We start from the raw sequence: 42,216 nt of genomic DNA, 5'->3' as shown, positions 1-42,216 counted from the left end.
AAGAGCAAAGCGTCCACGCCAGGGATGGCGTGGCCGATCCGCATGGATGCGGGAATCCTTTGCGATCGGGCATAGTGGGCCTTTCGGCGGCTCCCAACTCACAGCCACCAGCAACCAGCCTCCAGCCTCCAGCCCTAAGCTCCCTGCTCCCTCCCCATCACACAAAAAAAAACGGCAGGCCGGGTTTCCCCTGACCTGCCGTTTCTGCAACGAACCTCAGCTCACGCCAGACAAATTACTCTTCGTCTTCAGCCGCGTCGTCTTCGTCTTCTGCATCCGCTTCCGGCGCAATCTCTTCATCGTCGTTCTCTGCTTCCGGCGCGATATCTTCCTCGCCTTCCGCCACGCTACCGTCGATTGAATCCAGCTCTTCTTCTTCAACCGGCTCGGCAACACGCTGCAGACCTACGACGTTCTCATCCTCTGCGGTACGAATCAGAATCACACCCTGGGTATTACGACCCACGACGCTGACTTCTGAAACGCGGGTACGCACCAGCGTACCGGCATCGGTGATCATCATAATCTGATCGCCATCAACGACCTGAACGGCGCCAATCACCGGACCATTACGTTCGGTCACTTTGATTGAAATAACACCCTGAGTCGCACGCGACTTGGTCGGGTATTCGCTGTTGGCCGTACGCTTGCCGTAACCATTCTGCGTCACGGTCATAATTGCACCCTCTTCACGCGGCACAATCAATGACACAACGCGATCGCCTTCAGCCAGTCTGATGCCGCGTACGCCAGAGGCGGTACGACCCATCGCACGGACTGCGGTTTCTGCAAAGCGCACCACTTTACCGGCCGCTGAGAACAGCATCGCTTCATCGTTACCGTTGGTCAGCGCCACACCGATCAGCTCATCGTCGTCACGCAGATTCACGGCAATAATGCCCGCGCTGCGTGGACGGCTGAACTCTTTCAGTGCGGTCTTCTTCACGGTACCGAGCGCGGTCGCCATAAAGATATTAAAGCCTTCGGTATACTCACGTACCGGCAGAATCGCCGTAATACGCTCGTTGGCTTCCAGCGGCAGCAGGTTGACGATTGGACGTCCACGTGCGCCACGGCTTGCTTCCGGCAGCTGGTAAACCTTCATCCAGTAGAGACGACCACGGCTGGAGAAGCAAAGAATCGTGTCATGCGTATTGGCGACCAGCAGACGATCAATGAAGTCCTCTTCTTTGATACGTGCGGCTGACTTGCCCTTACCACCACGACGCTGCGCTTCATAGTCGGTCAGCGGCTGATACTTCACATAGCCCTGATGCGACAATGTCACCACAACATCTTCCTGATTGATCAGGTCTTCGATATTAATGTCAGCCGTGTTGGCGGTAATCTCTGTGCGACGCTCATCACCGAACTGATCACGCATCAGCTCCAGCTCTTCGCGGATCACTTCCATCAGACGGTCCGCGTTCGACAGAATGCGCAGCAACTCAGCGATCTGCTCCAGCAGCGCTTTATACTCATCCAGCAGCTTCTCGTGCTCAAGGCCGGTCAGTTTCTGCAGACGCAGATCCAGAATCGCCTGAGCCTGCTGCTCGGTCAGATAGTATTGACCATCACGGATGCCGTATTGTGGATCCAGCCACTCCGGACGCGCGGCGTCATCACCGGCACGTTCCAGCATCGCTGACACGTTACCGAGATCCCACGCCTGCGCAATCAGACCCGCTTTCGCTTCTGCCGGGTTTGGTGCACGACGAATCAGCTCGATGATCGGATCGATATTCGCCAGCGCAATCGCCAGACCTTCCAGGATATGCGCACGATCGCGCGCCTTACGCAGTTCAAAGATAGTACGACGCGTCACAACTTCACGACGATGGCGAACAAAGGCGTCCAGAATCTCCTTCAGCGCCATGATCTTCGGCTGACCCTGATGCAGGGCGACCATGTTGATACCAAACGAGGTCTGCAACTGGGTCAGTGAATAGAGATTATTCAGCACGACTTCGCCGACCGCATCGCGCTTGATCTCAATCACGATACGCATGCCGTCTTTATCAGACTCATCGCGCAGTGCGCTGATGCCTTCGACACGCTTCTCTTTCACCAGCTCCGCAATCTTCTCAATCAGGCGTGCCTTGTTAACCTGATACGGCAGCTCATGAATGATGATGGTCTCGCGGCCCGTTTTAGCATCAGCTTCCACTTCGCCACGCGCACGAATATAAATTTTACCGCGTCCGGTGCGGTACGCTTCTTCGATGCCACGGCGACCATTGATAATAGCGGCGGTCGGGAAATCAGGCCCCGGAATGTGCTCCATCAGCTCTTCAATGCTGATGTCTTCATTTTCAATGTAAGCCAGGCAGCCGTTAATCACTTCACGCAGGTTATGCGGCGGAATGTTGGTTGCCATACCCACGGCGATACCGGAAGAGCCGTTCACCAGCAGGTTAGGAATTTTGGTCGGCAGAACTTCAGGGATCTGCTCAGTGCCGTCGTAGTTCGGTACGAAATCGACGGTATCTTTTTCCAGGTCAGCTAACAGGTCGTGGGCGATCTTCGACATGCGAATTTCGGTATAACGCATCGCCGCGGCGGAGTCGCCGTCGATGGAACCGAAGTTGCCTTGTCCGTCCACCAGCATGTAACGCAGGGAGAAAGGCTGGGCCATACGTACAATGGTGTCGTAAACGGCGGAATCACCATGCGGGTGATATTTACCGATAACGTCACCGACGACGCGGGCAGATTTTTTATAGGGTTTGTTCCAGTCGTTACCCAGTACACTCATCGCAAAAAGTACGCGACGATGAACCGGCTTCAGGCCATCACGCACATCGGGTAAAGCTCGGCCAACGATGACCGACATGGCGTAACCGAGGTAAGAATTTTTTAATTCTTCTTCGATATTGACCGGTGTAATTTCTCTCGCAAGGTCGCTCATGGAGCCGCTATCCCTCTACTTAATCCCGGATTTTAAAGGTGCGAAAGTATATCACACTGCAATGCTCTGGTGAACGCTAACCACCGATTTCACCCGCTTTTCCTTGCGCCTGAAAGGTGTGCCATCTGCGGTTAAGCGTTTATACTGTGGGCACATTTTGTCAGGAGTTACGATTCAATGAATGCACAACCGCAGAATCATCAGCAGAACGTCGATGCGCAGGAAATTGCCAAGTTTGAGGCCGTTGCCTCGCGCTGGTGGGATCTGGAGGGTGAATTTAAACCGTTGCACCGCATTAACCCGCTGCGCCTGGGCTATATCGCGCAGCACAGCAACGGCTTGTTCGGTAAAACCGTGCTCGACGTCGGATGCGGCGGCGGCATCTTAGCCGAAAGCATGGCGCGTGAAGGTGCCGTGGTCACGGGCCTGGACATGGGCGCGGAACCGCTGGCCGTGGCGCGCCTGCATGCTCTGGAGAGCGGAGTGACGCTGGACTACGTGCAGCAGACCGTCGAAGAGCATGCGGAGCAGCACGCCGGAAAATATGATGTGGTGACCTGCATGGAGATGCTGGAGCACGTGCCGGATCCGCGCTCAGTGGTTCACGCCTGTGCGAAGCTGGTCAAACCCGGCGGCGAAGTCTTCTTCTCTACGCTGAACCGCAATCCAAAAGCCTGGCTGCTGGCGATATTTGGTGCGGAATATGTGTTGCGCATGCTGCCGCGCGGCACTCACGACGTGAAGAAATTTATCCGTCCTTCCGAACTGCTGGGCTGGGTCGATGAAACGGCCCTGCGTGAACGCCACATCATTGGCCTGCATTACAACCCGGTGACTAACCGATTCAAACTGGCTCCCGGCACTGACGTGAATTATATGGTGCACACCCACCGCGCCGTCTGAGTGACCCGCCCGCCTGAATCAGGGCGGGCATCTCCTCTTCTGCGCCCGTTCTCCCTGTGCCGGTCACAGCACTCACCGCGCCAGAGGCATTCTGATGTCTGCCAATAGGTTACATCAGCCCGGTTCCATCCTCTTCAGCGTTACCGCATCCGATTCTCTGCTGACCAGCAACCCGCTAGCGGCTTTTAGCCATTTTTCATCCCTTTTCCTGCTGAATCCTGAGGATTGAATAAGAAACACGCGCCCGATCATAATAAGAAAAAAAAGTGTGATCTGGTTGACATGATGCCAGGCCTTACAAGGCGTGGGCTAAGAAATTTCGCAAGAATTACAACCCCTCCAGCCATCATTTTTTGCTCTTGTTAAGCGGCCGTAAAATACTAAAATATGCCCCCATGTAGTTATGGCTTTTCCCATCACCCCCTAGATGTAGTGTTTATCCACACATTATTCACAATGAATAGGCTGTGTATAAACCGGGATTTCTTTTAATTTTTGGATACTCACGCAAAGGTAAAAACGCGACATGAACCAGAGTCTGCTCGTTACTAAACGCGATGGCCGCCAGGAGCGCATTGATCTCGACAAAATTCACCGTGTGCTGGACTGGGCAGCTGAAGGGCTGAACAACGTCTCAGTTTCACAGGTTGAGCTGCGCTCTCACATTCAGTTCTATGATGGCATCAGAACCTCTGACATTCATGAGACCATCATCAAGGCCGCAGCAGACCTCATCTCCCGCGATGCCCCTGACTATCAGTACCTGGCTGCCCGCCTGGCGATCTTCCACCTGCGCAAAAAAGCGTATGGTCAGTTTGAGCCGCCAAAGCTCTATGACCAGGTCGTTAAGATGGTCGACATGGGCAAATATGATCGGCACCTGCTGGAAGATTACAGCCAGGAAGAGTTTGCGCAGATGGACGAGTTCCTCGACCACTGGCGTGACATGAACTTCTCCTATGCCGCTGTGAAGCAGCTGGAAGGCAAATATCTGGTGCAGAACCGCGTTTCGGGTGAAATCTACGAAAGCGCGCAGTTCCTCTACATTCTGGTCGCCGCCTGCCTCTTCTCCGGCTACCCGCGCGACACGCGTATGGATTACATCAAGCGTTTCTATGATGCGATCTCGACGTTTAAAATTTCCCTGCCGACGCCAATCATGTCTGGTGTACGCACCCCGACGCGCCAGTTCAGCTCCTGTGTACTGATCGAGTGCGGCGACAGCCTGGACTCCATCAACGCCACCTCCAGCGCAATTGTGAAATATGTCTCTCAGCGTGCCGGCATCGGTATCAACGCCGGTCGTATCCGTGCGCTGGGCAGCCCGATTCGCGGCGGTGAAGCGTTCCATACCGGCTGTATCCCGTTCTACAAGCATTTCCAGACCGCGGTGAAGTCCTGTTCTCAGGGCGGCGTTCGTGGCGGCGCAGCCACGCTGTTCTACCCGATGTGGCATCTGGAAATCGAAAGCCTGCTGGTGCTGAAGAACAACCGTGGTGTTGAAGGCAACCGCGTGCGTCACATGGACTATGGTGTACAGCTCAACAAGCTGATGTATCAGCGCCTGCTGAAAGGCGAAGATATCACCCTGTTCAGCCCGTCTGACGTGCCTGGCCTGTATGACGCATTCTTCGCCAATCAGGATGAGTTTGAGCGCCTCTATACCAAATATGAGCAGGATCAGAGCATCCGCAAGCAGTGGGTTAAAGCGGTCGATCTCTTCTCACTGATGATGCAGGAACGCGCCTCTACCGGCCGTATCTACATTCAGAACGTCGATCACTGCAACACCCACAGCCCGTTTGACCCGAGCATCGCGCCGGTTCGCCAGTCTAACCTCTGCCTGGAAATCGCCCTGCCGACGAAACCGCTGGAAGATGTTAACGACGAAAACGGTGAGATTGCCCTGTGTACGCTCTCTGCGTTCAACCTCGGCGCCATCGAAAGCCTCGACGATCTGGAAGAGCTGGCTACCCTGGCAGTACGCGCGCTTGATGCGCTGCTCGACTATCAGGACTACCCGATCCCGGCTGCCCAGCGTGGCGCGATGGGTCGTCGTACTCTGGGTATCGGCGTCATCAACTACGCCTACTATCTGGCGAAGCATGGTGTGCGCTACTCCGATGGCAGCGCCAATGGCCTGACGCACAAAACCTTTGAAGCGATTCAGTATTACCTGCTGAAAGCCTCAAATGAGCTGGCGAAAGAGCAAGGTGCCTGCCCGTGGTTCAATGAAACCACCTATGCGCAGGGCATTCTGCCTATCGACACCTACAAGAAAGATCTGGACGCGATCAGCAACGAACCGCTGCATCTCGACTGGGAAAGCCTGCGTGAAGAGATTAAAACGCACGGCCTGCGCAACTCGACCCTGTCTGCGCTGATGCCGTCTGAAACCTCGTCGCAGATCTCCAATGCCACCAACGGTATTGAGCCTCCGCGCGGTCACATCAGCATCAAAGCGTCGAAAGATGGCATCCTGCGTCAGGTCGTACCGGAGTATGAGCGTCTGAAAGATCAGTACGAACTGCTGTGGGAAATGCCGAACAACGATGGCTACCTGCAACTGGTGGGTCTGATGCAGAAATTCATCGACCAGGCGATTTCGTCCAACACCAACTACGATCCGTCGCGCTTCACCAACGGTAAAGTGCCGATGAAACAGCTGCTGAAAGATCTGCTGACGGCGTATAAGTTCGGCGTGAAAACGCTCTACTATCAAAACACCCGTGACGGTGCTGAAGATGCGCAGGATGACCTGGCACCTTCTATCCAGGATGATGGCTGCGAGAGCGGCGCCTGTAAGATCTAATGGTCAGGCGGGAGAATCTCCCGCCTCATTCATTTCACGAGGCCTGGCTTCGTCTACTTTTGGACAACTTTTATGGCTTACTCCACTTTCTCACAGAACAAAAATGATCAGCTGAAAGAGCCGATGTTTTTCGGTCAGTCCGTAAACGTGGCGCGCTTCGACCAGCAAAAATATGACATCTTTGAAAAGCTGATCGAAAAGCAGCTCTCCTTCTTCTGGCGTCCGGAAGAGGTCGACGTTTCACGCGATCGCATCGATTACCAGGCGCTGCCGGATCATGAAAAACATATCTTTATCAGCAACCTGAAGTATCAGACGCTGCTGGATTCGATTCAGGGCCGCAGCCCGAACGTCGCGCTGCTGCCGCTGATCTCGATTCCTGAACTGGAAACCTGGATTGAAACCTGGGCGTTCTCAGAGACGATTCACTCCCGTTCTTACACCCACATCATCCGTAACATTGTTAACGATCCGGCGGTAGTTTTTGACGATATCGTTACCAATGAGCAGATTCTGGCGCGTGCTCAGGATATCTCACGCTATTACGACGATCTGATTGAGATGACCAACTACTGGCATCAGCTGGGTGAAGGCACGCATCAGGTCAACGGCAAACCGGTTGTCGTCAGCCTGCGCGCCCTGAAGAAGCAGCTCTATATCTGCCTGATGAGCGTCAATGCGCTCGAAGCGATCCGTTTCTATGTCAGCTTCGCCTGTTCCTTCGCGTTCGCTGAGCGTGAGCTGATGGAAGGCAATGCCAAAATCATCAAGCTGATTGCCCGCGATGAAGCGCTGCACCTGACCGGCACCCAGCACATGCTGAACCTGCTGCGCAGCGGTGAAGACGATCCGGAGATGAAAGAGATTGCGGCAGAGTGCCGTGAAGAGTGCTTCGAGCTGTTTAAGAAAGCAGCACTGCAGGAGAAAGAGTGGGCAGAATATCTGTTCAGCGGCGGCTCAATGATCGGCCTGAACAAAGATATTCTCTGCCAGTACATTGAGTACATCACCAATATCCGTATGCAGGCTGTTGGCCTTGATTTGCCGTTCCAGACGCGCTCAAACCCAATCCCATGGATTAACTCCTGGCTGGTCTCTGACAACGTTCAGGTTGCGCCGCAGGAAGTGGAAGTGAGCTCCTATCTGGTGGGTCAGATCGATTCTGAAGTAGGCGCTAACGACTTCGACGACTTCCAGCTTTAATTATGAGCCGCGACGTTGTTATTCTGCGCAGTTCCGGCACCCGGCTGGAATGCACAGACGAGCATACCAATCTGCTGACGCTGCTGGAAGCCAACAATCTCTGCGTGGAGTTTCAGTGCCGCGAAGGTTATTGCGGCTCCTGCCGGATGCGGCTGCTGAAAGGCGAAGTGCATTACCCACAGCGGCCGCTGGCCTTTGTGCAGCAGGATGAGATCCTGCCCTGCTGCTGCAAAGCCAAAGGCGAGATTGAGCTGGAGTTATAACTGAGGTGGCGTTTGTCAGATTGCTGCTCAAGTTAAATACGGGTAAACCTGACAGCAATTGATCAGCCAGAAGCGCAGGGAACACGGTCAGAATAGGAAAGCGTCCCGCCGCCCGGATAAAAACGCCGGGAGCGTTTTTGAACAACGCAAAGCGTTGGCCCGGCTACGGGCGCACCTCAGGGATGAGGTGCGTAATCGCGCGGGCCGAGCAGTCAGGGATGACGCTTTTGCGTCTTTCCGATCTGACCGTGTTCCCTTCGCAGGCTCGATCTAAAAGCCACCAAGGCTAAGTTGGTCAGCATTCTGAAACGAAACGGGCGCCTCAGGCGCCCGTTTTATTTTCACTGATATTACTGTCTGACAGTTTCGACCACATCAATCCAGCCGTAACCGGTGCTCACTTCGCTGCCGTGTAACCAGCGGCGCAGCATGTTCATCGCCATCATTGCCACCACCTTCTGCCGCGTCTCCAGATTATGGCGACCGGTACTGAACTTCACGCGCTGACCAAAGCTGCCATCCGGTGTATGCAGCGCCACCGAAACCTCCTCCTGCTCCAGGCTGCCAACAGAGAGCGCCAGCGCGGCCTGCTGCTGTGCAGCAAGTTCGCGGGTGCGGATCACCTGCTGCTCCAGCGTCTCCTGCCGGGGTGGAAAGATGTCAGCGCCACGCAGCGGCACGCTGGCGCCAGCCAACTGCCAGTAGAGCAGTCCGGCGGTGTATTGCTCACTGATTGCCAGCTGCTCACCGCGCTGCTCCAGCTCACGTGCCAGCAGCGCCGGTAAGCCTTCGGTGCCTTCGAAAATGGTGCACTCCGCCAGTTGCAGGCGCACCTGCTGCCACACCTGCTCCATCGCTACCCGCTGACTGGCCGGGCCGGTGAGCTTGATCTCAATGATCGGCATGGACGAGCGATATCCCATGACCACGCCTTCCGGCAGCGCCAGCGGCTCCAGTTCGGCGGCAATATCGCTTTCACCGCGACCAAAGGTGGTCAGCCGCAGACAAATCGGTGGCTCGGGCGGCGAAAATTTCGCTTTCAGACGGGGGATGATCTGCTGCTCCACCATCAATTTAAATTCAGACGGCACACCAGGCGTGAAGAACATCCAGCAGCGATTGAGTTGCAGGGCAAAGCCACAGGCGGTACCGACCGGATTATCAATCAGTTCCGCATTGGCCGGGATTTCCGCCTGCTTGCGATTGCTGGCCGCCATCACGCGTCCCCGGCTGGCGAACCAGGCTTCCATCTGTTCCAGCCACTCCTGCTGCACCTCAAGCTCAACGCCACAGGCTCTGGCGACTGCCAGCGCACTGAGATCGTCACTGGTCGGCCCCAGACCGCCATTCACAATCAGCACATCTGCCTCATGGCTGCGCGCCTGTAGCGTGGCGATTAGCGATTCGAGTGAATCTCCTACCGTGGTACGGCTGGTCATAGGCAACCCTTGCTGGAACAACATATCCGCCAGCCAGGCTGCGTTGGTATCGACGATTTGGCCATGCAGCACCTCATCCCCGGTCGACAGCATCTCTACTCTAATCACGTTGAGTTCTCCTTTTCACGTTTGCTTTACTGTACGAACTCCTCCCGCCAGACACAATCGGCATCACCAGGGATTGTGACCATTGCGTCTCAGGCACGTTGCGCATAAAGATAGCGAGGGTGAAGCAGGATCAAGGGTGGTGAAGGTGTTCAGAGAGTTAAAAACCAATAAAAACGGCGGGATTGCCCCGCCGCTTTTTTACTACTGTTGTCTGCTACAACTGAGTCAGCGAATCGCGATTAACGACGCGCCAGCAGCAGACCAAGTACCAGACCGGCTGTTGCACCGATACCGACACCCTGCCACGGTTTTTCGTGCACGTAGTCGTCTGCACGGTAAGCCGCTTGTTTAGCGCGATAGTAGTAGCTATCGGACGCCTGGCTGACACGGGATTTCACATCGTTCAGCGCCTGTTCGGCTTTGCTTTTAAGCTCAATGTACTTCTGATCGGCCGGATCGCCTGATGCCTTAAGGACTTCTTCCAGCGTTTCAGTCAGTAACGCAATATCGTCATCGAGGCCCGTTTCGAATTGATTTGTCTGATTTACCATCGTTTCCTCCGTGTGAATTGCAAAGCAGTTCATTAACTATAGTCATAATCTGGCGCTCTGCTGATTTCCTGCTCCAGGAATCACCTGATTTTTCATCTGTTAATCTTGCTCAGTGCAGGCTGTGCGCCGTTTCGCTACGCAAAGAAGTGTAAGACGCAGCGGCAACCGCGGAATTTCGCTTCGCTTCTTTGATTAATCTGATAAATTTTGTCGTGACTGAATTTTCCAGTAACCCTACTGTCGTACCCCTCTGTTGCCTGTGATTATCGGGCCATGAAAGTGCATTTTGCACGACAGTCACGACACCCTCGAACAGCTAAGGAATAATCTCTGGCATGAATCGAAGAATGTTTATGAAAGCGTCAATGGCCTTCTCCGCCGTCAGCGGCATGACCGGCCTGTCAACGCTGTTTGCGCAATCCGCATGGGCAGAAGATGGCATTGCTGACGGAACCGCCGTACGCTTCGATTTCGACGTATTGAAGAAAAACGCGGCTGCGCTGGCGAAAAAACCCTGGGGCGGAGCACCGGGCGCGCTGCCGGAGACACTGGCCACACTGACCCCGCAGGCGTACAACGAAATTCAGTATGACGCCAACCACTCACTCTGGAACAACCTGCCCGACCGTCAACTGGACGTTCAGTTCTTCCATGTCGGTATGGGCTTCAAGCGGCGCATCCGCATGTTCTCTGTCGACGGCGAGAGTCGCGAAGCGCGCGAAATTCACTTCCGTCCCGAATTGTTCAACTACAACGACGCCAAAGTTGATACGAAGCAGCTGGAGGGCAAAACTGACCTCGGCTTCGCCGGTTTCCGCGCCTTTAAAAAACCGGAACTGGCCCGTCGCGACATCGTCTCCTTCCTTGGCGCAAGCTACTTCCGTGCCGTTGACGATACTTTCCAGTACGGCCTCTCGGCGCGTGGCGTAGCGATCAACACCTTCAGCAATGGCCAGGAGGAGTTTCCCGATTTCACCGCCTTCTGGTTTGAAACGCCAAAAGCGGAAGATACCACCTTTACCTGCTACGCCCTGCTGGATGGTGCCAGCGTCACCGGTGCTTATAAATTCATCATCCATTGCGAAGAGAAACGCGTGGTGATGGAGGTGGAAAACCACCTGTTTGCCCGTAAAGAGATCCGTCAGATTGGCATCTCGCCAATGACCAGTATGTTCAGCTGCGGCACCAACGAACGCCGCATGTGTAACACTTACCATCCGCAGATCCATGACTCCGATCGCCTGGCGATGTGGACCGGTAAAGGCGAATGGATTGCCCGCCCGCTGAATAATCCTCAGCGTCTGCAGTTCAACGCCTATGAAGATGAGAATCCGCGTGGGTTTGGCCTGCTGCAGCTTAATCACGACTTCAAAGATTATCAGGATGTGATTGGCTGGTATGACAAACGTCCCAGCCTGTGGGTTGAGCCGGTCGGTAAGTGGGGCAAAGGCGCGATTAACCTGATGGAGATCCCGACCACGGGTGAAACGCTGGATAATGTGGTCTGCTTCTGGCAACCGGCTGAGCCGGTCAAAGCGGGCAGCGAGCTGAACTTCTCCTACAAGCTTTACTGGAGTGGTCTGCCGCCGGTGCGTAGCGGTCTGGCGCGCGTGGATGCAACCCGTACCGGTATCGGTGGTTTCCCGGAAGGCTGGGCGCCTGGCGAACACTTCCCGGAAACCTGGTGCCGCCGCTTCGCCATTGATTTTATTGGTGGCGATCTGCAGGCTGCTGCGCCGAAAGGTATTGAGCCGGTGATTACCGTTTCATCCGGCAGCGTGAAGCAGGTTGAGATTCTGTATGTCGATCCGCTTAAGGGCTATCGCATCCTGTTTGACTGGTATCCGAACAGCGATTCCACCGAGCCGGTAGAGATGCGTCTGTTCCTGCGCAGCAAAGATGAGACGCTGAGTGAAACCTGGCTCTATCAATATTTCCCGCCTGCGCCGGATCAGCGTAAATATGTCGATGACCGCCAGATGACGGTGGGTTGATGTAAAAAAGGCGAGGCTCAGGCCTCGCCTTTTTTATGGCGCGTTCTTCAGCATATCGACGTGAGGGATCCCATCTTCCAGGTAGTTCTCCCCCACCGCGACAAAGCCATGCTGCCCATAGAAACTTTCCAGATGCGCCTGCGCGGAGAGAAACAGATCGCGGCCCGGCCAGTGCTGCTGACAACTGTTGATTGCCTGCTCCATCAGACGATTCCCCAGCCGCGCACCACGAACCCGATCTGAAACAATCACCCGTCCGATTTTCACCGGGCTGGTCTCATCCTCCGGGGAGAGCAGTCGCGCATAGGCCACCAGCTGGTCATCCGCCATTCCCAGCAGATGCCGGTTTTCCGCCTGCAAATCTTTGCCATCCACATCAAGGTAAGCGCACTGCTGTTCCACCACAAACACGGCACTGCGCAACGCCAGCAGTGCATAGAGCTGTGAGGGGGTCAATTCGCTATGGTGTTTATCCTGCCAGTTAATGTCCATGGTCTCTCCTTTAAACCACACACTCTACATCAGCGCGGTGTCGCCAGCACCTGCTGGTGACACTATCTTACAGGCAAAAAAAATCAGGCCCGGAGGCCTGATTCGTCAGTCGCAGCAACGCGCTTACATCAGCGGCTGAGCCATCTGCACCAGTCTGATCAGCGGCTGCGGGTAAACCCCTAACAGCAGCACCAGAATGGCAGAAATCAGTACTACCACACCACCGGCCGTAAATGCCCAGTTAGCCGGGGTATCACGGGTATGCAGTTCTGGCGGGCTGAGGTAGAGACTCACCGTCACGCGCAGATAGTAGTAGAGGCCAATCGCACTACCCGCGACTACAGCACCGGTCAGCCACCACAGGTGCGCACTGACGCCTGAAGCGATAACGTAGAATTTACCGATAAAGCCCAGCGTCATCGGGATACCCGCCAGTGACAGCATCATCACCGTCATCACCGCTGACAGGATAGGACGATGCCAGAACAGACCGCGATAGGAGTAGAGCGAGTCAGCATCCGGGCCACGATATGGGCTGGACATCAGACTCACCACACCAAACGCGCCCAGGCTGCTGAACAGATAACCGGCCAGGTAAACGCCCGACGTTTCCAGCGACAGCTGATTATCTTTCACCGCAATCAGTGCCACCAGCAGATAACCGAGGTGGGCGATAGAGGAATAACCCAGCAGACGCTTGATGTTGCTCTGCGAAATCGCCATCAGGTTACCGAACAGAATCGACACGAAGGCGATCATGGCCAGCACTGTGCGCACCGCTTCGCTGTCGGTCACCGGCGCATACATAAACAGACGCATGATGACACCGAAGATAGCAATCTTGCTGGCGGTGGCCAGGAAGGTTGAAACCGGCGCAGGCGCACCCTGATAAACATCGGGGGTCCAGAGGTGGAACGGAACCAGTGAGAGCTTAAAGCCCAGACCGATAATCATCATACCCAGACCCACCAGCAGCAACGGCTCGTGGATCATGCTGTCAGTCAGGCTCTGGCCCAGCGCCACAAAGCTCAGGTTACCGGAGTCGGCGTAGATCAGCGCAATACCAAACAGCAGGAACGACGAGGCCGCCGCCGAAAGAATGGTGTACTTCAGTGCGGCTTCCAGTGAACGTTTCTGGCGGAAGGCGTAGCCAATCAGACCAAACAGCGGCAGCGACAGCAGTTCAATACCGATGAACAGCGAGGCCAGATGATTAGCACTGGCCAGCACGATGCCACCGAGTGCCGCAATCAGCACCAGCAGGTAGAACTCATCTTTGTTGTCCGGGAAGCCTGCCAGCCATGGATAGGCAAAGGTACAGGTCGCCAGACTCGCCAGCATGACCAGCGCGGTATAGAACATCGAATAGCCATCGACGCGCAGCAGCGGCGTGACATCCATCGCCCCGACCTGACCGACAAAGTACAGCGAGAGCAGCGCCAGGTTCAGGCCAACTACCGTTAGCGTGGCGTTAACGAAGTGGTTGCGTCGCCAGGCAATGGACAGCATCACAACCACCACCGTCAATCCGACGATTAACAGCGGTAGCAACGCAATCAATTGGTGAGGAGTTATTGTCATGGCGAATTACGGCCTTGTAGTTGAAATTGAAGCGGTAAACCACTGCTGAATATTGCTCATGGCAGCGTGCGAAGTATCCAGAATCGGCTGTGGATAGACGCCCAGCAGCACCAGCAGCACCACCAGAACACCGATGGTCATAAACTCACGCGGTGACATGCCTGGCAGCGGATCTTTCGATTTCGCTTCGCCGTAATAAGCGCGCTGCATCATCACCAGCGAGTAAATCGAGGCAAACACCAGACCAAAGGTCGCGATGATGATAATCATCGGCACCACCTGGAAGCTGCCGGTCAGAATCATAAATTCGCCGACGAAGTTACCGGTGCCTGGCATACCGAGGTTGGCAACAGCAAAGAACAGCGACAGACCCGGAATCCATTTGATGCGCGACCACAGGCCACCCATCTGACGCATATCACGAGTATGCAGACGTTCATACAGCTGACCACACAGAATGAAGAGTGCTGCAGCGGAGAGACCGTGCGCAATCATCTGAATCACCGCGCCCTGCAGCGCCAGCTGGCTGCCGGTATAGATGGCAATCAGCACAAAGCCCATGTGCGAAATCGAGGTGTAAGCAATCAGACGTTTGATATCAGTCTGCGAGAAGGCCATCCAGGCACCGTAGAAGATACCGATGATGCCTAACCACATGGCGATTGGCGCAAACTCGGCTGACGCATTCGGGAACAGCGGCAGACTGAAACGCAGTAAACCGTAAGCTGCGGTTTTCAGCAGGATACCCGCCAGGTCGACAGAACCAGCCGTTGGTGCCTGACTGTGCGCATCCGGCAGCCAGCCGTGCAACGGTACCACCGGCATCTTCACCGCAAAGGCGATAAAGAAGCCCAGCATCAGCAGATATTCAACACCGCTCGACATTGGCGTCTGCAGCAGCTGTTCGTAGTTGAATGTCCAGACGCCAGTCGCGTTGTAGTGGACAAACACCAGGCCCAGAATCGCAATCAGCATCACCAGACCTGAAGCCTGGGTGTAGATGAAGAATTTGGTCGCGGCGGAAATACGGGTTTTGCCGTCCGATGCTTTATGACCCCAGAGCGCGATGAGGAAGTACATCGGCACCAGCATCATTTCCCAGAAGAAGAAGAACAGGAACAGGTCGATGGAGAGGAAAACACCGATTACGCCGCCCAGGATCCACATCAGGTTCAGGTGGAAGAAGCCCTGATACTTTGAAATCTCATTCCAGGAACAGAGCACCGCCATCAGACCGAGCAGGCCGGTCAGCACCACCATCAGCAGCGACAGGCCATCAATGGCTAAATGGAAGCTGATGCCGAAGCGTGGGATCCACGGAACGGAGAAACTTGACTGCCACTGCGGAATGCCCGCTGCCTGCGTCAGTGAATAGCCTCCCTGCAACCAGAGTTGCAGTGAAAGCGCCAACGTCAGCCCCATAGTGATCAGTGCGATCCAGCGTGGCACCTTCGCGCCAAGGCGCTCAGTGAGCCAGCAGATCAGACCACCGACGAAGGGTATGATAATTAGCCAAGGTAATAACACGGCACACTTCCCTTTTCTTTGTCTTAGTTCGGGCTATCTTACTTGCCATTTTGGCTCCCGGCAGTGCTCGCAATCCTCACATACCTCGGTATGCTCCGGTTGCTGTGCGCTGGCGGTAACCAAACTGGCCGCGACGATAACGCCCTTGCTCAGGACAATTTTTGACATTCTCAATGGGCAGATTAGCTAACCTGCCCCGCTCATCAATCTTTAAATCACCAGCAGCAGAGCCAGCACCAGCACGGCGCCCACGCTCATTGACGCAACGTACCAGCGCAGGTAGCCATTCTCACTGACTACCAGGCCTTTGTTGGCAATACGTGACAGCAGCGCAGGCAGGTTCATCAGGCCATTCAGTGGGTCGCGCTTCAGCAGCCACGCAATACCCAGATAAGGTTTGACGAACACTTTATCGTAGAGCCAGTCGAAGCCCCAGGCCGCAAACCACCAGGTGCCGAAGAAACGGCCTGGTGCACTGTTTGCGATACGGGTAACCAGCTCACGTTTGCCCAGCCACAGCGCGGCAGCGATCAGAATGCCGACAATCGCTACAACGCCCGAGGTGATTTCAAGTCCCACTTTGCCCGCTTCACCGAACTCATTGGCTGGCAGTACCCCTGCCAGCGGCGGCGTGATCAGCGCACCAATAAAGGTGGAGAGCAGCAGCAGCACAATCAGCGGCAGATGATGGGTAATACCCTTACCGGCGTGCGCATGAATTTTCTCTTCGCCGTGGAACACGATGAAGATCATACGGAAGGTATAGATAGAGGTCAGGAACGCCCCCACCAGACCCGCAACCATCAGGTTGATGTGACCGTTAGCCAGTGCGCCAAACAGGATCTCATCTTTACTGTAGAAGCCCGCCGTAATCAGCGGCAGTGCCGCCAGCGCCGCGCCGCCCACCAGGAAGCAGGTGTAGACCAGCGGAATGCTCTTACGCAGGCCACCCATTTTGAAAATGTTCTGCTCGTGATGGCAGGCCAGAATCACTGAACCCGAAGAGAGGAACAGCAACGCTTTAAAGAAGGCGTGCGTCATCAGATGGAAAATCGCCGCATCCCACGCCTGAACACCCAGCGCCAGGAACATGTAGCCAATCTGGCTCATGGTGGAGTAAGCGAGAACACGTTTGATGTCGGTCTGTACCAGCGCGGCAAAGCCTGCCAGCACCAGGGTAATCGCCCCGATAATCCCGACCAGATGCAGCACTTCCGGCGTCAGCAGGAAGAGACCGTGGCTACGGGCAATCAGGTAGACACCGGCTGTCACCATGGTCGCGGCGTGGATCAGTGCCGAAACCGGTGTCGGACCGGCCATCGCATCTGCCAGCCAGGTCTGTAACGGCAGCTGAGCCGATTTACCGACCGCGCCACCCAGCAGCATCAGCGTTGCCCACTGCAGCATATGGTTATCTGCGGCAAAGTGCGCAGGTGCCAGCTCCATCATCTCGCGGAAGTTCAGCGTGCCCAGCTCGTTGTAGAGGATGAACAGACCAAATGCCAGGAAGACGTCGCCCACGCGGGTAATGATGAACGCTTTCATCGCCGCTTTGCCGTTTTCCGGATTGCTGTAGTAGAAACCGATCAGCAGATAAGAGCAGAGGCCTACCCCTTCCCAGCCCAGATACATCAGCATCAGGTTATCGGCCAGCACCAGAACAACCATGCTGGCGATAAACAGGTTGGTATAGGCGAAGAAGCGGGAGTAGCCCTCTTCTCCACGCATGTACCAGGAGGCGAACATGTGAATGAAGAAACCGACACCGGTTACGACAGACAGCATGGTCAGCGACAGGCCATCCAGCGTCAGGTTCACCTTCATGTCGAAGTTGCCGACATGCATCCAGGTCCAGAGCGCCTGCGTGTAGGCTTGCTGGCCGTTGGCGAAGAAGTCAAAACCGACCATCGCTGTAGTCAGGGCCGCCAGACCCACCGATCCCATACCAATCGTGGCCGACAGGTTCTCTGACCAGCGACCGCGCGAAAACGCTAACAGCAGAAAGCCGATCAGCGGAAACAAGACAGTTAAATAGAGAAGATTCATCCGCGCATCTCGCTCACAGTATCAATGTTCAGCGTCTGACGACGACGATAGAGCTGAAGCAGCAGTGCCAGACCAATACTGGCTTCCGCTGCCGCCAGGCTGATCGCCAGGATATACATCACCTGTCCATCGGCCTGACCCCAATAGCTCCCGGCAACCACCAGGGCTAAGGCGGCGGCGTTGATCATGATTTCAAGGCCGATCAGCATAAACAGCAGATTGCGGCGTATTACCAGCGACGTCAGTCCAAGGACAAACAGCACGGCAGCAAGAATCAATCCATGTTGTAACGGGATCATGCGTTCTCCTTTTTCACCTGAGCGGCGTCAGCATTACGGTTACTCAGGACTTCGCCCTGACGCTCCTCGCGACCGATATGGAACGCCACGACCAGACCCGCCAGCAGCAGCATTGAGGCCAGTTCAACCGCCAGTACGTAAGGACCAAACAGGCTGATGCCGACCGCTTTGGCGTCGATGATGGTGCCATCGATGCCCTGATCGTTGGCGGTCAGGATGGCGTAGACCATTACGACCAGCAGCAGCAACGAGACGATACCCGGACCAATCCACAGAGACGGGCTGAGCCACTCACGCTCCTGCTTCTCGGTCTGCTTGCCTAAGTTCAGCATCATGACCACGAAGACGAACAGCACCATAATGGCACCGGCGTAGACGATGATCTCCAGCGCACCGGCAAAATAGGCTCCCATAGAGAAGAAGACGCCCGCGATCGATAACAGCGAAACGATCAGGTACAGCAACGCATGTACCGGATTAGTGTGGGTAATGACGCGCAACGTCGTCAGCACCGCCACCAGTCCGCAAAGATAAAACGCAAATTCCATGCCTTGCTCCTTAAGGTAATAAGCCTTTGACGTCGATAGGCTTCGCTTCGTTTTCTGCTTCGCCCTTATCTTTACCGTCAATCGCCATACCTGCCATGCGGTAGAAGTTGTACTCCGGATATTTACCCGGCCCCGAAATCAGCAGATCATCCTTCTCATACACCAGATCCTGACGCTTAAACTCACCCAGTTCGAAATCGGGGGTCAGCTGAATCGCCGTGGTCGGACAGGCTTCCTCACACATGCCGCAGAAGATGCAGCGTGAGAAGTTGATGCGGAAGAACTCCGGATACCAGCGGCCATCTTTGGTTTCGGCTTTCTGCAGCGAGATACAGCCAACCGGGCAGGCAACCGCACACAGGTTACAGGCGACGCAACGCTCCTGACCATCCGGATCGCGGGTTAACACGATACGGCCACGATAGCGGGGTGGCAGATAAACCGGCTCTTCCGGATACATCTGAGTTTCACGTTTGGCGAAGGCGTGCAGCCCGATCAGCCAGATACTGCGAACTGTCGTGCCAAAGCCTACGACAATATCTTTCAAAGTCATTTGTTAACCCCTTACGGCGCTGTGTAGAGAATCACTGCGGCAGTCGCCAGCAGGTTCAACAGCGTCAACGGCAGACACACTTTCCAGCCGAATGACAGCACCTGGTCGTAGCGTGGGCGCGGAAGCGCAGCACGAATCAGGATGAACATCATCATAAAGAACGCCGTTTTCAGGGCGAACCAGATGAACGGCGGCAGGAATGGGCCGTGCCAGCCACCAAAGAACAGCGTCACAATCAGCGCTGAAACGGTGGTGATCGCCACATATTCGCCGACAAAGAACAGGCCGAACTTCATACCGGCATATTCGATGTGATAACCGTCCGCCAGTTCCTGCTCCGCTTCTGGCTGGTCAAACGGATGCCGGTGACACACCGCTACGCCAGCAATACAGAAGGTCACGAAACCGAAGAACTGCGGAATGATGTTCCACAGGTGCGTCTGGCTGTTGACGATATCGTTCATATTGAACGAGCCCGCCTGCGCCACCACACCCATCAGCGACAGACCCAGGAACACTTCGTAGCTCAGGGTCTGCGCCGAGGCGCGCATCGCACCCAGCAGCGAGTATTTGTTATTACTCGACCAGCCGGCAAACAGCACTGCGTAGACCGCAAGGCCCGCCATCATCAGGAAGAACAGCAGACCGATATTCAGGTCTGTCACCATCCAGGTTGGAGAAACCGGCACGATAGCAAAGGCCAGCAGCAGTGAAACAAAGGCGATAACCGGCGCAAGGGTAAAGATAAAGCGGTCGGTAAACGGCGGAACCCAGTCCTCTTTAAAGAACATTTTGATCATGTCCGCTACCAGCTGGAGCGAGCCGCCCCAGCCTACGCGGTTTGGTCCGTAACGGTTCTGGAACAGGCCGAGCAGACGACGCTCGGCGAAGCTCATGAACGCGCCGCAGGCCACAACCACCAGCAGAATCACGATGGCTTTAACAATGGCCAGCAGAATGTCGATAACGTCCGGTGTTAACCAGCTCATTGCGCCGCCTCCTGCAGAGTGTCGATTTTACCGTTCGCCAGGAATGGCGGAACGCCCGGCATGCCCAGCGGCAGACCAATCTGTCCCGCCTGCAGTGACGCCGAGAAACGGACCGGCAGACGCACTGTCTCACCGGCACAGATGAACTCAACCGCCGCGCCATTGTTGACGCCCAGCTTCGCTGCATCTTCCGGGTTAATCACCAGTGCAGGCGGTGCCATACGCTGCTGGAAGACCGGTGAACGCTGTGACATCTCTTCGCTACCAAACAGCTGGTAGAGAGGGGCCACGCGCCACTGCGCTTCACTGACGAATGCCGCCGGAACGTTGCTGAACCAGGGCAGACTGGCTGCGCTGGCTTCAAACAGCCGTACACCCGGATCGCCATTACGCAGTTTGCCGCCCACTTCAACCTGGAACTTGTTCCACGCCTGCGGTGAGTTCCAGCCCGGTGCCCAGGCAAACGGAATCTGCGAACGCGGTGCGCCTGGCTGGTTGTTCCCTTCCATTGAGAAGGCGAACATCGTGTCCTGATCCTGCGGCTGACGCGGTTCGTGCACGCTGATATTGGCGCGCGCCGCGGTACGGCCACTGGCACGGTGCGGTGAACGCGACAGTTTCTGTCCACGAATACGGAAGCTGGCATCCGGTGCCGCATCCTTGATTCCGGCCAGCTGTGGCAGATGACTGACCACCGCATCGATCACGTGGTCCAGCTGCGTCCAGTCGACGTGACGGCTTTCCAGCGTGCTGTGCAGCGAATGCAGCCAGCGCCAGCTCTCCAGCATCACTACGTTGTTGTCATAGTAAGAAGGATCGTAAACCTGGAAGAAACGCTGTGCGCGGCCTTCATGGTTGATCGAGGTGCCATCACTTTCGGCGAAGCTGGCGGTTGATAACACCAGACCCGCTTTCTCAAGCGTCGCGGTGCGCTGATGATCAACCACAATCACGTTAGTGGTCTGGGCCAGCGCCGCATCAACCAGCGCTTTCGGTGCATGGCGATAGAGGTCATTTTCCAGTACCACCAGCGCATCGGCTTCACCGTTGCTCAGTTGCTCCAGCGCGCTTTCCAGAGGATTGCCGCCCATCAGGCCAAGACCCACACTGTTGGCGTGTCCCGCCAGCAGCGTAATCCCGACGTCGGCACCGCGCGCTTTGAGCGCTTTGGCCACGTTGGCAGCCGCTTCGATCATCGCGCTGCTGCCGGAATGGGTCCCGGAAATAATTAACGGTTTTTTCGCGCCGGCCAGCGCCTGCACGATGACATCCATCTTGCCGTTCAGTTTGCTGTCGAAATCGGTCACCGCCGGGGCGGTTTCATCCAGCGCACTGGCGATAGCGAAACCGAGACGCGCCTGATCTTCAACCGGTGCGCGATAGCTCCATGCCGCGATATCATCCAGACGGGTTTCATCGACGTTGGTGATAAACAGCGGATGTTTCGCATTCTGTCCGATGTTCAGGATCGCGGCGATCTGCCAGTCTGCTACTTTCTGAGCGGCAGCCATGTCGCGCGCTTTGCCTTTCACGGCCTGACGCACTGACAGCGCCACGCGTGCGCCCACCTGGGTCAGATCTTCGCCCAGCACCAGCACCGCATCGTAGCTTTCAATTTCACGCAGCGATGGCGTATAGATACCGCCCTCACGCAGAATTTTCAGCATCAGTTCAAGCCGGGCCTGCTCGCCCGCTGGCATGCCGGTAGAGAAGTTCTCTGCACCGACCAGTTCACGCAGCGCGAAGTTACTTTCAATGCTGGCGCGCGGCGAGCCGATACCGATCACTTTTTTCGCCTGACGCAGCAAATCTGCACCGGCATTGACCGCCTGCTCTGCGTTCAGCGTCACCCAGTCGTTGCCGCGCAGCAGCATCGGCTGGCGTGGGCGATCTTTACGGTTCACGTAGCCATAGCCAAAGCGGCCACGGTCACACAGGAAATAGTGGTTTACGGTGCCGTTATAACGGTTTTCGATACGGCGTAACTCACCATAACGCTCACCCGGGCTGGTGTTACAGCCCACACTGCACTGCTGGCAGATGCTCGGCGCAAACTGCATATCCCATTTACGGTTATAGCGTTCGGAGTGCGTTTTATCGGTGAAGACGCCGGTCGGGCAGATTTCAACCAGGTTACCGGAGAATTCGCTCTCCAGCGTGCCATCTTCCGGACGACCGAAGTAGACGTTGTCGTGTGCGCCGTAGACACCCAGATCCTTGCCATCGGCATAATCTTTGTAGTAACGCACGCAGCGGTAACAGGCGATACAGCGGTTCATCTCATGGGAGATGAACGGGCCGAGATCCTGATTACGGTGGGTACGTTTGGTGAAGCGATAGCGGCGGAAGCTGTGGCCGGTCATTACTGTCATATCCTGCAGGTGACAGTTACCGCCCTCTTCACACACCGGACAGTCGTGCGGGTGGTTGGTCATCAGCCACTCCACCACGCTTTCGCGGAACTCTTTTGCTTCGCCATCATCGATGGAGATGAATGTGCCGTCAGAGGCCGGCGTCATGCAGGACATGACAAGACGGCCGCGGGTATCTTCGGCATTCTGGAATTGCTTTACCGCACACTGGCGGCAGGCCCCAACGCTTCCCAGCGCCGGATGCCAGCAAAAGTAAGGAATATCAAGGCCCAGAGAGAGACATGCCTGTAGCAGGTTGTCCGCTCCGTTCACATCATACTCTTTACCGTCTACATGAATTGTAGCCATAGTGACATGCTTCCGTAAGGCTCGTCAGAGACGAGCGTTAATCATATTCTTGCCCCGACGCACGACATTGTCGGGGCGGCGGCACCAGGCCTGTTCCGTGTTCTTCGGCGAATTACCAGCGCGCTTTCAGCAGGTTTGGCTGGATCCCGCCAATGGCGCGGGTATTGCCAAACACCTGCGGTGCCATGCCGGCTTCAAACTCTTCACGGAAATATTTAATCGCACTCTGCAGGGGCTCAACCGCACCCGGCGCATGCGCACAGAAGGTTTTACCCGGGCCAAGCTGACGGCAGAGTTGCAGTAAGGTTTCGATATCGCCTGGCTGACCCTGCTTCTGCTCCAGCGCACGCAGAATTTTGACGCTCCACGGCAGGCCATCGCGACACGGTGTACACCAGCCGCACGACTCACGGGCAAAGAACTCTTCCAGGTTACGCACCAGCGAGACCATGTTGATCTCGTGATCGACCGCCATCGCCAGCGCCGTACCCAGACGACTGCCCGCTTTGCCGATGCTGGCAAACTCCATGGGCAGATCCAGGTGCTGGTCGGTCAGGAAGTCAGTCCCTGCCCCGCCGGGCTGCCAGGCTTTGAACTTCAGTCCGTCACGCATACCGCCCGCATAATCTTCAAGGATTTCACGTGCGGTGATACCGAATGGCAGCTCCCAGACGCCGGGATTTTTAACCCGTCCGGAGAAGCCCATCATTTTGGTACCGGCATCTTCGCTTTTAGAGATGTTTTTGTACCACTCCACGCCGTTGGCCAGAATCGCCGGAACGTTGGAGAGGGTTTCCACGTTGTTCACGCAGGTCGGTTTGCCCCACGCGCCCGCACTCGCCGGGAATGGCGGTTTCGAACGCGGATTGGCACGACGGCCTTCCAGTGAGTTAATCAGTGCCGTCTCTTCGCCGCAGATATAACGACCTGCGCCGGTGTGGACAATCAACTCAAAGTCAAAGCCGGTACCGAGAATATTTTTACCGATATAGCCCGCTTCCGTCGCTTCAGCAATCGCACGACGCAGATGCACCGCGGCTTCAATGTATTCGCCACGTAAGAAGATATAGCCACGGTAAGCCTTCAGCGCAAAGGCGCTGATCAGCATTCCTTCCACCAGCTGGTGAGGCATCTGCTCCATCAGCAGGCGGTCTTTATAGGTGCCCGGCTCCATCTCATCGGCGTTACACAGCAGGTAACGGATGTTCATCGACTCATCTTTCGGCATCAGGCTCCACTTCAGCCCGGTGGAGAAGCCCGCACCGCCGCGCCCTTTCAGGCCTGAATCTTTGACTGCCGCAACGATTTCATCCTGCGACATGCTTTTCAGCGCTTTTTCCGCACCGGCATAGCCGTTTTTACTGCGATATTCGTCAAGCCAGACAGGTTGCTTGTCGTCACGCATCCGCCAGGTCAGCGGATGAGTTTCTGCAGTGCGAATGATCTGTTTAATTGTCATTGATACTGCTCCAGCAAACCAGGGATGCCTTCCGGCGTCAGATGCACATGCGTGTCTTCATCCACCATCATCGTTGGCCCCTTATCGCAGTTACCCAGACAGCAGGTTGGCAGCAGTGTAAAGCGGCCATCGGCAGTGGTCTGACCCGGTTTGATATTCAGTTGCTGTTCCAGTGCTGACTGGATGCCCTGATAACCGGTGATATGACAGACCACGCTGTCACAGTAACGGATCACATGACGGCCAACCGGCTGACGGAAGATCTGGCTGTAAAATGTCGCCACACCTTCAACATCACTCGCCGGGATACCCAGAACCTCGGCAATCGCATTGATGGCGCCGTCCGGCACCCATCCGCGCTGTTTCTGCACGATCTTCAGCGCTTCAATCGAGGCTGCACGCGCATCTTCATAGTGGTGTTTTTCGTGCTCAATGGCGTGATGCTCTTCCGCGCTCAGCACGAAGACCTCGTTAGGGTCGATCGTTTTAATGGCAATGTGTTGATCGTGCATAATTAGCGGTCCACGTCTGACATAACAAAATCGATACTACCCAGATATACGATCAGGTCGGATACCAGGCTGCCACGGATTACTGAAGGAATCTGCTGCAGATGCGGGAAGCTCGGCGTACGCACGCGGGTGCGGTAGCTCATGGTGCTGCCATCGCTGGTCAGGTAGTAGCTGTTGATCCCTTTCGTCGCTTCAATCATCTGGAACGACTCATTGGCTGGCATCACCGGCCCCCACGAAACCTGCAGGAAGTGCGTGATCAGCGTTTCAATGTGCTGCAGCGTGCGCTCTTTCGGTGGCGGCGTGGTCAGCGGATGATCCGCTTTAAACGGACCCTCTGGCATGTTGTTGAGACACTGCTCAAGAATGCGCAGCGACTGCCACATCTCTTCCATTTTCAGCATGACGCGGCTGTAAGCATCGCTGATGCCGTCGCCGACCGGGATTTCAAAATCGAAGTTTTCGTAGCCGGAGTAGGGACGCCATTTACGTACGTCAAAGTCGAGACCGGTAGCACGCAGACCAGCACCGGTAGTGCCCCACGCCAGCGCCTCTTCCATGTTGTAAGCAGCAACGCCTTTGGAACGGCCAATCAGTACGCTGTTGCGCAGTGCCGCTTTGTCATACTCTTTAAGACGTTTTGGCATCCAGTCGAGGAAGTCACGCAGCAGACGTTCCCAGCCTCGCGGCAGGTCATGCGCGACACCACCGATGCGGAACCACGCCGGGTGCATACGGAAACCGGTAATCGCCTCAACCACGTCATAGATTTTCTGACGGTCGGTAAAGGCAAAGAACACCGGCGTCATGGCCCCGACGTCCTGAATAAAGGTGGAGATATAAAGCAGGTGGCTGTTGATGCGGAACAGCTCAGAGAGCATCACGCGGATCACATTAACGCGATCGGGCACCACGATACCGGCCAGTTTCTCCACCGCCAGTACGTACGGCATTTCGTTTACGCAGCCGCCGAGGTACTCGATGCGGTCAGTGTAAGGAATGTAGCTGTGCCACGACTGACGCTCGCCCATCTTTTCGGCACCACGGTGGTGATAGCCGATGTCAGGCACGCAGTCGACAATCTCTTCACCATCCAGCTGCAGAATGATGCGGAATGCCCCGTGCGCCGACGGGTGGTTAGGCCCGAGGTTCAGGAACATGAAGTCTTCGTTGGTGGTGCTGCGCTTCATGCCCCAGTCTTCAGGCTTAAAGGTCAGCGCTTCCATCTCCAGATCTTCTTTCTGCTTGGTCAGCGTAAACGGATCGAATTCGGTGGCGCGCGCCGGGTAATCTTTACGCAGCGGATGGCCTTCCCAGGTCGACGGCATCATGATGCGCGTCAGATGCGGGTGACCATCAAAGGTGATACCAAACATCTCCCAGGTTTCACGCTCATACCAGTTGGCATTCGGGAAAAGGCGGGTGATGGTCGGCAGATGCATATCGTTTTCAGAGAGTGCCACCTTGAGCATGATGTCGCGGTTGCGTTCAATCGACAGCAGGTGGTAGAAAACGGAAAAATCCGCCGCAGGCAGGCCTGCACGGTGGGTACGTAAACGCTCATCCACGCCATGCAGGTCATAAAGCATGACGTAAGGCTTGGGTAATTTACGCAGGAACTCGATAATTTCCAGTATCTGTTCACGCTTCACCCACACCACCGGAATACCGGTACGGGTTGGCTGAACAGTGAAGGCATCCGGCCCAAAACGGTTACGCAACTCGCCGATCACCGGGTCATCAAGGTGATCACGGGTTTGCCATGAAGGCTGAGCGAGATCTTGCGTGGTCAAATCTGTCATACGTTACTCACCATTCCGGCCTGGTCTCAGGCACTCAAATGAAGGCGTCAGGATGGGGCCATGCATTAAATTGTGATGTTCTGCTGCAGGCGCTGTTTTCCATCCATACGGTTTTAAACTTCGTCCGGGCTGCGCAGGTTTGTGACTGCAATGCGCTCGCCGCGTTTTCTTTCACGCTCAGATGGCATGTTGGCGCGATAAACGCCCTGATCGCCAACCACCCACGAGAGCGGACGGCGCTCTTTGCCGATCGACTCCTGCAACAGCAGCAGTGCCTGCATATACGCTTCAGGACGTGGCGGACAGCCAGGAATATAAACATCGACCGGCAGGAATTTATCGACACCCTGCACCACGGAATAGATGTCATACATGCCGCCAGAGTTGGCGCAGGCACCCATGGAAATCACCCATTTTGGTTCCAGCATCTGATCGTACAAACGCTGAATAACCGGGGCCATTTTGGTGAACGGCGTACCGGCAATGACCATGAAATCGGCCTGACGTGGCGAAGCGCGCATAACTTCGGCGCCAAAACGTGCCACGTCGTGGACCGCGGTGAACGATGTTGTCATCTCAACGTAACAACAGGACAGGCCAAAGTTATAAGGCCATAGGGAGTTTTTACGCCCCCAGTTCACCATGTCATGCAGGGCATTTTCGAGTTTGCCCATATAAACGCTGCGATGAACGTGCTGCTCCAGCGGATCGCTGACGATTTCCTGCTTTTGCAGAGGATAACGGTCGTTCTCACCACCGTTCGGGTCTATGCGGGTGAGCGTATAGTCCATCTTATTGCCTCTCTTTTACTGCTTATGAGGATTGGTGTGGCTGACCGTAGTGGTTTTGACCACCACGCGACGGCGAGCTGGAGCCCAGTCCAGTGCGCCAATGCGTACCAGATAGACCAGACCCGCCAGGAGCACCAAAATGAAAATTGCGGCTTCCACAAAGCCGATCCAACCGCTTTCACGGATTGAAGTCGCCCATGCGTATAAAAAGAGGGCTTCGACGTCGAAGATGACGAAAAACATCGCAACCAGATAAAATTTCGCCGACAGGCGGATATGGGTATCACCAACGGATTCAATGCCCGATTCGAATGGCGTGTCTTTGTAGCGGGCGCGCGCTCTGCCGCCAAGCAGCCATCCTCCGGTCAGCATGAAAGCACACAGGCCAAAGGCAATAACGATAAATACGATAAACGCCCAGTGCTGAGCGATGATTTCGGTGGTAGTTGACATACTCATTGCTTACTCATCAAAAGTGGCGCTGGCATCCTGCACGCGTTTCCCGCAGCAAACTGACCACATCGATTCAAGGGAAGGATAAAAACCTTTCAAATGTCGCTGTTATTACGTAATAAGCAGCTATTTTATGGGGTTTTTTACTCCTTTCTATAACCTTTTGTCAACTTTGACAAAAGTATCCAAACATTATTTCACACCTGCATCATATTATTAACAAATGATGCCCCGCTTTCCAGCTAAATCGCTTCAGTCTGTAGGGTTAATTTTAGTGTAGCGGGTATTCACATGCATGGATCGTGCATTTAACAAACATATTTTGACAGGTATCACTGAATTTTCCCTCCCCTTTCCAGGGCTATTTTTTTGATCCAGAACACACTTTTGCCCTTTATGCGTTAATTTTCCCCACCTGAAACGGTGATTCGGAACAAAGCGTTCGGTTTTTTGGTCTGGATGTTTCAATTAAGCAGGTGGTGAAACTTTTTTAGTCGGGTCAGAAGAGGCAGATGAGTCAGTAAGGAGCATCGGGCGGGGGTCAGGCACAAAAAAGCCTCTCGTTCTTTTCAGGGAAGGAGAGGCTTATTTATAAGCGTTTATTAAGGCAATCACGCGGGTATTGAGTACAACACGTTAGCGAAATTACTCTTCATCATCCAGCAACAGTGAACCGTCGGGATTATTGCTCAGGTTATAAGGATCATTGGTGGACTGCATGGCATTGAAGATAGCCAGCGCCAGTTCATTATCGCTGTCAGGATTACGGCACAGCAGATATTGCGTATCCGGCAGTACCGGCAGTCCTTCAGCTGCACCCATAACACGCAGTTCCGGGCTCATCATCTCGACCGGACGTGCCGTCACGCCCAGTCCCGCTTTCACCGCTGCGCGTACTGCAGCCAGTGTGGAAGCGACATAAGAGATACGCCACGGGATGCCCGCTTCGTTGAGATGATCGATAGCCATATCACGATAAGGACTTGGCTCATCCAGCAATACCAATGGAATGGCTTCGCCACGCTGGAAGATATAATCCGCTGCGCAGTACCACAAGGTAGGTGAAGTACGCAGTACCTGATAGGTAAAATTGCCCGGGCTGGAAGTGGTCACAACCAGGTCCACTTCACCCTGATTGAGCATTTCCATCATAAACGGATTACGTTTAACCCGCACATCGATTGCCAGTTTCGGATAAACCGAGGTCACCCGGTTTAGCAGGAACGGCAGAATAGTGTCAGAGGTGTCATCAGAGGCGCCAATAGTCAGCACGCCCTGAATGTTGCTGTACATCAGAGATGTGCAGGCTTCGTCGTTAAAACGAAGAATTTTTCTCGCATAGCCTAAAAGCTGGATACCGTGCTCCGTCAGAAGCTTATTACGTCCATGTCTGGCAAACAGCTCTTTACCTACCAATTGTTCCAGACGCTGCATCTGCTGACTGACTGCTGACTGGGTTCTGCAGACCGCTGCAGCAGCAGCTGCAAAGGTATTCAAATCCGCAACGGCAACGAAGGTTCTCAGCAGATCGAGGTCGAGATTCAGTATCGGACGATTTGCATTAGTCATGTTTTTTCTTCACTTATAAGATTTTTACGAACTACTACCCTGGTGTTATCACAAGCTTATCAAAGTGATAAGCAGTAATGGTGCTCAATGACAGTCCTGTGTGAAGACTGACACAAAAAAAGTTTATGTGGATCCTGCACTGTTGACTCCTCTGAAGGGTCATAGTGCTATTCAAGACAGATACAACTTCTGAACCGATGGCGCTGGGTGCGCAAATGCAGGAAGCTGCGTAGTTGTCTTATTCCCACCAGAAAGAATCGTGTGGGATAGAAAGCGCACTTTACGGGCTATCAAAGCGAAGCGGCAAAGTGCACTAAATAATAAATTATACTTAATCATTTTTGACTTCAAAATGGAAATGATTTTGTGAAAAGCGCTGTAAATTTTGTGCTAAAGGCATTTCCAGACCCTTATGCCACATTATTGATCACTTTTTAAGCCTTCAGCGTTCTGAAATTTAGTGAGGAAGTGTTAAGTACGGCTCACAATCCTGCAATAAAGGTGCCATATGAAGCTCTGCTTTTGGCACTTTTCCGGCGAACACAAGGCCTTAAACGCGCCACTCTTAAGCAGCGTTAAGGCGTAATCTTCAGGCACGTTATAAAATCGTCCATAATTTGAACATTTATAAAATATCCTTTAACTATTTCTCTAAGTGTATATTTCAGGTGCAAAGAAAAGTTCCATTTCAATAACTTCCAGATAGCGTTCATGATGCTAAAGCCATATGTCGGTTCAGCAGCGCTTTGTACAAGTTAAAATCCTGCATTAATTCCAATTTATGGTTTTATTAACCAGTTTACGCGACAACAAATATTTTTTACGCTGCGCACCGGGCAAAAAGTTGTTGAACCCGCCAAAACGGGGCGGCACCCTTCTTTTGTGACTGTCAGGAGAGTACATTGTGCTGGTTGGATTTCTGTGGCAGCCAAAAGGATTCTGCCCATTAAGGCGGTAACAATGACTTTTCAAATTGATAAATCCGGAAAACTCGATAACGTCTGCTATGACATCCGTGGCCCGGTACTGAAAGAGGCTAAGCGCCTCGAAGAAGAAGGTAACAAAGTTCTGAAGCTGAACATTGGCAACCCGGCGCCGTTTGGTTTTGAAGCACCGGATGAGATACTGGTCGATGTTATTCGTAACCTTCCCAGCTCTCAGGGCTATTGTGACTCCAAGGGGCTCTATTCCGCCCGTAAAGCGATCATGCAGCACTACCAGGCGCGCGACATGCGCGATGTCACCGTAGAAGATATCTACATTGGCAACGGTGTTTCAGAACTCATCGTGCAGGCGATGCAGGCGTTACTGAACAGCGGCGACGAAATGCTGGTGCCGGCCCCCGACTATCCGTTATGGACGGCTGCGGTTTCCCTCTCCAGCGGTAAAGCAGTGCACTATCTCTGTGACGAATCAGCAGGCTGGTTCCCTGACCTCGATGATATCCGCAGCAAGATAACGCCTCGTACCCGCGGCATCGTGATTATCAACCCGAATAACCCCACTGGCGCGGTCTACAGCAAAGAGCTGCTGTTAGAGGTGGTTGAAATTGCGCGTCAGCATAACCTGATTATTTTCGCCGATGAGATCTACGACAAGATCCTCTATGACGATGCACAGCATCACTGCATCGCAGCGCTGGCACCCGATCTGCTGACTGTTACCTTTAATGGCCTTTCTAAAACCTATCGCGTTGCCGGTTTCCGTCAGGGCTGGATGGTACTGAACGGGCCAAAGAAACATGCTAAAGGCTATATAGAAGGACTGGAGATGCTCGCCTCGATGCGCCTGTGTGCCAACGTACCGGCGCAGCATGCGATTCAGACGGCGCTGGGCGGCTACCAGAGCATTAGCGAATTTATCATGCCGGGTGGTCGTCTCTACGAGCAGCGGCAGCGCGCCTGGGAGTTGATTAATGATATCCCAGGCGTCAGCTGTGTGAAGCCGCAGGGCGCGCTTTATATGTTCCCGAAAATCGATGCCAAAAAATTCAACATTTTCGACGATCAGAAGATGGTGCTGGATTTTCTGTTACAGGAGAAGGTGCTACTGGTTCAGGGCAGTGCCTTTAACTGGCCATGGCCCGATCACCTGCGCATTGTTACGCTGCCTCGTGTGGATGATCTTGAGATGGCGATCAATAAATTTGGCCGCTTCCTGCAAGGCTATCGTCAATAATCAGGCCCGCGTATACTGACGCTATTTGGGGAGAGCCAGAGCCTGTCTCTCCCCCGCCAGCCAACAGGAACGCTCATGACACAAAGCCACTTCTTTGCTCATCTCTCCCGTCTTAAGCTGATCAATCGCTGGCCGCTGATGCGCAATGTGCGCACCGAAAATGTCTCCGAACACAGTCTGCAGGTCGCCATGGTGGCGCATGCCCTGGCCGTGATCAAAAACCTTAAATTCAACGGGTCGCTTAATGCCGATCACATTGCCATGCTGGCGCTTTACCACGATGCCAGTGAAGTGCTCACAGGCGATTTACCGACTCCGGTAAAATATTACAACGCGCAGATCGCCCACGAATATAAGAAAATCGAGAAGATTGCTCAGCAGAAGCTGATTGAGATGCTGCCTGAAGAGTTTCAGGCGATCTATCGCCCGCTGATCGATGAGCATCTGCACAGCGAAGAGGAGCAGGCTGTTGTGAAACAGGCGGATGCGCTCTGTGCATATGTAAAATGTCTTGAGGAGTTGTCTGCCGGGAACAACGAATTTTTACTGGCCAAAGCGCGGCTGGAAAAGACCCTGGCACTTCGGCGTTCACCGGAGATGGATTACTTCGTTGAGGTGTTTATTCCGAGCTTCAGCCTGTCACTGGATGAAATCTCGCAGGATACGCCACTCTAAGCCCGGCGGTCTGGCCGCCGGGCCAGCCCTTAAGCCTGCTGACGGAAGGTAAAGCTGCCGTCAGACTCGCGGGTTATCACCAGTGACGCCAGTGAGTCGAGCTGAAGCGCTACCTCATCCAGCCGGGGTGTCTCCGCCGGCGCATTGATGGCAATCACCGCACAGCCAGCATTCAGGCCGGATAAGATTCCGGCAGGTGCATCTTCTGCAACCACGCACGATGTCGCCGCTAATCCCAGCTTCTCCGCGCCAAGCAGGTAGGGATCGGGTTCCGGTTTGCCCTTAGCCACCTGTTCAGCGGTAATAAACACGGCAGGCTTCGGTAAGCCTGCGGCTTTATGACGTGCATGTGCGACCGGCACTGAACCGGAAGTGACAATCGCCCAGGGAATCTGCAGTTCGTTCAGCCGGTTCAGCAACGCGTTGGCCCCTGGCAGCGCCTGCACACCGTCGGTGTCCGCCGCTTCAGCCTGCTCCAGCGCAACAAACTCCGCCTGAATAGCCTCTTCCGACTGGCCTGCCATGAAATGACGCAGAGAGGTGATCGCCTGTTTGCCATGAATGAAATCCAGAATCTCATCAGCCGCGATGCCATGACGGGCACCCCACTGGCTCCAGGCTCGTTCAACCGCTGGCAGTGAATCCACCAGCGTGCCGTCTAAATCAAATAGAAAACCTCTGTAGGTCACGCGCTACTCCTCATCAGGCATTAATCACTTGCGCAATTTCGTTTGCACTTAAATGGTACTGGCGCGGACAAGTCTGCCACAAAGCTAACATCCGTTGATACTTTTCCCACATCGGGGTCTGCGCATTAAAACCATGGGTGCCGGAATCGAAGTGGGTATAACGCCCTTCTGTATTGACCATAAAACGGACATAACCCAGCAGGCGCGCTTCCGTTGCCGCATCGAAGCCCAGAAAGGCCAGACGGCGCTCTTCAAGCTCACCTTTCTCTTTAAGGTTCGACCAGGAGACGTGGAGAGCGTGATGCATTTCCATAATATCGATCACCGTCCGGCAGATCGCTTCGCTGAGTTCGCCAAACTCTTTGTCCAGCTCCCGCATCTGCAGCGCATAACCGCGTTCGATGATGGTCTGGTAACGACGAAAACGCTCCGCATTTTCCGGCTCAAGCATGGCCATCATTTTGTACTGATTAGTGAGAATCAAACGCTGTGCATGGGTCATTTCCATCATTTACTCCCGGTCAGAGACCGCTCAGTTAATCGACAATGGAGAAATCATTGCACAGCGTTAGCGACACGGAAATCGCCGTATCACCATTCTTTGATTTGGCCGCAGGTTAGCGGTAAATATTTTACCGCCAGCCTGGGATGGGTCAGAGATCGTCGAGGAAAGTGCGGTCGAGTTGTTTGAACGCCCGCTTTAGCAGATCGGCCAGCGCCTGATAGGTCGGCTTGCCTTCTACTGGCGCTGTCGCCTGCCCCGCTTCTTCCAGCCGGGCACGAACTTCATGAAACCAGTTAAGCAGCGTCGGCGGCAGCGGCGTCACAGAACGCTTTCCCAGCCACCATAATCCCTGCATCGGCAGGGTACAGGCAAACAGCGCGGTCGCCACGGCCGGGCCTAACTGACCGCCCATCGCGATCTGCCAGGTCAGCGTAAAAATCGCCAAAGGGGGCATAAAGCGAATAGCAAAACGCGTTGCCGATGAAACACGGTTTTCCGGGAACATAGGTGCCAGGCGCTTATCAGCCGGCCAGGTCTTCATATAGTGTTGGCCGCGCTGAAACATCCGAAACCAATTGGTACTGCCAGATTCATTCGCCATGGCTCACCTCAACTAATACTGTAAAAATTAAAAAATAGTTATAACTACACAACTTTACGTGACATCCTTCAATTATTTTTGTCTTTAAAGGTGACTCCAGCTATTCTGACGCCGTTTTACCCCCTTTCCGGAAGCGGATTGCGCTTTTGGGAAGAGGCCTGAGCCAGGTTCAGACGAGGCAATCTTCAAATTTTCGCGTAAGATTGCCGAAATTTTTTGCGGAAATGCAGAATTCTGTCTACCGCATGATGTTTGTCATTAATCTACCAGCTTTCATGGGCTACGCTGTTAGTCTGATTGCGTTTTATTTAGCCACTCTCAAAAAATAGGTACTTCCATGTCGAGTAAGTTAGTTCTGGTTCTGAACTGTGGCAGCTCTTCCCTTAAGTTTGCCATCCTCAACCCTGCCAGCGGTGAAGAATTCCTGTCTGGCCTGGCGGAATGTTTCCACCTTCCTGAAGCCCGCATCAAATGGAAGCTGGAAGGCGAAAAACAGGAAGCGCCTCTGGGTGCTGGCGCAGCGCATAGTGAAGCGCTGAACTTTATCGTTAAAACCATTCTGGCACAAAAACCTGAGCTTTCGGCACAAATTGCTGCAATCGGCCATCGTATCGTTCATGGCGGCGAGAAGCTGACTCAGTCAGTCATCATCACTGAAGAAGTGGTACAGGGCATCAAAGACGCCTCTTCTTTTGCACCGCTGCACAATCCGGCTCATCTGATCGGTATTGATGAAGCGATGAAAAACTTCCCGCACCTGTCAGATAAGAATGTCGCGGTATTTGACACCGCTTTCCATCAGACAATGCCGGAAGAGTCTTATCTCTATGCGCTGCCGTACAAATTGTATAAAGAGCATGGCGTTCGTCGCTATGGCGCGCATGGTACCAGCCACTTCTATGTGACCCATGAAGCGGCCAAAATGCTCAACAAGCCGCTTGAGTCACTGAATATTATTACCTGCCACCTCGGTAACGGCGGTTCTGTCTCTGCCATTCGCAACGGCGAGTGTGTGGACACCTCAATGGGCCTGACCCCACTGGAAGGCCTGGTGATGGGTACCCGCAGTGGCGACATCGACCCGGCAATTATCTTCTTCCTGCACGATACGCTGGGTATGAGCGTCGATGCCATCAATAAACTGCTGACCAAAGAGTCTGGCCTGTTAGGTCTGACCGAAGTCACCAGCGACTGCCGCTACGTGGAAGATAACTACACCACCAAAGAAGATGCGAAGCGCGCAATGGATGTCTTCTGTCATCGCCTGGCGAAATATATCGGCAGCTACACTGCGCTGATGGATGGCCGCCTTGATGCCGTGGTATTTACTGGCGGCATCGGTGAAAACGCCGCGATGGTTCGTGAACTCTCACTGAAAAAACTGGCACTGCTGGGCTTTGACGTCGATCACGATCGCAACCTGGCGGCCCGTTTCGGCAAGTCTGGTTACATCAATAAAGAAGGCACCCGCCCGGCGCTGGTGATCCCGACCAACGAAGAGCTGGTCATCGCCCAGGACGCCGCGCGTCTGACTGCGTAAACACTTCTCTCCGTCAGCTCAGGCTGACGGAGTTGTTTTTGACACCCTGCCATTACTGAGAGGTTCAAACGTGTCACGTACAATTATGCTCATTCCGACCGGCACCAGCGTCGGCCTGACCAGCGTCAGCCTCGGCGTTATCCGCGCCATGGAGCGCAAAGGCGTTCGGCTCAGCGTCTTTAAGCCGATTGCTCAGCCGCGTACCGGCGGCGATACGCCGGATCAAACCACCACTATTATCCGTAAGAACTCTTCGATTCCTGCCGCTGAACCGCTGCAGATGTCACGTGTTGAATCACTGCTGGGATCGAACCAGCAGGATGTGCTGATGGAAGAGATCATCTCCCGTTACCATGCCAACACGCAGAATGCGGAAGTGGTACTGGTTGAAGGTCTGGTCCCTACCCGTAAGCATCAGTTCGCCAACGCGCTGAACTATGAAATCGCGAAAACCCTGAATGCGGAAATCGTCTTCGTGATGGCGCTGGGCAATGACTCTCCGGCCCAGCTGAAAGAGCGCATTGAACTGACGCAGAGCAGCTTCGGCGGTCAGAAGAATAAAAATATCACTGGCGTGATCATCAATAAACTCAACGCGCCGGTCGATGATCAGGGGCGTACCCGCCCTGACCTGTCAGAAATTTTTGATGACTCGTCAAAAGCCAGCATCGCCAATATCGATCCTAAGCAGCTGTTCTCAGACAGCCCGCTGCCGGTGCTGGGCTGCGTGCCATGGAGCTTTGATCTGATCGCCACCCGCGCAATCGATATGTGCCGCCACCTGGATGCGCGCATCATCAACGAAGGTGAGATTCAGACCCGCCGGGTTAAATCGGTCACCTTCTGCGCCCGTAGTATCCCGCACATGCTGGAGCATTTCCGTCCAGGCTCACTGCTGGTGACTTCCGCAGACCGCCCGGATGTACTGGTCGCCGCCTGTCTGGCCGCCATGAACGGCATTGAGATTGGCGCTATCCTGCTGACCGGTAACTACGAGATTGACGATCGTATCGCGCGCCTCTGTGACCGTGCCTTCCAGACCGGCCTGCCGGTGTTCATGGTGAAAACCAATACCTGGCAGACTTCTCTGAGCCTGCAGAGCTTTAATCTTGAAGTGCCCGCTGACGACACGCAGCGCATCGAGAAAGTGCAGGAATATGTTGCCAGCTACATTAATGCTGACTGGATTGAGTCACTGACCGCCACGTCAGAGCGCAGCCGTCGCCTGTCGCCACCGGCCTTCCGCTATCAGCTGACTGAGCTGGCGCGCAAAGCGGGCAAACGCGTCGTGCTGCCAGAGGGTGACGAGCCGCGTACGGTTAAAGCGGCCGCTATCTGTGCTGAACGCGGTATCGCCACCTGCGTACTGTTAGGCAACCCGGATGAGATTCAGCGTGTTGCTGCGGCTCAGGGTGTCGAACTGGGCAAAGGGGTTGAGATTGTTGATCCGGAACAGGTGCGTGAAAACTACGTGCCGCGTCTGGTTGAGCTGCGTAAGAGCAAAGGGATGACCGAAGTGGTCGCCCAGGAACAACTGGAAGATAACGTGGTGCTGGGCACCATGATGCTGGAAAGTGGCGAAGTGGATGGCCTGGTTTCAGGTGCGGTTCACACCACCGCCAACACCATTCGTCCGCCTCTGCAGCTGATCAAAACTGCGCCTAACAGCTCACTGGTTTCATCGGTGTTCTTTATGCTGCTGCCGGAGCAGGTGCTGGTTTACGGAGACTGCGCGATTAACCCGGATCCCACCGCTGAGCAGCTGGCTGAGATCGCAATTCAGTCAGCCGACTCTGCTAAAGCCTTTGGTATCGATCCACGTGTTGCGATGATCTCCTACTCTACCGGCACGTCAGGTGCAGGCAGCGACGTTGAAAAAGTGCGTGAAGCAACGCGTATCGCGCAGGAAAAACGTCCTGATCTGGTCATTGATGGTCCGCTGCAGTATGACGCCGCGATTATGGAAGATGTGGCGAAGTCGAAAGCGCCAGATTCACAGGTTGCCGGTCGCGCCACCGTCTTTATCTTCCCGGATCTGAACACCGGTAACACCACGTATAAAGCGGTACAGCGTTCAGCCGATCTGATCTCAATCGGGCCGATGCTGCAGGGTATGCGTAAGCCGGTTAACGACCTGTCGCGCGGTGCGCTGGTTGATGACATCGTCTATACCATCGCCTTAACCGCTATTCAGTCTCAGCAGGCTGAACAAGGCTAAGCGTCAGGTAAGAACGCAAAAGGCATGCCCCAGGGCATGCCTTTTTTTCGCCGGTAACAGAGCCGGAGGCTTTAATGCGGATCGCTGAGACGCGTTAAAGCGCCCGTTTTCAGGCCCGGTTATCGCCGTTGCGGCTCATCCACAGAGAGAGCGCTTTAAGCGAATCGTCAGTGAACTCATCACAACGTGCGGTGATCTCATCGGGCGTCATCCAGATAATCTCATCGACTTCCGATTCCTGCATGGCGAATGGCCCATGTGACACACAACTGAACAGTCCGCCCCAGACGCGACAGTGCTGATCTTCGAAGTAGAATTTGCCATGCTCAGCAAACGGCACCGCGGCAATCCCTAACTCCTCTTCCGCTTCACGTCGCGCAGACTCCAGCATATCTTCACCGCTCTGCACCACGCCGCCTGCGGTTGCGTCCAGTTTGCCCGGCATAAAATCTTTTATCTCAGTGCGACGCTGCACCAGAATCTTGCCCATACCGTCATGAACCACAATATAGGTAGCGCGGTGACGCAGGCACTCAGCGCGCATCTGCGCACGTGTTGCCTGAGCAACAACTTCATTCTCTTCGTTTACGATATCGACCCACTCGATGCCGTCACCCGCAGTTTGATCCACCATCCGTAACCCTTTCCTGTTTGGCGTACACTTGGGTACGCAGTTTGCCACGTCTTTATTTTTATGTGGCGTAAGGTAATCACTTCCGGCAGCCTGAGCAAGCCCTGGCTGTTACCGATTTTTACCACTTTCTGCTAACCACAGCTGTACTGAGGCTCGCTGCCACTGAAACTCAGCATAATCCCGCAGACGCGCGGGCAAAGGATCGCCATGCAATACCAGCCGGTTAAGCATCACCGCCAGATCGGTATCCGCAATTGACCACTCGCCAAACAGGTTCTGTTGCCCGTCCGGCAGCAGGCGATCGACGGCCATAACCAGTTTATCCACAGCCTGCTGCGCTGATGCGGTCAGCGGCGCAAAGCGCTCACCGGCAAACAGCACTTCTGTGGGACGCTCCTGACGTATCCACAGGAAGTCACTGCGCAGCCAGGCCTGGATCTCTCTGGCGCGGGCACGCTTCTCGCGGTCGCGGGGATAGAGGCGCTCAAACTCGGGCGCCGGAAAGCGCTCTTCAAGATATTCGGTAATCGCCGAGGATTCGCTTAACAGGAACGCATCAATCTGCAGGGTCGGGACCCGGCAGGTCAGCGACAGCTCGCGGTAAGCCGCGGCGTATTGCTGATTCTGCGACAAATCGACGCGCTTCAGCTGGAAAGGGATCCCTTTTTCGGTAAGAGCAACATAGGCCGACATGGCGTAAGGACTGAAAAATGATGAATCTGACCACAGGGTGATGGACGGATAATTCATCGGTTACCTCAATTGGCTGTCAGGGTTGCATCATGTTTACCGATTTTTATTTGGGAAGGCAACGCTGAGCTGATCCGATCTCTGCCTCCGGAATAAGAAAGCGCGACGCGACTCACGATAGAGTGGCTCGACTCTTCTATGCTGAAAGATGCAAATAACAAAAACATCAAGGGAGCCGCAACATGCACATTCTTATTACCGGTGGCACGGGACTGATTGGCCGTCACCTGATTCCGCGCCTGCAACAGCTGGGGCATCAGATTAGTGTGGTGACGCGGGACGTGGTCAGCGCGCGTGAAAAACTGGGCGAAGAGGTCGCGCTCTGGTCAGGGCTGGCGCAACAGTCGAACCTGGATACGATCGATGCGGTCATTAATCTGGCGGGAGAACCTATTGCCGACAAACGCTGGACGGAGCCGCATAAACAGCAGCTGTGTGAAAGCCGCTGGCAGATAACCGAGCAGATTGTCTCACTGATCAACGCCAGCGCCACGCCACCGTCCGTGTTGATCTCAGGTTCGGCAACCGGCTTTTATGGCAACACCGGCGATCTGGTGCTGACTGAAGAGGATCAGGGTCAGGATGAGTTTACTCATCAGCTCTGCGCCCGCTGGGAGCAACTGGCGCTCGCGGCTGAAAGCGAACGCACCCGCGTCTGCCTGCTGCGAACCGGCGTGGTGCTGGCGTCTGAGGGCGGCGCACTCAGCAAAATGAAGCTGCCCTTTAAACTCGGCATCGGCGGGCCGATTGGCAGTGGTAAACAGTACATGCCGTGGATTCACATTGATGACATGCTAAACGCCATTATCTGGCTGCTGGAGCATGACGATCTGCGGGGTCCGTTCAATATGGTCGCTCCCTACGCGGTGCGTAACGAGCAGTTTGCCGCCACCCTGGGCCGGGTTATGCATCGTCCGGCCTTTATGCGCACGCCTGCCAGCGCCATTAAACTGATGATGGGCGAATCGTCGGTGCTGGTGCTGGGAGGACAGCATGTGCTGCCAAAACGGCTGGAAGCCTCAGGCTTTGGCTTCCGCTGGTACGATTTGCAGGAAGCGTTGCAGGATGTCGCAGGATAAACATACGGCGGCCCTGGGCCGCCGTATGTTTCGTTAGTTACGCTGCTCTGCTACACGCGACTTCACTACCTTCTCTTCACGCGTATGCCCCGGTTGTGGCACACGAATAATAAAGGTCAGCACGCCAGCGAACACGTATAGCCCGGTATAGGCCCATACCACACCGACAATGTCGAAGAACGGCAGCATGACTGAGGCGATAGCCGGTGCCACAAAGTTACTGAGTCCTGCGGAGAGGTTGTAAATAGAGACCGCAGCGCCTTTGTGATGCGGTTCCAGCGTGGGAAATACAGCGGTCATCGGTACAAACGCGGCGACAAAAATGCCCAGCATTACCGCAGGGATTAATGCGACCCAGAAGTTATGACCCGCATACAGCGGCAGATAATAAAAGGTCAGGCTGGAGATGGCCATCCCCAGGCAACCAAACCAGCGCACCTGACGGATCCAGCCCAGCTTCTCTCCCGTGAGGCCCCAGAAGATATTCGTAAATATAGTGACAAAGAAGAACACCGCCCAGATTTGTAGCCATTCAGAGATGGTAAAGCCGAGACGATCGACAAACAGCAGTGGCATGATAATGGCGAAACCAAACAGCGACAGCGTGTTGATGATGCGAATCAGGCAGGCATAAAACACATTCTGATTGGTGAACAGGATGGTCACGGCACGCGCCATCTCTGTCATCTTGTCACGCATCGGCAAATTCACACGAGAGCGATCCACCGGTACCTTGCGCAGGCTGAAGTATGCGAGGATCCCACCACATGCCACCCAGATAATAGCCAGCCACAGCGTCCCCGTTTCCCCCAGCATCGGAATGGTGAGACTTGGCAGATAGCTGCCAATCACCCCGATGCCGACAGAATACATCGCCCAGAACCAGCCGGTCGCCGCCGCCAGTTTTTCGCGCGGTAAGACCTGCACCAGCATCATCATGAAAGAGTAGATAAACAGCGGATAAGCCAGCCCGCGAATGCCGTAGAACAGCACCATCAGCGGATAGTTGCGCAGGCCAAGCCCCAGCGACATAAACAGCGTATGCATCACGATCCATAACACAAAGCCAATCATCATCGCGCGCTGCGGTGTGATCAACTCGGCTACCACGCCAGATGCCCAGGCCGCCAGGGCTGCCGCTAAGCCATAGAAGGTGAATACGACTGCAGACTGCGCGGGCGTAAAGCCCATATCGGTGATATGGCGCGACAGAAACGCCATTTCAAAGCCATCACCCGCCATAAAGATTGCGATAGCGAGGAAACCCCAGAACATCTTTTTCGGTAAGCCAAACCAGTATTCGTTCGATTGCATCACAATTACCTTCTGTCTGGTTAGTCGTTATGCAGGCAGCAAACTGCGCACCTGTTGTTGCTGGACGTAGAGTTCCCGGAACAGACATAGCCGCTTTTGCAGCACGGCACCGCGCGTCTCGTCCGGTTGGTAGCGCGCCTGCACAGCCGGCTTCAGACACACCTCATGCTCAAGGCCGCCATCAGCCAGCCACGCTAAACGTGCCGCACCCAGCGCGCCAGATGCGCTGGCGGGATGGGTAACAATGGGCAGTTGCAGCACATCGGCAATCAATTGAGCCCACAATGTGCTACGTGCGCCACCACCGGTCAGGCTGCACTGCTGAATGTGATGCCTGGCATCGCCGAGCACACTCAACCCATCAGCCAGCCCAAATGCCACGCCTTCAACCACCGCATAGCCCAGCAAGGCGCGCGGGGTTTCATGGTGCAGATTGAAGAAAGAACCGGATGCGTCAGGATCGTTATGTGGTGTGCGTTCACCAGACAGATAGGGCAGGAAAACCGGGGCG

At 54.8% G+C, this 42,216-nt stretch carries 35 protein-coding genes (1 of these 35 running past the window's edge); 10 read left to right on the top strand and 25 right to left on the bottom strand.

Annotation, left to right across the window (positions count from 1 at the left end; all coding sequences use genetic code 11):
* Positions 1-235: 235 nt before the first annotated feature.
* Positions 236-2,908, bottom strand: a complete 2,673-nt coding sequence (gene gyrA, locus ACVKSX_RS19115) for a DNA topoisomerase (ATP-hydrolyzing) subunit A (protein ID WP_062758689.1) — start codon at positions 2,906-2,908, stop codon at positions 236-238.
* A 177-nt stretch (positions 2,909-3,085) separates the two neighbouring features.
* Here gyrA and ubiG point away from each other — a divergent pair, with 177 nt between their 5' ends.
* The 4 genes from ubiG (at position 3,086) to yfaE (ending at position 8,089) form a co-directional block, all read left to right on the top strand.
* The gene (ubiG, locus tag ACVKSX_RS19110) at positions 3,086-3,811 is read left to right on the top strand and encodes a bifunctional 2-polyprenyl-6-hydroxyphenol methylase/3-demethylubiquinol 3-O-methyltransferase UbiG (RefSeq protein ID WP_010671459.1); all 726 of its coding nucleotides are present in this window, start codon (positions 3,086-3,088) and stop codon (positions 3,809-3,811) included.
* A gap of 526 nt (positions 3,812-4,337) precedes the next feature.
* On the top strand, positions 4,338-6,623 hold the full coding sequence (nrdA, locus tag ACVKSX_RS19105) for a class 1a ribonucleoside-diphosphate reductase subunit alpha (protein ID WP_354438144.1): 2,286 nt from the start codon (positions 4,338-4,340) through the stop codon (positions 6,621-6,623).
* Positions 6,624-6,695: 72 nt separating this feature from the next.
* A complete protein-coding gene (gene nrdB / locus ACVKSX_RS19100) occupies positions 6,696-7,826 on the top strand; it encodes a class Ia ribonucleoside-diphosphate reductase subunit beta (protein WP_010258096.1) in 1,131 nt (376 codons plus the stop codon).
* Between the two features lie 2 nt (positions 7,827-7,828).
* Positions 7,829-8,089: a class I ribonucleotide reductase maintenance protein YfaE gene (gene yfaE / locus ACVKSX_RS19095; protein WP_010258095.1), complete on the top strand. Its 261-nt coding sequence runs from the start codon at positions 7,829-7,831 to the stop codon at positions 8,087-8,089.
* A gap of 350 nt (positions 8,090-8,439) precedes the next feature.
* Here the strand turns inward: yfaE and ACVKSX_RS19090 are convergent, their stop codons facing one another.
* Positions 8,440-9,636 carry a nicotinamide mononucleotide deamidase-related protein YfaY gene (locus ACVKSX_RS19090; RefSeq protein WP_354438142.1) on the bottom strand — a complete coding sequence of 399 codons (1,197 nt, stop codon included), beginning with the start codon at positions 9,634-9,636 and terminating at the stop codon, positions 8,440-8,442.
* Between the two features lie 239 nt (positions 9,637-9,875).
* Positions 9,876-10,187, bottom strand: coding sequence for a stress response protein ElaB (elaB, locus tag ACVKSX_RS19085; RefSeq protein WP_010258091.1), 312 nt, complete (start codon positions 10,185-10,187; stop codon positions 9,876-9,878).
* 335 nt (positions 10,188-10,522) lie between these two features.
* Here elaB and ACVKSX_RS19080 point away from each other — a divergent pair, with 335 nt between their 5' ends.
* Positions 10,523-12,181, top strand: coding sequence for a glucan biosynthesis protein D (locus ACVKSX_RS19080; protein WP_029519710.1), 1,659 nt, complete (start codon positions 10,523-10,525; stop codon positions 12,179-12,181).
* Between the two features lie 33 nt (positions 12,182-12,214).
* On the opposite strand, the gene ACVKSX_RS19075 is transcribed toward ACVKSX_RS19080, so the two are convergent.
* From ACVKSX_RS19075 to lrhA, 15 genes are all read right to left on the bottom strand, one after another.
* Complete coding sequence (locus tag ACVKSX_RS19075) at positions 12,215-12,673, bottom strand: GNAT family N-acetyltransferase (RefSeq protein ID WP_010258085.1); 459 nt, start codon at positions 12,671-12,673, stop codon at positions 12,215-12,217.
* A gap of 123 nt (positions 12,674-12,796) precedes the next feature.
* On the bottom strand, positions 12,797-14,254 hold the full coding sequence (gene nuoN / locus ACVKSX_RS19070) for an NADH-quinone oxidoreductase subunit NuoN (protein ID WP_354438140.1): 1,458 nt from the start codon (positions 14,252-14,254) through the stop codon (positions 12,797-12,799).
* A 6-nt stretch (positions 14,255-14,260) separates the two neighbouring features.
* Positions 14,261-15,781 (bottom strand): NADH-quinone oxidoreductase subunit M, encoded by a 1,521-nt coding sequence (gene nuoM, locus ACVKSX_RS19065; protein ID WP_010258081.1) that lies wholly within the window; start codon positions 15,779-15,781, stop codon positions 14,261-14,263.
* 210 nt (positions 15,782-15,991) lie between these two features.
* Positions 15,992-17,827 carry an NADH-quinone oxidoreductase subunit L gene (nuoL, locus tag ACVKSX_RS19060; RefSeq protein WP_010258078.1) on the bottom strand — a complete coding sequence of 612 codons (1,836 nt, stop codon included), beginning with the start codon at positions 17,825-17,827 and terminating at the stop codon, positions 15,992-15,994.
* Positions 17,824-18,126: an NADH-quinone oxidoreductase subunit NuoK gene (gene nuoK / locus ACVKSX_RS19055; protein WP_003854236.1), complete on the bottom strand. Its 303-nt coding sequence runs from the start codon at positions 18,124-18,126 to the stop codon at positions 17,824-17,826. Before nuoK ends, nuoL begins: the two co-directional genes overlap by 4 nt.
* On the bottom strand, positions 18,123-18,674 hold the full coding sequence (gene nuoJ, locus ACVKSX_RS19050) for an NADH-quinone oxidoreductase subunit J (protein ID WP_010258075.1): 552 nt from the start codon (positions 18,672-18,674) through the stop codon (positions 18,123-18,125). Before nuoJ ends, nuoK begins: the two co-directional genes overlap by 4 nt.
* A gap of 10 nt (positions 18,675-18,684) precedes the next feature.
* Positions 18,685-19,227, bottom strand: coding sequence for an NADH-quinone oxidoreductase subunit NuoI (gene nuoI, locus ACVKSX_RS19045; protein WP_003854239.1), 543 nt, complete (start codon positions 19,225-19,227; stop codon positions 18,685-18,687).
* 11 nt (positions 19,228-19,238) lie between these two features.
* Positions 19,239-20,216 (bottom strand): NADH-quinone oxidoreductase subunit NuoH, encoded by a 978-nt coding sequence (gene nuoH / locus ACVKSX_RS19040; RefSeq protein WP_003854240.1) that lies wholly within the window; start codon positions 20,214-20,216, stop codon positions 19,239-19,241.
* A complete protein-coding gene (gene nuoG, locus ACVKSX_RS19035; RefSeq protein ID WP_022625073.1) occupies positions 20,213-22,936 on the bottom strand; it encodes an NADH-quinone oxidoreductase subunit NuoG in 2,724 nt (907 codons plus the stop codon). Before nuoG ends, nuoH begins: the two co-directional genes overlap by 4 nt.
* A 112-nt stretch (positions 22,937-23,048) precedes the next feature.
* Positions 23,049-24,389, bottom strand: coding sequence for an NADH-quinone oxidoreductase subunit NuoF (gene nuoF, locus ACVKSX_RS19030; RefSeq protein WP_029519446.1), 1,341 nt, complete (start codon positions 24,387-24,389; stop codon positions 23,049-23,051).
* 2 nt (positions 24,390-24,391) lie between these two features.
* Complete coding sequence (gene nuoE / locus ACVKSX_RS19025) at positions 24,392-24,907, bottom strand: NADH-quinone oxidoreductase subunit NuoE (RefSeq protein WP_010258066.1); 516 nt, start codon at positions 24,905-24,907, stop codon at positions 24,392-24,394.
* 2 nt (positions 24,908-24,909) lie between these two features.
* A complete protein-coding gene (gene nuoC, locus ACVKSX_RS19020; RefSeq protein ID WP_010258063.1) occupies positions 24,910-26,709 on the bottom strand; it encodes an NADH-quinone oxidoreductase subunit C/D in 1,800 nt (599 codons plus the stop codon).
* Between the two features lie 113 nt (positions 26,710-26,822).
* Positions 26,823-27,500, bottom strand: a complete 678-nt coding sequence (locus tag ACVKSX_RS19015; RefSeq protein WP_003854245.1) for a NuoB/complex I 20 kDa subunit family protein — start codon at positions 27,498-27,500, stop codon at positions 26,823-26,825.
* Positions 27,501-27,515: 15 nt separating this feature from the next.
* Complete coding sequence (locus ACVKSX_RS19010) at positions 27,516-27,959, bottom strand: NADH-quinone oxidoreductase subunit A (RefSeq protein ID WP_010258058.1); 444 nt, start codon at positions 27,957-27,959, stop codon at positions 27,516-27,518.
* A gap of 639 nt (positions 27,960-28,598) precedes the next feature.
* A complete protein-coding gene (lrhA, locus tag ACVKSX_RS19005; protein WP_010258055.1) occupies positions 28,599-29,522 on the bottom strand; it encodes a transcriptional regulator LrhA in 924 nt (307 codons plus the stop codon).
* 960 nt (positions 29,523-30,482) lie between these two features.
* Here lrhA and ACVKSX_RS19000 point away from each other — a divergent pair.
* The gene (locus ACVKSX_RS19000) at positions 30,483-31,700 is read left to right on the top strand and encodes a pyridoxal phosphate-dependent aminotransferase (protein WP_010258051.1); all 1,218 of its coding nucleotides are present in this window, start codon (positions 30,483-30,485) and stop codon (positions 31,698-31,700) included.
* A 75-nt stretch (positions 31,701-31,775) separates the two neighbouring features.
* Positions 31,776-32,375 carry a 5'-deoxynucleotidase gene (gene yfbR / locus ACVKSX_RS18995; RefSeq protein WP_010258048.1) on the top strand — a complete coding sequence of 200 codons (600 nt, stop codon included), beginning with the start codon at positions 31,776-31,778 and terminating at the stop codon, positions 32,373-32,375.
* Between the two features lie 29 nt (positions 32,376-32,404).
* Here the strand turns inward: yfbR and ACVKSX_RS18990 are convergent, their stop codons facing one another.
* The 3 genes from ACVKSX_RS18990 to yfbV all read right to left on the bottom strand — a co-directional run bounded on the left by ACVKSX_RS18990 (position 32,405) and on the right by yfbV (position 34,170).
* Entirely contained in the window at positions 32,405-33,064 is a 660-nt protein-coding gene (locus ACVKSX_RS18990) for a sugar phosphatase (RefSeq protein ID WP_010258046.1), read from the bottom strand.
* Between the two features lie 13 nt (positions 33,065-33,077).
* Positions 33,078-33,572: a YfbU family protein gene (locus ACVKSX_RS18985; protein WP_010671451.1), complete on the bottom strand. Its 495-nt coding sequence runs from the start codon at positions 33,570-33,572 to the stop codon at positions 33,078-33,080.
* Positions 33,573-33,717: 145 nt separating this feature from the next.
* Entirely contained in the window at positions 33,718-34,170 is a 453-nt protein-coding gene (gene yfbV, locus ACVKSX_RS18980; RefSeq protein WP_010258042.1) for a terminus macrodomain insulation protein YfbV, read from the bottom strand.
* A gap of 337 nt (positions 34,171-34,507) precedes the next feature.
* On the opposite strand from yfbV, the gene ackA reads away from it, so the two are divergent.
* Together ackA and pta are read left to right on the top strand one after the other, a co-directional pair.
* Positions 34,508-35,710, top strand: a complete 1,203-nt coding sequence (ackA, locus tag ACVKSX_RS18975) for an acetate kinase (RefSeq protein ID WP_010258040.1) — start codon at positions 34,508-34,510, stop codon at positions 35,708-35,710.
* A gap of 85 nt (positions 35,711-35,795) precedes the next feature.
* Positions 35,796-37,928 (top strand): phosphate acetyltransferase, encoded by a 2,133-nt coding sequence (gene pta, locus ACVKSX_RS18970; RefSeq protein WP_031292718.1) that lies wholly within the window; start codon positions 35,796-35,798, stop codon positions 37,926-37,928.
* 109 nt (positions 37,929-38,037) lie between these two features.
* Here the strand turns inward: pta and yfcD are convergent, their stop codons facing one another.
* Positions 38,038-38,562, bottom strand: a complete 525-nt coding sequence (yfcD, locus tag ACVKSX_RS18965; protein WP_010258035.1) for an NUDIX hydrolase YfcD — start codon at positions 38,560-38,562, stop codon at positions 38,038-38,040.
* Positions 38,563-38,670: 108 nt separating this feature from the next.
* Positions 38,671-39,312, bottom strand: coding sequence for a glutathione transferase (gene yfcF / locus ACVKSX_RS18960; RefSeq protein WP_010258032.1), 642 nt, complete (start codon positions 39,310-39,312; stop codon positions 38,671-38,673).
* Between the two features lie 182 nt (positions 39,313-39,494).
* Here yfcF and ACVKSX_RS18955 point away from each other — a divergent pair, with 182 nt between their 5' ends.
* Positions 39,495-40,391: a TIGR01777 family oxidoreductase gene (locus ACVKSX_RS18955; RefSeq protein WP_010258028.1), complete on the top strand. Its 897-nt coding sequence runs from the start codon at positions 39,495-39,497 to the stop codon at positions 40,389-40,391.
* Positions 40,392-40,424: 33 nt separating this feature from the next.
* Here ACVKSX_RS18955 and ACVKSX_RS18950 read toward each other — a convergent pair whose 3' ends face one another.
* Positions 40,425-41,705, bottom strand: coding sequence for an MFS transporter (locus ACVKSX_RS18950; protein ID WP_010258025.1), 1,281 nt, complete (start codon positions 41,703-41,705; stop codon positions 40,425-40,427).
* A 27-nt stretch (positions 41,706-41,732) separates the two neighbouring features.
* Positions 41,733-42,216, bottom strand: the final stretch of a protein-coding gene (xylB, locus tag ACVKSX_RS18945) for a xylulokinase (protein WP_354438138.1). The gene runs 986 nt beyond the window's last position; only the last 484 of its 1,470 coding nucleotides appear in the window; the start codon falls outside the window, past its right edge; the stop codon is at positions 41,733-41,735.

The organism is Pantoea sp. PvP021 (genome assembly GCF_054056055.1).
This window is presented reverse-complemented; position numbering and strand designations above follow the sequence as displayed.

Coding starts and splice junctions, on each gene's coding strand:
- yfcF (WP_010258032.1), bottom strand. CDS start 39,312: ATGAATTATCCGTCCATCACCCTGTGGTCAGATTCATCATTTTTCAGT.
- ACVKSX_RS19015 (WP_003854245.1), bottom strand. CDS start 27,500: ATGGACTATACGCTCACCCGCATAGACCCGAACGGTGGTGAGAACGAC.
- nuoG (WP_022625073.1), bottom strand. CDS start 22,936: ATGGCTACAATTCATGTAGACGGTAAAGAGTATGATGTGAACGGAGCG.
- ACVKSX_RS18985 (WP_010671451.1), bottom strand. CDS start 33,572: ATGGAAATGACCCATGCACAGCGTTTGATTCTCACTAATCAGTACAAA.
- yfaE (WP_010258095.1), top strand. CDS start 7,829: ATGAGCCGCGACGTTGTTATTCTGCGCAGTTCCGGCACCCGGCTGGAA.
- ACVKSX_RS18950 (WP_010258025.1), bottom strand. CDS start 41,705: ATGCAATCGAACGAATACTGGTTTGGCTTACCGAAAAAGATGTTCTGG.
- nuoL (WP_010258078.1), bottom strand. CDS start 17,827: ATGAATCTTCTCTATTTAACTGTCTTGTTTCCGCTGATCGGCTTTCTG.
- nuoE (WP_010258066.1), bottom strand. CDS start 24,907: ATGCACGATCAACACATTGCCATTAAAACGATCGACCCTAACGAGGTC.
- ACVKSX_RS18955 (WP_010258028.1), top strand. CDS start 39,495: ATGCACATTCTTATTACCGGTGGCACGGGACTGATTGGCCGTCACCTG.
- nrdB (WP_010258096.1), top strand. CDS start 6,696: ATGGCTTACTCCACTTTCTCACAGAACAAAAATGATCAGCTGAAAGAG.
- nuoK (WP_003854236.1), bottom strand. CDS start 18,126: ATGATCCCGTTACAACATGGATTGATTCTTGCTGCCGTGCTGTTTGTC.
- pta (WP_031292718.1), top strand. CDS start 35,796: ATGCTCATTCCGACCGGCACCAGCGTCGGCCTGACCAGCGTCAGCCTC.
- elaB (WP_010258091.1), bottom strand. CDS start 10,187: ATGGTAAATCAGACAAATCAATTCGAAACGGGCCTCGATGACGATATT.
- ubiG (WP_010671459.1), top strand. CDS start 3,086: ATGAATGCACAACCGCAGAATCATCAGCAGAACGTCGATGCGCAGGAA.
- nuoN (WP_354438140.1), bottom strand. CDS start 14,254: ATGACAATAACTCCTCACCAATTGATTGCGTTGCTACCGCTGTTAATC.
- lrhA (WP_010258055.1), bottom strand. CDS start 29,522: ATGACTAATGCAAATCGTCCGATACTGAATCTCGACCTCGATCTGCTG.
- ACVKSX_RS19000 (WP_010258051.1), top strand. CDS start 30,483: ATGACTTTTCAAATTGATAAATCCGGAAAACTCGATAACGTCTGCTAT.
- yfbR (WP_010258048.1), top strand. CDS start 31,776: ATGACACAAAGCCACTTCTTTGCTCATCTCTCCCGTCTTAAGCTGATC.
- nuoH (WP_003854240.1), bottom strand. CDS start 20,216: ATGAGCTGGTTAACACCGGACGTTATCGACATTCTGCTGGCCATTGTT.
- ACVKSX_RS19080 (WP_029519710.1), top strand. CDS start 10,523: ATGAATCGAAGAATGTTTATGAAAGCGTCAATGGCCTTCTCCGCCGTC.
- nuoI (WP_003854239.1), bottom strand. CDS start 19,227: ATGACTTTGAAAGATATTGTCGTAGGCTTTGGCACGACAGTTCGCAGT.
- ackA (WP_010258040.1), top strand. CDS start 34,508: ATGTCGAGTAAGTTAGTTCTGGTTCTGAACTGTGGCAGCTCTTCCCTT.
- ACVKSX_RS19075 (WP_010258085.1), bottom strand. CDS start 12,673: ATGGACATTAACTGGCAGGATAAACACCATAGCGAATTGACCCCCTCA.
- gyrA (WP_062758689.1), bottom strand. CDS start 2,908: ATGAGCGACCTTGCGAGAGAAATTACACCGGTCAATATCGAAGAAGAA.
- yfbV (WP_010258042.1), bottom strand. CDS start 34,170: ATGGCGAATGAATCTGGCAGTACCAATTGGTTTCGGATGTTTCAGCGC.
- nuoJ (WP_010258075.1), bottom strand. CDS start 18,674: ATGGAATTTGCGTTTTATCTTTGCGGACTGGTGGCGGTGCTGACGACG.
- yfcD (WP_010258035.1), bottom strand. CDS start 38,562: ATGGTGGATCAAACTGCGGGTGACGGCATCGAGTGGGTCGATATCGTA.
- ACVKSX_RS19010 (WP_010258058.1), bottom strand. CDS start 27,959: ATGAGTATGTCAACTACCACCGAAATCATCGCTCAGCACTGGGCGTTT.
- nrdA (WP_354438144.1), top strand. CDS start 4,338: ATGAACCAGAGTCTGCTCGTTACTAAACGCGATGGCCGCCAGGAGCGC.
- nuoC (WP_010258063.1), bottom strand. CDS start 26,709: ATGACAGATTTGACCACGCAAGATCTCGCTCAGCCTTCATGGCAAACC.